The 50,040-nt window shown below is 44.8% G+C and carries 39 protein-coding genes and 1 riboswitch; of the genes, 14 read left to right on the top strand and 25 right to left on the bottom strand.

Features of this window, described 5'->3' with window-relative positions:
* Window positions 1-609 precede the first annotated feature (609 nt).
* The gene (gene purH / locus Xentx_RS14150) at window positions 610-2,199 is read left to right on the top strand and encodes a bifunctional phosphoribosylaminoimidazolecarboxamide formyltransferase/IMP cyclohydrolase (protein ID WP_074020890.1); all 1,590 of its coding nucleotides are present in this window, start codon (window positions 610-612) and stop codon (window positions 2,197-2,199) included.
* Between the two features lie 31 nt (window positions 2,200-2,230).
* Window positions 2,231-3,529: a phosphoribosylamine--glycine ligase gene (gene purD / locus Xentx_RS14145; protein WP_074020888.1), complete on the top strand. Its 1,299-nt coding sequence runs from the start codon at window positions 2,231-2,233 to the stop codon at window positions 3,527-3,529.
* Between the two features lie 31 nt (window positions 3,530-3,560).
* Here the strand turns inward: purD and Xentx_RS14140 are convergent, their stop codons facing one another.
* From Xentx_RS14140 to nudC, 6 genes are all read right to left on the bottom strand, one after another.
* Window positions 3,561-4,229, bottom strand: coding sequence for a DUF1481 domain-containing protein (locus tag Xentx_RS14140; RefSeq protein ID WP_244149868.1), 669 nt, complete (start codon window positions 4,227-4,229; stop codon window positions 3,561-3,563).
* A 47-nt stretch (window positions 4,230-4,276) separates the two neighbouring features.
* On the bottom strand, window positions 4,277-4,549 hold the full coding sequence (gene hupA, locus Xentx_RS14135) for a nucleoid-associated protein HU-alpha (RefSeq protein ID WP_010848914.1): 273 nt from the start codon (window positions 4,547-4,549) through the stop codon (window positions 4,277-4,279).
* Window positions 4,550-4,733: 184 nt separating this feature from the next.
* Window positions 4,734-5,324 carry a YjaG family protein gene (locus Xentx_RS14130; protein ID WP_074020887.1) on the bottom strand — a complete coding sequence of 197 codons (591 nt, stop codon included), beginning with the start codon at window positions 5,322-5,324 and terminating at the stop codon, window positions 4,734-4,736.
* A 76-nt stretch (window positions 5,325-5,400) separates the two neighbouring features.
* Window positions 5,401-6,078, bottom strand: coding sequence for a deoxyribonuclease V (gene nfi / locus Xentx_RS14125; protein WP_074020885.1), 678 nt, complete (start codon window positions 6,076-6,078; stop codon window positions 5,401-5,403).
* A gap of 4 nt (window positions 6,079-6,082) precedes the next feature.
* Window positions 6,083-7,147 carry a uroporphyrinogen decarboxylase gene (gene hemE, locus Xentx_RS14120; RefSeq protein WP_074020883.1) on the bottom strand — a complete coding sequence of 355 codons (1,065 nt, stop codon included), beginning with the start codon at window positions 7,145-7,147 and terminating at the stop codon, window positions 6,083-6,085.
* Between the two features lie 106 nt (window positions 7,148-7,253).
* On the bottom strand, window positions 7,254-8,021 hold the full coding sequence (gene nudC / locus Xentx_RS14115) for an NAD(+) diphosphatase (RefSeq protein WP_208607588.1): 768 nt from the start codon (window positions 8,019-8,021) through the stop codon (window positions 7,254-7,256).
* Window positions 8,022-8,176: 155 nt separating this feature from the next.
* On the opposite strand from nudC, the gene Xentx_RS14110 reads away from it, so the two are divergent.
* The 7 genes from Xentx_RS14110 to thiH all read left to right on the top strand — a co-directional run bounded on the left by Xentx_RS14110 (window position 8,177) and on the right by thiH (window position 14,747).
* A complete protein-coding gene (locus Xentx_RS14110; protein ID WP_074020880.1) occupies window positions 8,177-8,839 on the top strand; it encodes an HAD family hydrolase in 663 nt (220 codons plus the stop codon).
* 72 nt (window positions 8,840-8,911) lie between these two features.
* Window positions 8,912-9,036: riboswitch (TPP riboswitch) on the top strand.
* A 147-nt stretch (window positions 9,037-9,183) separates the two neighbouring features.
* Window positions 9,184-11,187 (top strand): phosphomethylpyrimidine synthase ThiC, encoded by a 2,004-nt coding sequence (gene thiC, locus Xentx_RS14105; protein ID WP_083600979.1) that lies wholly within the window; start codon window positions 9,184-9,186, stop codon window positions 11,185-11,187.
* Window positions 11,171-11,845 carry a thiamine phosphate synthase gene (gene thiE, locus Xentx_RS14100; RefSeq protein ID WP_074020878.1) on the top strand — a complete coding sequence of 225 codons (675 nt, stop codon included), beginning with the start codon at window positions 11,171-11,173 and terminating at the stop codon, window positions 11,843-11,845. The genes thiC and thiE overlap by 17 nt, the downstream gene beginning before the upstream one ends.
* Entirely contained in the window at window positions 11,839-12,624 is a 786-nt protein-coding gene (locus tag Xentx_RS14095; RefSeq protein ID WP_074020876.1) for a HesA/MoeB/ThiF family protein, read from the top strand. Before thiE ends, Xentx_RS14095 begins: the two co-directional genes overlap by 7 nt.
* The gene (thiS, locus tag Xentx_RS14090) at window positions 12,621-12,836 is read left to right on the top strand and encodes a sulfur carrier protein ThiS (protein ID WP_074020874.1); all 216 of its coding nucleotides are present in this window, start codon (window positions 12,621-12,623) and stop codon (window positions 12,834-12,836) included. The genes Xentx_RS14095 and thiS overlap by 4 nt, the downstream gene beginning before the upstream one ends.
* A 19-nt stretch (window positions 12,837-12,855) precedes the next feature.
* Window positions 12,856-13,626: a thiazole synthase gene (locus Xentx_RS14085; protein ID WP_074020873.1), complete on the top strand. Its 771-nt coding sequence runs from the start codon at window positions 12,856-12,858 to the stop codon at window positions 13,624-13,626.
* Window positions 13,623-14,747, top strand: coding sequence for a 2-iminoacetate synthase ThiH (gene thiH / locus Xentx_RS14080; RefSeq protein ID WP_074020871.1), 1,125 nt, complete (start codon window positions 13,623-13,625; stop codon window positions 14,745-14,747). The genes Xentx_RS14085 and thiH overlap by 4 nt, the downstream gene beginning before the upstream one ends.
* A 117-nt stretch (window positions 14,748-14,864) precedes the next feature.
* Here the strand turns inward: thiH and Xentx_RS14075 are convergent, their stop codons facing one another.
* From Xentx_RS14075 to malT, 6 genes are all read right to left on the bottom strand, one after another.
* Window positions 14,865-15,461: a DUF1349 domain-containing protein gene (locus Xentx_RS14075; RefSeq protein WP_074020870.1), complete on the bottom strand. Its 597-nt coding sequence runs from the start codon at window positions 15,459-15,461 to the stop codon at window positions 14,865-14,867.
* A 14-nt stretch (window positions 15,462-15,475) separates the two neighbouring features.
* Window positions 15,476-16,627 (bottom strand): MFS transporter, encoded by a 1,152-nt coding sequence (locus Xentx_RS14070; RefSeq protein ID WP_074020869.1) that lies wholly within the window; start codon window positions 16,625-16,627, stop codon window positions 15,476-15,478.
* A 115-nt stretch (window positions 16,628-16,742) separates the two neighbouring features.
* Window positions 16,743-17,399 carry an HAD family hydrolase gene (locus Xentx_RS14065; protein WP_074020867.1) on the bottom strand — a complete coding sequence of 219 codons (657 nt, stop codon included), beginning with the start codon at window positions 17,397-17,399 and terminating at the stop codon, window positions 16,743-16,745.
* A gap of 25 nt (window positions 17,400-17,424) precedes the next feature.
* Window positions 17,425-18,486 carry a zinc-dependent alcohol dehydrogenase gene (locus tag Xentx_RS14060; protein ID WP_074020866.1) on the bottom strand — a complete coding sequence of 354 codons (1,062 nt, stop codon included), beginning with the start codon at window positions 18,484-18,486 and terminating at the stop codon, window positions 17,425-17,427.
* Entirely contained in the window at window positions 18,480-19,733 is a 1,254-nt protein-coding gene (locus Xentx_RS14055; protein ID WP_074020864.1) for a class-III pyridoxal-phosphate-dependent aminotransferase, read from the bottom strand. Before Xentx_RS14055 ends, Xentx_RS14060 begins: the two co-directional genes overlap by 7 nt.
* 236 nt (window positions 19,734-19,969) lie before the next feature.
* Window positions 19,970-22,684 (bottom strand): HTH-type transcriptional regulator MalT, encoded by a 2,715-nt coding sequence (gene malT, locus Xentx_RS14050; RefSeq protein WP_074020863.1) that lies wholly within the window; start codon window positions 22,682-22,684, stop codon window positions 19,970-19,972.
* A gap of 367 nt (window positions 22,685-23,051) precedes the next feature.
* Here malT and malP point away from each other — a divergent pair, with 367 nt between their 5' ends.
* Window positions 23,052-25,496: a maltodextrin phosphorylase gene (gene malP / locus Xentx_RS14045; protein ID WP_074020862.1), complete on the top strand. Its 2,445-nt coding sequence runs from the start codon at window positions 23,052-23,054 to the stop codon at window positions 25,494-25,496.
* 9 nt (window positions 25,497-25,505) lie between these two features.
* Window positions 25,506-27,650, top strand: coding sequence for a 4-alpha-glucanotransferase (gene malQ, locus Xentx_RS14040; protein WP_074020860.1), 2,145 nt, complete (start codon window positions 25,506-25,508; stop codon window positions 27,648-27,650).
* Window positions 27,651-27,745: 95 nt separating this feature from the next.
* On the opposite strand, the gene malG is transcribed toward malQ, so the two are convergent.
* From malG to malE, 3 genes are all read right to left on the bottom strand, one after another.
* Window positions 27,746-28,636: a maltose ABC transporter permease MalG gene (malG, locus tag Xentx_RS14035; RefSeq protein ID WP_074020859.1), complete on the bottom strand. Its 891-nt coding sequence runs from the start codon at window positions 28,634-28,636 to the stop codon at window positions 27,746-27,748.
* A gap of 12 nt (window positions 28,637-28,648) precedes the next feature.
* Complete coding sequence (gene malF, locus Xentx_RS14030; RefSeq protein ID WP_074020857.1) at window positions 28,649-30,205, bottom strand: maltose ABC transporter permease MalF; 1,557 nt, start codon at window positions 30,203-30,205, stop codon at window positions 28,649-28,651.
* A 90-nt stretch (window positions 30,206-30,295) separates the two neighbouring features.
* Window positions 30,296-31,495 (bottom strand): maltose/maltodextrin ABC transporter substrate-binding protein MalE, encoded by a 1,200-nt coding sequence (gene malE / locus Xentx_RS14025; RefSeq protein WP_074020856.1) that lies wholly within the window; start codon window positions 31,493-31,495, stop codon window positions 30,296-30,298.
* Between the two features lie 444 nt (window positions 31,496-31,939).
* Between malE and malK the strand changes: the two genes are divergently transcribed.
* Genes malK through malM form a run of 3 tightly spaced genes read left to right on the top strand, consistent with a single transcriptional unit; the run spans window position 31,940 to window position 35,336 of the window.
* Complete coding sequence (malK, locus tag Xentx_RS14020) at window positions 31,940-33,049, top strand: maltose/maltodextrin ABC transporter ATP-binding protein MalK (RefSeq protein ID WP_074020854.1); 1,110 nt, start codon at window positions 31,940-31,942, stop codon at window positions 33,047-33,049.
* Between the two features lie 35 nt (window positions 33,050-33,084).
* Complete coding sequence (locus tag Xentx_RS14015) at window positions 33,085-34,347, top strand: maltoporin (protein WP_074020853.1); 1,263 nt, start codon at window positions 33,085-33,087, stop codon at window positions 34,345-34,347.
* Window positions 34,347-35,336 (top strand): maltose operon protein MalM, encoded by a 990-nt coding sequence (gene malM, locus Xentx_RS14010; protein ID WP_074020851.1) that lies wholly within the window; start codon window positions 34,347-34,349, stop codon window positions 35,334-35,336. Before Xentx_RS14015 ends, malM begins: the two co-directional genes overlap by 1 nt.
* Window positions 35,337-35,762: 426 nt before the next feature.
* Here malM and Xentx_RS14005 read toward each other — a convergent pair whose 3' ends face one another.
* The 10 genes from Xentx_RS14005 to Xentx_RS13960 all read right to left on the bottom strand — a co-directional run.
* Window positions 35,763-37,052, bottom strand: coding sequence for a polysaccharide deacetylase family protein (locus tag Xentx_RS14005; RefSeq protein WP_083600977.1), 1,290 nt, complete (start codon window positions 37,050-37,052; stop codon window positions 35,763-35,765).
* A gap of 90 nt (window positions 37,053-37,142) precedes the next feature.
* Complete coding sequence (rpoC, locus tag Xentx_RS14000; RefSeq protein ID WP_074020849.1) at window positions 37,143-41,369, bottom strand: DNA-directed RNA polymerase subunit beta'; 4,227 nt, start codon at window positions 41,367-41,369, stop codon at window positions 37,143-37,145.
* A 161-nt stretch (window positions 41,370-41,530) separates the two neighbouring features.
* Window positions 41,531-45,559, bottom strand: coding sequence for a DNA-directed RNA polymerase subunit beta (gene rpoB, locus Xentx_RS13995; protein WP_074020847.1), 4,029 nt, complete (start codon window positions 45,557-45,559; stop codon window positions 41,531-41,533).
* Between the two features lie 383 nt (window positions 45,560-45,942).
* A complete protein-coding gene (gene rplL / locus Xentx_RS13990) occupies window positions 45,943-46,308 on the bottom strand; it encodes a 50S ribosomal protein L7/L12 (protein ID WP_045972989.1) in 366 nt (121 codons plus the stop codon).
* A gap of 63 nt (window positions 46,309-46,371) precedes the next feature.
* Entirely contained in the window at window positions 46,372-46,869 is a 498-nt protein-coding gene (gene rplJ, locus Xentx_RS13985; protein ID WP_074020846.1) for a 50S ribosomal protein L10, read from the bottom strand.
* Between the two features lie 346 nt (window positions 46,870-47,215).
* On the bottom strand, window positions 47,216-47,917 hold the full coding sequence (rplA, locus tag Xentx_RS13980) for a 50S ribosomal protein L1 (RefSeq protein WP_074020844.1): 702 nt from the start codon (window positions 47,915-47,917) through the stop codon (window positions 47,216-47,218).
* A gap of 3 nt (window positions 47,918-47,920) precedes the next feature.
* Window positions 47,921-48,349, bottom strand: coding sequence for a 50S ribosomal protein L11 (rplK, locus tag Xentx_RS13975; RefSeq protein ID WP_074020842.1), 429 nt, complete (start codon window positions 48,347-48,349; stop codon window positions 47,921-47,923).
* A gap of 216 nt (window positions 48,350-48,565) precedes the next feature.
* Entirely contained in the window at window positions 48,566-49,111 is a 546-nt protein-coding gene (gene nusG, locus Xentx_RS13970) for a transcription termination/antitermination protein NusG (protein WP_045959649.1), read from the bottom strand.
* A 2-nt stretch (window positions 49,112-49,113) separates the two neighbouring features.
* Window positions 49,114-49,497 carry a preprotein translocase subunit SecE gene (gene secE, locus Xentx_RS13965; protein ID WP_074020841.1) on the bottom strand — a complete coding sequence of 128 codons (384 nt, stop codon included), beginning with the start codon at window positions 49,495-49,497 and terminating at the stop codon, window positions 49,114-49,116.
* Between the two features lie 336 nt (window positions 49,498-49,833).
* On the bottom strand, window positions 49,834-50,040 hold a 207-nt coding region (locus tag Xentx_RS13960; RefSeq protein WP_479688423.1), incomplete at its 5' end, for an EF-Tu C-terminal domain-related protein.

Raw genomic sequence — 50,040 nt, 5'->3', positions numbered from 1 at the left:
AGCCATGATCAAACTCTTCAATTAAAGTTTGATGCTCAAAGAATTCTACTGTTAGTTCGTAATGAATTAACTGTCAGTCACTCTTCAAGACTTTAAATCTGCTTGCCTTTCGGCTTGGATAAGTGTCTTGCGAGTGCCCACACAGATTGTCTGATTAATTTGTTAAAGAGCATTGGCAACCGGAAGTGGCTTCCGGGTTGCGAGGCTGCGTATCTTACGCTGTTTGCCTCCGGAGTCAAGCGATTATTTTCGTTTTTCTCCGCTGCCGTCGCGGCGTGTCTCAGCACATCGTCGGTCAGTGGTGGCGCATTATAGGGAGTTTTACGGATGTGACAATAGTTTTTTTTGAAAATAATTATCGTTTGATTAATTACACAGCAAAACACCATTTTATACCAACATATAAACAGATTTATCCACAAAGAGATATTTTGATAAAATTTATCGAGCATCGCGCAAACGTTTTCGTTACAATTTGCGCAGGAAAAATCACCAAGTGTTTTTTTCAAGTTGTTTTGAAATGTTATTGCAGAAACCATTTTTTCTATCAATCAGTGGATTTTTCCCAATAACACATTCTTGTTTTATGAAATTCAAGGGATCACACCAATGCAACAGCTTCGTCCAATCCGTCGTGCCCTGCTGAGTGTTTCTGCCAAAGCGGGGATTGTTGAATTTGCTAAGGCCTTGTCCAATCGCGGTGTCGAACTGCTTTCAACGGGAGGCACTGCTCGTCTGCTGGCCGAAGCAGGATTGAATGTCACCGAGGTTTCTGACTATACAGGCTTTCCCGAAATGATGGATGGGCGTGTCAAAACACTTCATCCTAAAATTCATGGCGGCATCTTGGGTCGACGTGGACAGGATGATGAAGTCATGGCACAACACCAGATTTCACAGATTGATATGGTAATCGTTAACCTTTATCCCTTTGCTCAAACCGTAGCTGAACCAGATTGCTCCCTAGAAGATGCTATAGAGAATATTGATATTGGCGGCCCAACAATGGTTCGCTCCGCTGCCAAAAACCACAAAGATGTGGCGATTGTTGTCAATAGCCAAGATTACGACAAAATTATCGAGGAGATGGATAACAACCAAAATTCACTGGCATACTCCACTCGTTTTAATTTAGCCATCAAAGCGTTTGAACATACCGCCGCTTATGACAGCATGATTGCCAATTACTTTGGCAAATTGGTTCCGCCATACTATGGCGAAACTGATCAGCCATCAGGACGTTTCTCCCGCACGCTGAATCTGAATTTCATTAAAAAGCAGGATATGCGTTATGGTGAAAACAGCCACCAAGATGCAGCTTTCTATATAGAAGAGCAAATCGCAGAAGCTTCAATTGCTACGGCAACTCAGTTACAAGGTAAGGCACTCTCTTATAATAATATCGCGGATACCGATGCCGCACTGGAATGTGTAAAAAGCTTTTCCGAACCAGCCTGTGTCATTGTCAAACACGCTAATCCTTGTGGTGTTGCGATTGGTTCTGACATCCATACCGCCTATGACCGCGCCTTTAAAACCGATCCGACTTCCGCATTCGGTGGCATTATTGCCTTTAACCGCGAACTCGATGCCAACACCGCTCAGGCCATTATTGAACGCCAATTTGTTGAAGTCATTATTGCGCCTTCTGTTAATGAAACGGCTCTGCCAATTCTGGCAACAAAACAAAATGTCCGCGTTTTGGCGTGCGGCGAATGGCATTCACCTGTTGCCAGCTTGGATTTCAAACGCGTCAACGGTGGTTTGCTGGTACAAGATCGCGATTTAGGTATGGTAACAGAAGATGATCTGGTCGTTGTATCCAAACGTCAGCCAACGGAGCAAGAGATGCAAGATGCCCTGTTCTGCTGGAAAGTCGCTAAGTTCGTCAAATCCAACGCGATTGTTTATGCCAGAGATAATATGACAATTGGTATTGGAGCCGGACAGATGAGCCGTGTTTACTCTGCCAAAATCGCCGGTATTAAGGCGGCAGATGAAGGATTGGAAGTTCAGGGCTGCGCTATGGCTTCCGATGCATTTTTCCCATTCCGTGATGGCATTGATGCCGCTGCTGCTGTGGGAGTGAGTTGTATCATCCAACCTGGTGGCTCCATTCGTGATGATGAAGTCATTGCCGCTGCCGATGAACATGGTATCGCTATGATTTTCACTGGCATGCGCCATTTTCGCCATTAATAACTTATGTCTTATTAAATAGGAGACTCAGATGAACATATTGGTTATTGGCAATGGCGGAAGGGAACACGCATTAGCCTGGAAAGCAGTACAATCACCTCTGGCAAGCAAGGTTTATGTCGCACCAGGTAATGCGGGCACTGCGTTGGAAGCTAATTTAGAAAATGTGAATATCGCCGCGACAGATATTGAAGGGTTACTGGCATTTGCCCAAGATCATGATATTTGCCTGACCATTGTTGGGCCTGAAGCACCATTGGTTATCGGTGTGGTTGATGCTTTCCAGCAGGCGGGATTGACCATTTTCGGCCCGACAAAAGCGGCTGCTCAATTGGAGGGTTCCAAAGCTTTCACCAAAGATTTCCTCGCACGTCATCACATACCTACAGCGGCCTACCAAAATTTCACAGAAATTGAACCTGCACTGGCTTACTTAGAAAAAGTAGGCGCCCCAATCGTTATCAAAGCCGATGGTTTGGCTGCCGGTAAGGGTGTGGTAGTTGCCACAACCATGAAAGAAGCACAAAACGCCATCAAAGACATGCTGGCGGGTAATGCTTTTGGCGATGCAGGCCACCGTATTGTCATTGAAGAATTTCTGGCCGGAGAAGAAGCCAGTTTTATTGTCATGGTGGATGGCAAAAACGTGGTTCCTATGGCAACCAGTCAAGATCATAAGCGCGTAGGCGACGGTGATACCGGGCCGAATACCGGAGGTATGGGGGCTTATTCACCCGCACCGGTAGTCACGGATGAAATCCATCAACGAGTGATGGAAAAAATCATTTACCCTACCGTGGCAGGAATGGCGGCTGAAGGCCATACCTATGTTGGTTTTCTTTATGCGGGATTGATGATTGATAAACAGGGTGAACCGAAAGTGATCGAATTTAACTGCCGATTTGGTGATCCCGAAACCCAACCTATCATGATGCGTCTACGTTCTGATTTGGTCGAACTGTGTCTTGCCGGAGCCAAAGGCCAGTTAGGTGAAAAAACCTCTGAATGGGACGATCGTCCTGCCTTAGGCGTCGTGCTGGCGGCTGGGGGTTATCCGGCGAATTATGCCAAGGGTGACGTTATTAACGGGTTAGAGAAGAAATCAGATGCCGATGAATCTGACATCGATGAAAAAGTCTTCCATGCTGGGACAGCCCTTAAGGATGGGAATATTATCACCGCAGGAGGACGTGTCTTATGTGTTACTGCTTTAGGTCACGATATTGCAGATGCCCAGAAAAAAGCTTATCTGGGAGCAGAGCAAATTAACTGGGAAGGGTGCTTTTATCGTAAAGATATTGGCTACCGCGCCATTGCCCGTTTGAAATAGACCAGAACCTAAATCGACGGAAGTGACAGAATTACAGCTTCTCTTTCGTCGGTTCCCAACGACAAAAATCATCATTAGCAACCAGCAATAACTTTTTCCCTTCAGACGATTCCAACCATGCAATAGTCAGTAAACCGGAGCTATTGCTTTGCCTTTCTTCAAGCCATCTCTGCGCGTTAGGCTCAAATTCAATGAATAATTGCTTTCCTGAACACGTGGTAACTCGTCCATTCTGCCAATGCCCTTGTAGCAACTTCACCTTATCTGCAATTAAAGTGTCACTGATTTTTTCTATCTGCTTAGCATCAAATTTCAGACGAGCTACATCGTCATCGGACAACGGTTCATTACGTTTTTGTAATTGCCGCAATTTAAAAATGACTGAGTTATCCTGGGAAATGCGTAATGTCTCTACGATGGGTGGATTATCAAACACATTGCGACGGATTTGCCACAAGCTGCCATGCCGATATTCGTAGAAAGTAATAATAGTATCTTTATTATGGGAGGCTTTATCGTGGTAGGGACTGTAAACACTCATGATAACCTGAGGTTTACTGTTTTGATCGTTCAAACGCCATAAACGAATAACGCCGCTGTCAGTGACAAAACCGCTGGCGCTGAAAAAAGGTGTTGTTGGCTGAATCGAACAGGCGCTGAGCAAAGAGATGAACCCTAATGCTAACAGCCCCTGTAGAATCAACAAAAGGGGTTTATTTCCCCCTCTTATTTTTTTTCGCAATTCGATTACTTAACTGCGTCTTTCAGTGCCTTACCAGCGGAGAAAGCAGGCACATTTGCTGCTGCGATTTTAATTTCTTTACCAGTCTGTGGGTTACGACCAGTACGTTCTGCACGGTGATTAACTTTAAAAGTACCAAAGCCTACCAACTGCACTGCATCGCCATTTTTCAGAGATTCAGTGATTGCATTCAAAGTTGACTCCAGAGCAGCTTTAGCCTGAGTCTTGGTCAGGTCTGCGCCTGCTGCAATTGCATCAACTAATTCAGTCTTATTCATAGATTATCCTTACAGTGTGTTTATCGTTTGCAAAGCATCGAGTGCGACGGATATGCCGATTTGACAGCACCCCTGCATACACGCACCGATAGCCACTTCTTTTCGCCCCCAATGTAGAACAGAGTGAGGGCAAATGTGAAGCCTTTAAATACGGTAAATCAAGCACTAAGTCACGTTTTATGCGTTATTGCGCCAGATTTATACCGATATTGCTAACCCCCATCTCGCGGAGATCAGCCTTTAATCCTTTAATTAATTCGATGTCCCGTTCTTCGCAATTTGCCAACAAACGGTAAATCTCCCATTGAATGTCCCATTCTTCCTCAATGGCAGGTAATATTTTTAATTCATCCTCGGTCATTTCCCTACCGGCCTGCGTCATTTCCAGCATAGCAACAGTACGGATAGATATTTCACTGACGGCTATTGCATGTTCTAACGTCGAGCCACTCAGACGAGAATGAATCACTTCACTCAATGCAATGCACGCATCAATCGCTGGATACACACCATAAATATCATAATCTTCTGATGATGGGATAATGGTTTCCAATTTTTCCAGCTGATTATCAAAATTCACTTTTGCATCTTTAACGACCAAGATTTCCCACACTAGATCCATAATGCGGCGATATTGTACAGGGTCTGCAAACCCGCTTTGGCAACAAAATGCCTGATAATTTGGATACATCCGCTCACATAGACTAGCCATAAAAGTCAAATGTTGCCAACTTTCGAGTTTCTCCAACCGCAGGTGGATCGGGTTTCTTAACATTGGTCGTTACTCATAATGCCTAATTTGCGTCGAAGTTTACCTGAAAATCAAGAATATCCACACTTTTCCGCCACAATTATAGATTTTTCTGCATTGTTTGCTTAAAAAACAATCTATTTGAGGCAATCCCATCCGCCCAACGGGTGGGTTCAGGCAGTTTATATCCCCCCATACACTGCTCAACCCAAAAGACCGCACTATCAATACTGATCTTATGGCCAAGGGAAATATAGAGCGGATTACATCTTTTTTTGCTTCTCAATACGACTCCAATCTGTTCACCGTGATCTATCAATGGCTGACGGTCTCCCTGAACCTCTTCTATCTGGGCATGTTCACCACACAAACGGCTTTTTGCCACCCCAATGGTGGGAACATCCGCTAATACCCCAAAATGACTGGCGATACCAAAACGTCGAGGATGGGCAATGCCCTGACCATCCACCATCACCAAATCAGGCCGTAAACTTAATTTTTGCCATGCAGCTATCAGTGCAGGATATTCACGAAATGAGAGTAAACCGGGGATATAGGGAAGTACCGTATCAATTCTGGCAATTTGGTATTCGACCAATTCTAGTGAGGGATATTGCAATACCGCAATGGCGGCACGCGTCACCGTACCGCTTTTTTCAAACCCAACATCAGCACCCGCAATAAACCTTGGCGTAAAAGATGCAGAAAAAACATCATGGCGGATAACCAGCCGTGATTTCTCTATCTGTTCCTGACGTAATGCCTTTGTATCAATCATAAAATCATTGATGGTATTTTACTGAAAGTCTGTGTACTGCTTCAACAAATGCGCCTGCGTGCTCTGGCGGAATATCCTGATGAATGCCATGCCCCAAATTGAAAACATGCCCACTACCCACACCAAAATCTTGTAAAATTGTCGAAACTTCTTCTTCAATTCGTGCTGGCTGGGCATATAGCATGGACGGGTCCATATTACCCTGCAAAGCGACCTTATCTCCAACGCGCCGACGCGCATCCGCAATATTCGTTGTCCAATCCAATCCAAGTGCATCACATCCTGTCGCCGCCATCGCCTCAAGCCACTGCCCTCCCCCTTTGGTGAACAGGGTAACAGGTATACGACGTCCTTCATGTTCGCGGATCAAACCATCAACAATTTTATGCATATATTGCAGGGAAAACGCCAGATAATCGTGATGAGACAAAACCCCACCCCAAGTATCGAAAATCATGACAGATTGAGCGCCTGCTTTTATTTGCGCATTCAAATATAGAATAACGCTGTTTGCCAATTTATCCAGTAACATATGCATTGTGGCAGGCGACGTATACATCATGGCCTTAATTTTGGTGAAAGCCTTGCTGCTTCCTCCCTCAACCATATAAGTTGCCAATGTCCACGGGCTACCAGAAAAACCGATCAAAGGAACTTGCCCTGCCAATGCCTTACGGATAGCACGCACTGCATCCATAACATAGCCTAACTCCAGTTCTGGATCAGGCACAGGTAATTTTTCTACATCGGCATGATTCTGAATCGGAGAATGAAAACGTGGCCCTTCCCCTGTTTCAAAATACAGTCCCAATCCCATCGCATCAGGAATAGTCAAAATATCGGAAAACAAGATAGCTGCATCCAGAGGAAAGCGGCGCAAGGGTTGGAGAGTGACTTCACAAGCCAATTCAGTATTTTTACATAACGAGATGAAATCTCCCGCCGCCTGACGCGTAGCTTTATATTCAGGTAAATATCGACCGGCCTGACGCATCATCCATACCGGTGTGATATCGACGGGCTGACGCAATAAGGCACGCAGATAGCGGTCGTTTTTCAACTCATTCATGATAAGCTCCCTTGATTAATTTATGCACGACAAACGCACGAGAAAACTGGCGCAGTTTAACATGCCTGAAATTGAACTTCTGGCAGAACCTCCAATAACGTGATGATTACTGATGACGACATAACGCAACCGTATCTTCAATTAAACGGCGAGCGATCGTATCTGGTGGAGGAATCAAGGGAAGGTTATCATAACGATACCAATCTGCACTGATAAGTTCGACGGGATCAACTTTGATTTCACCGCTTTCATAATCAGCCAGAAAGCCCACCATCAATGAATTCGGGAAAGGCCACGGCTGGGAAGCGACATAACGCAAGTTACGGATCTTAATCCCGCTCTCCTCCATCACTTCACGATGCACAGCCTCTTCCAGAGTTTCCCCGACTTCAACAAAACCGGCCAGCACGGTATGAACCCCATTGCGATGACGCTGATGTTGTGCCAGCAAAATATGGTCATCGCGGCGAATACCGACAATAATGCTGGGCGCTATTTGTGGATAGTAATGTTCATGGCAGTGGTTGCACAAACAAGCCCATTCACGCTGACTATGCTGCATCTCATGGCCACAATAACCACAATAGTGATGTGACCGATAAAACTCAGCCAATTGCACACCACGCCCGACCAACTGAAATAACTTATCATCCCGATCAGCAAGTAAACGGGGAGAGGACATATCTGAAACCATTTTCTGACGAACCAACCAGACCGTTTCCCCCAACCACTCACCGATGGGTTGCGCCATATGGCCTTGCAATGCCCACTGATTGGCCGTACCTAAAGGTAATTCCCCTTGTGGTAACCAAACCCGATTTTCAAGACTGACAATCCACCAGCCTTGTTCTCTACCTGTCAGTTTTTGTTGCATAATATCTGTTCCATCATTGGTTATGTAATTATTCCCATGATACTTTGCCCAAAATCAATACAAACAAAGCATACGCCTTTTTATCTTATTTCGTCTTCAATCTTGTTATATTAACTCTGTTTCTGAATACCCTTCTTCAATTAGGAATCACAGTAATGTCAAAGAAAATCGCTGTATTTGATCTGGATGAGACACTGATTTGTGGGGATTCCGGTCGCCTCTGGACGGAATATCTATGGGAAAAAAGAATTATTACCGATCCTCGCTTTATCGAAGCAGATCAAAAAATGATATCTGATTACTGTGCGGGTAAGCTGGATATGCAGAAATATCTGGCTTTCAGTTTACAGGCACTCCAACAAATTCCTGCTGAACAAATAGATATCTGGTTGGCCGATTTTGTGGAAACCAAAATCAAACCCATTTTTTATCCCGCCGCCAAAAAACAATTGGCTATTTACCAACAGCAGAACATCCCACTCATGATTATTTCCGCTACCGTTTCTTTCGTAGTTAAAAAAATCGCGGCTGCATTTGGCATCCAGACAGCAATGGGTATTGATATGGTAATGAAAGAGGGATGCTATACTGGCGATATTCAAGGAATTTTGACCTTCCGTGAAGGCAAAGTTACCCGCCTGCAACAATGGCTTGAACAACAGAACTTGTCACCACAACATATCTCATTTTATACCGATTCCATAAATGATTTGCCAATGTGCTTATTTGCTGACGAAGTCTTTACTATTAACGCAGATAATAAATTGCAATCAGAAGCTGAAATACGCGGTTGGAAACAATTGAAGTGGGCTTTATAAAATAACTTAGTGTGCTGTTCCCCAAAACGGGGGGTTGTAGTTTTCACAATCCCCTTTATACTTTGGGGTGTTTTTTTCTTGTCGGAGTGCCTAGCGTTCAACGTATATCACGATGGACACAGGCTGAGACCGTTAATTCGGGATCCGCAGAACCTGATCGGGCTAATACCCGCGAAGGGAACAAGAGTAATCACCCCGCTGCCAGTCATCGTACATCTATGCAAATACATGTATAGATACCAAACAGCACCAACCATTACTCCCTGCGAGCTCCAGACAAGCAATTTTCTCAACTTAAGCCTGATCAACAATGAGACAGGCGATAACACAGTCAGGAATTTGCTATGTCTAAGTCCAACAATACCGTTATTTCGGACACTACGATTCCGAATACTACGATTTCCAATTCCATCGTTCTAACGGCTGATATCTCGCCAACAGCCCCAACGAGGCCACGTAAGGTTCAGCGAGATGCGGCAAAAGCGTTTATCAATTCCGTTCAAGGAGTAGCTTTTCCCAATTCAAAGCGCATTTACCTTGAAGGCTCACGTCAAGATATTCAAGTACCTATGCGTGAGATTCAACTTTCTCCCACGCTCATTGGTGGCACAAAAGAAAATCCCCAATTTGAGGAAAACGAACCCGTTCCCGTTTATGATACTTCCGGTTCTTATGGCGATCCTACTGCCATATTGGATGTAAAGCAGGGTTTACCTAAGCGCCGCCAGCCGTGGATTAATGAACGCGATGATACCGAGCCTGTTTCAGTCCTCAGTTCCGATTTCACCCAGCAACGCCTTACTGACGCCGGATTGGATCACCTGCGCTTTCACCATCGTCCGCATCCACTAAAAGCCAAGCCGGACAAACGGGTTACCCAATTGCACTATGCCCGCCAAGGGATCATCACACCAGAAATGGAATTTATCGCACTACGCGAAAATATGGGGCGCGAACGCATTCGCAGTGAAATCTTGCGCCAGCAACATGCAGGGCAAAGTTTCGGTGCCAACTTACCGGAAAACATCACACCCGAATTCGTCCGCCAGGAAGTTGCTGCTGGCCGCGCGATTATTCCCGCCAATATTAATCATCCTGAATCTGAGCCGATGATTATTGGTCGTAATTTCTTAGTGAAAGTGAATGCCAATATCGGTAACTCCTCCGTCACATCATCCATTGAAGAAGAGGTGGAAAAACTGATTTGGTCTACCCGCTGGGGGGCTGATACCGTGATGGATCTCTCCACCGGACGCTACATCCACGAAACCCGCGAATGGATACTGCGCAATAGTCCGGTTCCCATTGGTACTGTCCCGATTTATCAGGCACTGGAAAAGGTTAACGGCATCGCAGAAAACCTGACATGGGAAATGTTCCGCGATACCTTACTGGAACAGGCCGAGCAAGGCGTGGATTATTTTACTATTCATGCTGGTGTACTGCTGCGTTATGTACCGATGACCGCTAAGCGCCTGACAGGTATTGTTTCCCGTGGCGGCTCAATTATGGCGAAATGGTGCCTTTCCCATCATAAAGAAAATTTCCTCTACACCCACTTCCGCGAAATCTGTGAAATTTGCGCGGCCTATGACGTCTCCCTCTCTTTGGGGGATGGATTGCGTCCTGGCTCAATTCAGGATGCCAATGATAAAGCCCAATTTGCAGAACTGCATACCCTCGGTGAGCTGACTAAAATCGCATGGGAGTACGATGTTCAAGTTATGATTGAAGGGCCAGGGCATATTCCAATGCAACTTATCCGCCGTAATATGACGGAAGAGCTGGAACATTGCCACGAAGCTCCATTTTATACCTTAGGGCCATTGACGACCGATATCGCCCCAGGTTATGACCATTTCACCTCTGGCATCGGAGCCGCCATGATTGGCTGGTTTGGCTGTGCCATGCTGTGTTATGTCACTCCCAAAGAGCACCTCGGTCTGCCCAATAAAGAAGATGTCAAACAAGGCCTGATTACTTACAAAATCGCGGCACATGCGGCTGATCTCGCCAAAGGACATCCGGGTGCACAAATCCGTGACAATGCCATGTCGAAAGCGCGCTTTGAATTCCGTTGGGAAGATCAATTCAATCTGGCGCTTGATCCTGACACCGCTCGCGCTTATCACGATGAAAGCTTACCGCAGGAATCCGGCAAAGTTGCCCACTTCTGTTCCATGTGTGGACCAAAGTTCTGCTCAATGAAAATCACACAAGACGTGCGAGATTATGCAGCGAAACTAGAACAGAAAGCGGGTATGGAACAGATGTCAGAAGAATTCCGTTCCCGTGGAAGCGAACTCTATCACAGTGCGGAGGAGGTGGTGCATGACAAATCAGCCTGATACTCCAACACTCCCACAAGCCCCTTTTGCCCCAACAGTGCATCGGTTGGGGCTCTATCCGGTTGTGGATTCCCTAATGTGGATTGAGCGATTACTGGAAGCCGGTGTCAGAACTCTGCAATTGCGCATCAAAGACCTGCCAGAAGAGCAGGCAGAGAAGGATATTCAATCCGCCATCGCGCTTGGTCGCCAATATAACGCCCGTTTGTTCATTAATGATTATTGGCGTCTGGCAATCAAGCATCAGGCCTATGGTGTTCATTTGGGGCAGGAAGACCTCGATATCGCCGATCTCAATGCCATCCAGCAAGCCGGATTGCGTCTGGGCATTTCTACTCACGATCAACAAGAACTGGCGCGGGCAAAATCCCTGTGCCCCTCTTATATCGCGTTAGGGCATATTTTCCCCACTACCACCAAAGAGATGCCCTCATCACCACAGGGTCTTGAAGCATTAAAACATCAGGTGGAGATCACACCGGAATATCCTACTATCGCCATTGGTGGCATTTCTCTGGAACGAATACCAGACGTGGTGGCAACAGGAGTCGGTGGCGTGGCACTGGTCAGTGCCATTACAAAAGCGAAAGATTGGCGACAGGCAACAGCCAGACTACTTCATCTGGTTGAAGGGCAAAATCGGGGGCTTTTATGTTAAACGATCAAGAATTTATGCGTTACAGCCGCCAATTACTGCTGGAAGACATTGGTCCCGAAGGGCAAGAGAAATTAAAAGCCAGCAAGGTACTGATTGTCGGTCTGGGTGGATTAGGATCGCCGGCTGCGCTCTATCTCGCGGCGGCAGGGGTAGGACACCTTTATCTGGCAGATGATGACACATTACATATCTCAAACCTGCAACGCCAGATTATCTATCGCACAGCAGATATTCCTGCCAACAAAGCCCAATTAGCAGCAAAGCAACTGGCTGAGCTAAACCCGCAAATCAATATCATGGCACTAACTGTACGGCAAAATCGTGAATCTTTGGTTAATGCTGTCAATCAAATCGACTTGGTTTTGGATTGCTGTGACAACATGGCAACTCGCCATGCCATCAATGCCGCCTGTATTGCAAAAAATAAACCACTCATTAGCGGCAGTGCCGTTGGCTTTAGTGGGCAATTAATGGTATTGACTCCCCCTTACCAGCACGGTTGCTATGCCTGCCTCTATCCTAATCAAGAAGAACCTCACCGAAATTGCCGAACAGCCGGTATCTTAGGCCCTATCGTTGGAGTCATCGGCACTTTGCAATCCTTGGAAGCGATAAAAATGCTGGCTGGCCTTTCTTCTTCCTTAGACGGAAAACTCCGGCTGTTTGATGGCAAACAGCAAAGCTGGAGCACATTACAGCTTACTCGCTCATCACAGTGCCCAATTTGTGGCGCTACCAGACAGACCGATAAAAAACGGTTAGGAAAAGAAGTCGCATGAACATTATTGTCAACGATCAACCAATGACCCTGAATGCATCCATGACAGTGCAACAGTTTCTGGAACATCAATTGCTGGAACATATAGAACACACGCAATCAGGGAGCGCTTTGGCTATCAATCAAACCATTATTCCGCGTTCAGAGTGGCAAACCCATCAGATTAATGACGGGGATACTATCTTACTGTTTCAGGCCATTGCTGGTGGCTGATCTTGCCGGAGGTTATTTTATGTTAAAAATTGCAGATACACCCTTCCAATCCCGCCTATTTACCGGAACAGGCAAGTTTGCCAATGCAGGACTAATGATCGACGCAATCCGCGCCTCTGGCAGCCAACTGGTAACAATGGCAATGAAACGCATCGATCTTCACGGCAATAATGACGATGGCATTCTTGCACCACTGCAACAATTGGGTGTCAAACTGCTACCCAATACCTCTGGAGCCAAAACCGCGGAAGAAGCCATCTTCGCCGCTCGCCTCGCACGGGAAGCATTGGGAACTCACTGGATTAAATTGGAGATCCACCCCGATGTAAAATACCTATTGCCCGATCCCGTTGAGACATTAAAGGGAGCAGAACAGCTAGTCAAAGAGGGATTTATCGTTTTGCCCTATTGTGGCGCTGATCCTGTCCTGTGCCGCCGATTGGAAGAAGTCGGCTGTGCTGCCGTTATGCCATTAGGTGCCCCTATCGGCTCAAATAAGGGGTTACTGACCCGCGATTTTCTACAGATTATCATCGAACAGGCCAACGTACCCGTTGTTGTGGATGCAGGGATCGGAGCACCGAGCCATGCACTGGCCGCCATCGAAATGGGTGCGGATGCTGTGCTGGTTAATACCGCCATCGCTGTTGCCCGAAATCCAGTTAAGATGGCTCAGGCATTCAAAACCGCCATTGAAGCCGGTGAACTTTCACATCAAGCAGGCGTAGCAAGCCAGAAATCCCATGCTGAGGCTTCTAGCCCGCTGACCGATTTTCTGGGGGTACTATGACAAACCGAACATTTAGCCAGCACTGGCAACAACTGGATTGGGATGACATCATCCTACGCATCAACAGTAAGACATCACAGGACATTGAACATGCACTAAACAGTGCTCGCTTGACGTTGGATGACTTTATGTCTTTGCTATCTCCTGCTGCACTACCTTATCTTGAGCCACTTGCCCAACGTGCACAACAACTCACTCGCCAGCGTTTTGGTAATACCGTGGGATTTTTTATCCCACTCTATCTTTCCAATCTGTGTGCCAACGACTGCACTTATTGTGGTTTCTCCATGAGCAATCACATTAAGCGCAAGACACTCAATGAACAGGAGATTGAAGCAGAATGCCTCGCACTAAAAAAATTGGGATTTGAGCATATTCTGCTGGTGACAGGGGAACACCAAAACAAAGTTGGCATGGATTATTTTCGTCGCTATCTTCCCTTGATCCGCCGTCACTTCAGCTCTGTCTCAATGGAGGTTCAGCCATTGGCGCAAGAGGAATATACTGAACTGAAAACATTAGGATTGGATGGCGTGATGGTCTATCAGGAAACTTACCACCAACCCAGTTATCAACGACATCATTTGAAAGGCAAAAAACAGGATTTCCACTGGCGATTAGAAACACCGGAACGCCTTGGGCGAGCGGGAATAGACAAGATTGGGCTGGGAGCCTTGATTGGGTTATCCCACAATTGGCGAACAGATTGCTATATGGTGGCTGAGCACCTCTTCTTCCTGCAAAAACAGTTTTGGCAAAGCCGTTATTCCATCTCTTTTCCACGCCTACGCCCCTGTGCAGGCGGCATAGAACCCGCTTCTTTAATGAATGAGGCCGAGCTGGTGCAATTGATTTGCGCTTTCCGCCTGCTGGCACCCGATGTAGAGCTTTCCCTTTCCACCCGTGAATCACCCTTTTTCCGTGATCACGTTGTCCCTCTCGCGATCAACAATATCAGTGCAGGTTCAAAAACCCAACCAGGCGGTTATGCTGATGAACACCACGAGCTGGAGCAATTCGCCCCCCACGACAATCGTTCTGTTTTTCAGGTCGCCGAAGCCTTGGTCAAATCAGGTTTACAACCCGTCTGGAAAGATTGGGATAATTACTTAGGACGATGATTTGCTAGAAAACCATTAATGTGCAGTAAAATGCACATTATGGTCATTAATGAAACGGATGCTCAGAAATACTTTCCCTTGTTACCACACTGCAACTCGCTCTCTCTTAATAGAGATCTAACTTAAATCATGCAGGTGCTTTTTCAACGATGACGTTAGGCTAAAGTCGGAAAACCTCACCTGCAATCCTTCCCGTTCCGGTGAGCAGCACATCGCCCCGACAAAGATACGCTGATTGCCAACGGTAAAAGGAGACAATCTCAATAACGGCCATGTCACACCATCGGTGGAATACTGCAACCTGATAGCTCCATCATGGTAAGTCAGCCGTAGCCAAAACTTCTCTGGATTACCAGGGAAAATGCCCATAGCCCAGTCAGAACAGCCATTGGTTAATACACTACCGATGGTTGCTTGCCCATCAGAATGTTCAACACCCGCTTTTAACCAATGTTGCTCATCCACCAATAACATCACACCCGCCTGATCGTATAATTGCTCAAACTGGCCTTCGATACAAAACTGGAAGGTAAAACCTTCTTCAAGTTTAAAATCATTAATATAGCCGCCAAATACATGACCACTATGACGCTGAAAACCATACCATGTATCACGCCAGAAATCGGTTTTATTGTCCGTCATGACATGAAGTTCATTATCCTGACACCGCCATGATGCAGGCTCGTTCAACCAATGACATTGCTGCAAATTCATCAATATTTACCCTGTTATTCTTTGGTAGGATTAATCAAACCATATCCCGCTAACAATGAAAGGGAAAGCAAAGCAATACAGGCAAAAGCACCATGTAATGTTACCTGATGAGCCAAACCGCCAATAATTGCCGGCCCAAGCAGAATCCCTGAATACCCCATCGTAGAAACGGCAGATACTGCCAACGCATCAGGCATAACTTTCTGTTGGCCAGAAGCAGTGAAAAACATCGGCGCCAAATTGGATAGCCCCGCTCCAATCATCAGGAAAGAAATTCCCAACTGAATTGTGCTGGTTGCCAGATAAATCAGGACAAAACCTGACGTTGCCAAAATCGCACTGCCTAAAAATACGCGCCGATATCCACATGTCGCAATAATTTTATCACCCAAAAATCGCCCCGCAGTCATGGTAATGGCAAATAGCGTATAGCCAAATCCCGCCTGATGACTACTCATGTTATGCACACTACTTAATAAGATACCGCTCCAATCCAGCATGGAGCCTTCCATCAAGTAAACCACAAAACAGAGAGAACCAATCAGGATAACAATGCCACGCGGCAAAGCAAAAAATGGCGTTTCTTCCGTTTCGGTGTTATCCAGCATTCCATTCCATGTTGGCAACAATAACAGGATAACAAATATCCCTACGGCAATGGTGACCTGAAATGGTGAGATCCCCAAAAACAACAATAGGCTGACAGTACCAGCTCCTGCGATTCCCCCTAAGCTGAATAATGCATGAAAGCCCGACATAATCGGTTGATGTACTCTTTTCTCAATATTGACCGCATGGATATTGATCACTACATCTGTTGCCCCAATTCCCATACCGAACACAAACAAAGCACAGATCAATGTTAGCGGGGTTGAGAACACACTTAGCCCCGGTAATATCAAGACAGCTAACAAAGCAAAAAAGGCAAAAACCTTCCGGCAGCCAAAGCGAGTTGCCAACATTCCCGCTATTGGCATCATAATGAAAGAACCAATACCAAACACCAGTATCAGTAACCCCATTGAACCATCATCCAGACCCAGTCTTTCCTTCACCAATGGGATCAGCGGCGCCCAACTCGCAATACTGAATCCCGCAATAAAAAACGAAATTCGCGTTGCTATGATAGGCTGCTTTATTGAAGAGATTGCATATTCTTCAGACAACTTGACTCCTCCAGACTATACTCTTTAAAACCATACCCTTCAAAACCATACCTTTTAAACAACGCTTTCCACCCGTTCTGGCGGAAAGCGTCAAATATGGTTCTTCAATAAAAAATCACTTTCTATTTATCTCTGAAAATTGGGGAATATCCGTTAGTTTCTCAATGACACGGGAAGCCTGTTCATACTGTTCTGCTACCGACAACGCATGGGGCCAGGCATATATCCACGGAATACCCGCCTGCTTTGCCGCCGCAATCCCCAAATCGGTATCTTCAATCACTAACGTTTGCTGAACATCCATCTTCTTCAATTTCAGCATAGCCAAATAAGGATCAGGGAAGGGTTTCGTTCTTTCCACATCATCGCCAGAAATCAAAGCAGGTGGTTCATGTAGATCCAACAAACTAAGATTGGCCAAACACACATTACGCGGCGCAGTCGAAACAAATCCAAAGTTAGTGCCATTTTGTTGCAAAGCGGCAATCAAATCAGTAACTCCCGGACGCAAATAATGTACAGCTAATTTCTCTTGATAATGCGAAATAATTTTTTCAGTAATACCTTGCTGCATTGATGGAGGAAAACCAACCCTATCTAATGTTTCCACCAAACTTAACCCAATTAATTGCTGAGGTTGAATATCACTTATTTGGGCAAATGCCTGTTTGCTTAATTCATTACTTAATACATCAAGCAATACATCAAAATGCAGTTGTTCACTATCGACAATAACTCCGTCGATATCAAAAATAACATTGCATCTATTCATCGAAATCGTCCTTAAAAATCATCCATTATTTTAGGTCAGAAATACGAATCAATACTTTACAGTTTGGTGTACTGAGAGGAACCTGAGTCTTCGATGCAATATCACAGCCGACAGTAAGAAAAGCCTGCTGGTAATCCTTGAAATCAAAAATCTGGCTGATAAAACGCTTAACGGGTATCACACCATCACGGATCATGGCATAAGCACGTTCAAAACTGTTATTCAGGGAATCAATGGAACCTATTACTGAAAGACTTTTATCTGCAATTTTCATAATGTCCAAATTGGCATGTTTGTCTTTCAGGGCAACATTTAATAATTTTCCTCCCGGTGCCAGATGATCAAAAATATATTCAGTCAACTGCCCCGTCGTATCCACACATAAATCAATCAGAGCTGACGTATCACCATATTCCTGCATTAAGGCTTCATTAAAGTCAGAATACAACTGGCATTCTGGCGGCAAATTATTTCTTGCAAACTGAATTCGGTTCTCATTTTTTTCGACCATAAAGGCCGTTACACCCCGCTCATGCAACGCCCAAATGTACAGTATTCCCATAGGGCCAGCACCTGCCACTGCCGCACGAATATTAGTGTGAGTGATCCCCAGCTTATCCACGCCGGTTATTGTGCAGCTTAGTGGTTCAGTCAGTGAGGCTTCCTCCATGCTGACATGATCATCCAGCTTGATAAGCAAATTTTCTTTTGCCAAATATTGCTCTGCGAACGCGCCATCATAGGAAACCCCGGCTTCTGTTCCTAGTTTTCTCTCACAATGGTTGGGACTGCCTGTCTGACACATCCGGCAATGACCACAAAAGTAGGTCGGGTTGACGACAACACGATCACCCACCTGAAATTGAGTAACACCGCTACCAATTTGGGATACTACTCCCGTGGTTTCATGCCCCAAAGTGGTTCCCGAAATTGCGACAGGATAAGCACCAGTAATAATTCCCACATCTGTGCCACAAATACCACACACTGCAATGTCAACAACAACATCATCGGGTTCAATACAAGACAAAGGTTCAACTTGCTGGACTTCAACATCCCAAGTTTGATGATATTTCAGTGCTAACATGATACAGCCTCCTTATGTACCTGTGTGATAGTCGTTAATTCTGAGAAAGTCAGTTCCATTTTATGGAGAATTTCTGCCAAATGTTCCTGTGTACAAATCAATGGTGGACGAACTTTGATTGCCTTTCCTTTGCCATAACGGGAGCCACGCAAGATCAAATGATGGCGGTTAGCAGTAGCAATCACCTGCGCTGCAAAATCTGGGGTTGGTGTGTCAAAGCCATACATATACCCCACCCCCCTCACTCCCGTGATCTCTGGATATCGCTCCTGTAATTTCAACAAACCATCACGTAGATAATCTTCATTTTGTTGCACATTTTCCAAAATATGATCATCTTCAATAATATCGATGATTTCGTTGAGGGCGACCAAAGAGAGCGGGTTAGCGCCAGAAGTACTGGAATGTTCGAATGATTCCAAGATATCCAGTGAATGACGCATCAATACACCCCCCGTTGGAATACCAATACCCCCTGCTCCTTTGGCGAAAACGATGATATCTGGCTCCAGTTCTTTGGCATAACCCGTCGATGCGAAAAACGTACCTGTGCGGCCAAAACCTGTTTGTACTTCATCCGCGATAATGATGATGCCATGCTGGCGACAGATTTCTCTGAGCTTACGGTAGAAAGCCACAGGGAAAACCATGTTGCCACCATTCCCCTGAATCGGTTCAATAATCAGACATGCAATATTGTCATTAGAGCCTAATTGAATAAACTGTTCTAAATCGACAAATTGTTCTTCACTCGGCTGTGATTGCCCTGCCAGGACACTGGCTGGCGTAGGAATTTTTATTGAACCATCAATACTTATATGGAAATCTTTAATTCTGAATGCATTGCCAGAAATTTGAGCTGTCGCAAGAGATTGCCCATGATGAGCAAGGAAGAGTGAAATAACGCCTGAGCGTCCCGTTGATTTTTGCGCTATGCGAATAGCACATTCAACTGCCCCTGATCCAGAAACATCTCTCAGCCAGATACGATCGACTCCTTCAGGTGTATATTTAATTAATTTACTCAAAATATATTGTGACATTTCACGTGTATAAGCTGAGCTCAAATGTGTACATCTATCAATCTGTTGTTTGAGTTTTTCTGCAATCCGATTATTTGTATAGCCGAGCGGCAAATTAAAAGTTCCCGATGCCGCGTCAATATACTTTTCACCATCAATGCTCAAATAAGGGCCATGACCAATAAAACGAGAAAGCATGCTTTCAAGATGGTTTTTATTTTCCATAATGACTCACCACTATTAGTTACATTAAACGACTAGTTATATAAAACAACGAAAAGCCATACCTACTGTGATGAGACTAGATTAAGCACATTCAAATTTTATTTCGATTACGAAAATACCATAAAAAATATTAAGTAAATTTAAAATTTAATTTAAATTCGAAAAATCATATAATTACTCACTAATATCTATTAGTCATATTAAATGCAGAATAAATCACATTTAGAAATTAATAACTAAACTCCCAATCCCATCATTTGCATTAATTTCTGGGCTTGTTGAATAGCCTCTTGTCGATGAGTAATTCCCATTTTTTGGTATAAATTACGTATATGGGTTTTTATCGTGGTCGCTGCCACATCCAGCTCTGTAGCAATTTGCTCATTGCTGTAACCAGAATAAATTAACCCCAGCACCTGCCATTCACGCTGAGTTAGTGGACTATTGCGGATAAGCTCAGGCACGTCAGGATGAGTGAGCAATTGTTCTACAAACGTTTCGTCAAAATGGGCAAATTTATGCCGATGCTGTAGATTGATTTCTCGTAAAATACGTTGAGCTCTATGCTGTGCCATTTCAGGCAAGATATTCAGTTGAATAAGCTGGCGCAGTTGCAAAGCCATCAACTCACCTTCAATAACAAAATGGCTGATGAATCCTGTGCAGTTAGCCAAATCCAAGGCTTCTATTAAGACATCCTGAGCCTCAGCCTTACGTCCAAGCTGCCAATAAAGCAAATTACACAACAGAAGATTACGATTCAAATCGCTGACCAATGCCAATTTTCTGGCATATTCATTCAATTTCACCAAGATAGATTCAGCTTCCTCATTCTGATCTAATAAGATTTTTGCCCGTGCAATATTGCGCCATTGGTTTTGATTGAAATGGTTACAAAAACTCTCTGGTCGTTCTGCTTGTACTAACCACTGAGTCAAGGAATTGCTATCTTCCAAAGTCTGCCAAATAATGACACGCAATTCGTCAGTATTCGTTCGCCAATCTCGGTGATACTGCCCATTACTCAGTAAGTTTTCGCAGCGGGTCAAGTAACGACGAGCATTATCAATATCACCTCGCACCAAAGAGCATTTCGCCAGTTGGGTAACACATTGTAATTGCTGCTGTGGTTGGTAATTAGCTAACACTTCCAATCCTTGGCGCGCTGCCTCTTCTGAATCATCAATACGAGCCCAACACCACAAAAGTTGTGAACGGATCCTCAATAAAAACTCATGCATCGGCAACTGTTCCAGATGCTGTTCACGGATTAAATCAAAAGCATGGGACTGGGTATCATAAGCCGCCTGCAAATAACCTTGTGCCAGTAAAATTTCACTTTGTTGCAATAACGCCCATAAAGCATAGTGATAAACATGACAAAGGCGGGCAAGTTGCTCCGTTTGCTTCATTAATGCCAATGCACCGACCAACTGACCATTGCAATGTAATACTTCTCCTTTTACTGACATCGCTACAATACGGCCATATTGATTATTTGGAAGTAAGTTCGCCAACGCCTTTTCAGCCAAAGCATCAGCATCAGCGGGTCTTCCATCATTCATTGCCACTTGCGCTCTCAGAGCATCAAACTCTGCCAACAATTCCGGCTCGATAGTGATTTGCTTCTGCTTTAGTGATTGTTCTGCCTGATTCAATAATGCATTTACCTCATAGTAGCGATGCTGGCTTTGTGCCAACCACGCTTGCAACAGAACAAGACGAGGACTTTCCAGCAACTGTTCATATGGCAGTGCATTCATACACTCTTCCAATAGGGAGAGCTTGCTATGGTTAAACAACTCCCAAGCATGTTGCAACAAAATATCCCGTAATAAGATGGTATCTCCCGCTGCTAAGGCGTGATGAATAGCTTCCCCTGGATACCCCTGCATCAACCATCCTTTTACGGCGGCTCTATGTAATTCGGACAATTTTGCTGCCATTTCCCATTGGCAACGTTGGCGCAGAAATGAAGCAAACAAAGGATGAAAACAGAACCACTCACCAGAATCATCCATTCGCTGAATAAACAACCCCTGGCGTTCAATATCCTCCAGACGTTGCTGACCATTTTCTTCTCCCGTCAGGCAAGTAATCAGTCCATCGTTCATGGAGCGCAGAATTGAACTATGCAACAAGAAATTCCGCGTCTTCTGATCCACTCGGTTTAAAACTTCATCCACAAGGTAATCAGCAAGATGGTTGGCACTAATCCCCGAAAGGCGCTTTGCTGAAATTTCAGTCGCATTACCAGATTGGCGGGCAGAAAGGGCTATCAATTGTAAGGCTGTTGCCCACCCAGCAACGTCATTACATAACTGCTCGCAGTGTTCAGGCTCCAATGGATTGGCTAACCGCTTGGCAAAAAATTGTTGTGTTTCTTGATAATCAAAAGCCAATTGCTGGCTATCAACCTCCAATAACTGTTCACGCACGCGTAAGTTGGCAATTCCCAACGATGGCAAATGGCGTGATAGAACCACCAATGTTAAATTTTCTGGTTGGTGGCGGAGAAAAAAGCGCATTGCTTCATGAATAATCCCATTCACTATCAGATGGTAATCATCGATCACCAGAAAAATCGGTTGCTGCCACTCGCTAAGTTCAATAAATAATTGCGCAAACAATGCAGGCAAACTGGCATATTGATGTTTCTGAGCCAGTACCTCACTTTTCGCACAGTGTCCCTGCGTTGCCTGCTGAATAGCTGCAATCAGATAGCTAGCGAAACGTTCTGGCTGATTGTCACTATCATCAAGAGAATACCACCCTAGATGTTCTTGTTCGGCAGCCCATTGTGACATCAAAGTAGTTTTGCCATACCCTGCCGGACTGGTTATCAATACCAGTCGATAATCCTGAATTTCATTGAACTTTTCTAACAGACGCTCCCGCATAACCATGTTATTGAGTCGAAGGGGGCGACTGAGTTTCGATGGGATAAGCATTAAATTTCTCCCCTCACATGCAATGAATAAAAACAACGAATAAAACTGATACCTGAATTTTTTTTGACACTATTAAATCACTTACACATTAGCATTCTTTTACGACCAACAAATGTAGAGAAACGCCCATCTTTTGCAAACAAGTTGATTAATTTCATCGTGTTAAATTGCACCTTGTCACATTCTTTGGTTGCAACCTTGCTATTTCTCTATGAAATTGCGAAAAAGCTCGAAAGAAATAGCTACGCCCTTACGCTCCTCCCCGCGAATATTTTCACGGGATGATGTTTCCCAAACCACTAACCTTCAGCATATCCCTGTAAATAATTCTCCAAACTTTCCTCTGTTAGTGACAGGATGCAACGCCATGCAACTATCCACATTAAAATCATCCACATTAGATAAAAACCCAGAACTCGATAAAGCCTTATTTCAAGCCGCACTCACACGCCAATGGCAATCTTTCGGTCTCAGTTCAGCCCAGGAAATGACACCACATCAGTGGTGGCAAGCCATTAGTGCAGCGGTATCTGAATTACTCCCCCTAGCCACTCAGCAAAACCGAGCCAATCCATCCTCTGACAATCAACGCCACGTGAACTATATCTCGATGGAATTTCTGATAGGCCGACTGACAGCCAACAATTTGTTGAATCTTGGTTGGTATGACGATATTCAGTCTTATCTGGCAGAAGATGGCATCATGTTGAGTGACGTGCTGGAAGAAGAAACCGATCCCGCATTGGGCAATGGTGGGTTAGGGAGGTTAGCAGCCTGTTTTCTTGACTCAATGGCGACGATCAATCAACCTGCTACGGGGTATGGTCTCAATTATCAATATGGTCTTTTCCGTCAATCCTTTAAAGAGGGGCAACAAATTGAATCACCTGATAATTGGGAACGCGAGTCCTATCCGTGGTTTCACCATAACACACAATTAAAAGTTAACGTCAGTTTTGGTGGCGAAATCGTGACAACTGCCGATGGCCATGAAAATTGGGTTCCCGCGTTTACTCTGATTGGTGAGGCATGGGATTTACCCGTGCTTGGGTATAACAATGGTGTAACCCAACCACTTCGCCTATGGCAAGCAACATACGATAACCCCTTTGATCTGTCACTTTTCAATGATGGGGAATTCCTGCACGCCGAACAACAAGGCATTGAAGCCGCCAGCCTGACTAAGGTTCTCTACCCGAATGATAATCATCAAGCAGGTAAACGACTGCGCCTGATGCAGCAATATTTTCAATGTGCTTGTGCCGTGGCAGATATTCTGCGCCGCCACCAACAAGCAGAGCGCAAAATAGAAGAGCTAGCACAATACGAAGTTATCCAGCTTAACGATACTCACCCAACTATCGCAATCCCTGAAATGATGCGTCTTCTGCTTGATGAATACCAGTTAAGTTGGGAGAGCGCGTGGGAAATCACAGGAAAAACTTTCGCCTATACCAACCATACCTTGCTGCCAGAAGGCCTAGAACGTTGGGATGAACAATTGATGAGTGAGCTTCTGCCACGCCATCACCGCATCATCCAGGAAATCAACCGACGTTTTAAAAAAACTGTGGAACAAATTTGGCCTGATAACCAACAAATCTGGGAAAAATTGGCAGTTATCCATGACAATCAGGTCAGAATGGCCAACCTTTGTGTTGTCGCGTGCTTTGCCGTAAACGGAGTCGCAGCCTTACATTCATCCTTGATCGTGACAGATCTGTTCCCTGAATATCACCAACTGTGGCCAACTAAATTCCACAACGTGACTAATGGTGTAACTCCGCGTCGTTGGTTAAAACAGTGTAACCCTGCACTCTCTTCATTAATTGACCAAACATTAGGTCATGAGTGGGTGAATGATCTCGCTGCTTTGAGACAACTCGAACCTTATGCCGACGATTCTACCTTCCGTGACACCTATCGAGCCGTTAAGCAAGACAATAAGATTCGCCTGTCCAACTACGTAAATAAGGTAATGGGGCTGAAAATTGATCCCCAGGCTATTTTCGATATACAGATAAAACGTTTACATGAATACAAACGTCAACATCTGAACCTGCTCCATATCTTGTCACTTTATCGGCAGATTCAGGAAAATCCGGCCTTAGATATCCATCCCCGTGTTTTCCTGTTCGGTGCCAAAGCAGCTCCCGGCTACTATCTGGCGAAAAATATCATCTCTGCCATCAATCATGCCGCTGAAAAGATCAATCATGATCCGATCGTCCGCGATCGCATTAAAATTGCCTTTATCCCCGATTATAATGTTTCCGCTGCGGAACTGATGATCCCGGCAGCCGATGTGTCAGAACAAATATCTACAGCGGGCAAAGAAGCCTCCGGCACAGGCAATATGAAATTGGCCTTAAACGGTGCATTAACCATCGGAACACTGGACGGTGCAAATGTCGAAATTGCTGAACAAGTCGGAAACGACCATATCTTTATCTTCGGCAAGACCGTAGAAGAAGCTAAGGCTTTACTAAACAGCGGCTATAACCCACAAGCTATACTTCAACAGGATCATCATCTAAAAGATATTCTTGGCTCCCTCGCCAAGGGTGAATTCAGCCACGGCGATACGCACTCATTTGATCTTATGCTACATAGCCTGACTGACGGTGGCGATCCTTATTTAGTGCTGGCTGATTTTGCCTCTTATTGCCATGCCCACAAACAAATTGACACTCGATATCGCGATGCCCAAGGCTGGACACGCAGCACTGTACTAAATACTGCTCGAATGGGTAACTTTAGTTCTGACCGCGCTATTCAGGATTATCAACAACGAATCTGGCAAACCAAATAAGGGTTGAGTATGGAAAACAACTGCCTCAATGACTTGGCAACTGAGGCCGGCATTACCAGCGAATATATTAATGCCTATGGAAAACCACAGGCAATCCCTGCTGAAATCAGGCATCGCATATTGGAAGCCATGAGTACAGATATACCGGTCGGAAGGCCGGTTTCTCATCTACACGCTTCCCCATTACCTAATGTTAAAGTGGTTATCCCGGGACAAATGGTAACCCTTCCTCTGGAAGATACAAATAATTACCAGTGGCAAATACACACTGAACAAGGGGAGATACTTCATGGCCACTGCCAGCATCAATTCACTTTACCAACCGACCTCTCCTTGGGATATCACACACTGAGCCTGATAACGGAGGAGAAACCAGAAACTGTCTCTCGGCAATACTCCATACAACTTATTGTTGCCCCTGAACGTTGTTACGAACCGGATGCTATAACACGCGGAGAAAAACTTTGGGGTGCTTGCGTTCAGCTTTATACCCTGCGATCAGAAAGTAACTGGGGAATTGGTGATTTTGGCGATCTGAAATATATGCTGCAAGAACTGGCACAGTGTGGCGGCGCCTTTATTGGCCTGAATCCTCTTCATGCTATATATCCTGCAATGCCTGAAAATGCCAGCCCTTACAGTCCATCTTCCCGCCACTGGCTCAATATCATCTATATTGCCGTACACCAAATAGAAGATTTTAATTATAGTATCGAAGCACAAGAGTGGTGGCATTCAGCGGAAACACAATCCAAACTCCAGCAAGCCCGCCAAACAGAATGGGTTGATTACACCACAGTCATGACACTAAAAATGGCTGCATTGCGTCTGGTTTATCCGCAATTTAAACGTCGTTCTGGCGATGATCCCCAACAAATCATTTTCCAAAATTTTGTAACCAAAGGAGGAAAAAACCTTTATTATCAAGCTGCTTATGATGCCCTACACCATAAGCTATATGGGGAAAATAATGTTTATTGGGGCTGGCCTGTGTGGCCGGAAGAATACCGTGAACCGGAAAATGACGCGGTTAAAACATTCTGCCATTCACATCCACAGGAAATAGAATTTTTCCTTTGGCTACAATGGATAGCTGACACCCAGCTTGCCGAATGCTTCACTATCAGCCAAGCCAATCAGATGCCGATTGGTATTTACCGCGATCTTGCTGTTGGAGTAGCGCAAGGCGGTTCAGAAACCTGGTGTAATCGAAACATCTATTGTACTAAGGCATCTGTAGGAGCGCCCCCCGATATTCTGGGACCACGGGGGCAAAATTGGGGGCTTCCGCCAATGAATCCCCATGTATTAAAAGCCCAAGCCTATCAACCTTTCATTGAATTACTGCGTAGCAATATGCGCCATTGCGGTGCATTGCGTATCGATCATGTGATGTCATTGCTCAGACTCTGGTGGATACCACAAGGAGAAACTGCCGATAAAGGCGTTTATGTCCATTATCCGGTTGATGATCTGCTGGCAATATTAGCATTGGAAAGCCAGCGCAACCATTGCTTGGTGATAGGCGAAGATTTGGGAATTGTACCGGAAGAAATTGTCGATAAGTTACGGGACAGTGGTGTTTATTCCTATAAGGTATTCTATTTTGAACGCAATGAGCAGGGTGAATACCGTGCTCCCGATGAATATCCCGTGCAAGCAATGGCGACCATTAATACCCATGACCTACCTACCTTGCGTGGATTCTGGCAAAATGAAGATCTAATCTTAGGAGAATCCATCGGCTTATACCCTGACAAAGCCCTTCTTGCCGATTTATATTCAGAACGTAAACGCTGCAAGCAAGCGCTATTAACAAGTTTAAATCGTCATGGCTATTTACCAGAAGAATTGTCCAAGACAGATACCCCCTCCTCATTTCAGAGATCAGTATCACTGACACAAACTGAGCATCCGATGTCACATGCTATAAATCAAGGTATACACCGCTATATAGCCCGTAGCACCTGTGCTTTATTAGGATTACAACCTGAAGATTGGCTGGATATGGAACGCCCTGTTAATATTCCTGGCACAACAGAGGAATATCCCAACTGGCGACGGAAACTTACTTCTACGTTGGAAGCTATATTTTCAGATTCCCATATCAACCATCTGTTACAAACAATCGAAGAGTGCCGAAAACAGGGCTAATAACTGACTGAACTAACAACTATTGCCCCAAATTGAAGCCCAGTGGCAAGAAAACAAATCCCCAATCATATAGCTAAATATGATTGGGGAGAGGATCAACCTTTCACGCCTCCAGATGTTAATCCACCTACTAACCAACGTTGGGCAAGTAAGAAAATTGCCGTGATAGGAATAGCGGAAAGCACAGCCGCAGCGGCAAAATCGCCCCAGAGATAGTTCTGTGGGTGAAGATATTGCTGCATTCCCACTGCCAGTGTGTAATTATCCACATCACGTAATAGCAGAGATGCAACTGGTACTTCGGTAATCACGCCAATAAATGACAAAATAAATACTACAGCCAATATAGGCACAGAAAGTGGCAACAGTATCAAACGGAAAACTTGCCACGATGTCGCGCCATCCAACATAGCTGCTTCTTCCAGAGAACGATCTATTGTTTCGAAATAACCTTTTATCGTCCATACATGCAAAGCAATTCCGCCCATATAGGCAAAAATCACACCACCGTGGGTATTAAGACCAAGGAAAGGAATATATTCTCCTAATCGATCAAACAAAGCATATAGTGCCACTAAAGAAAGTACCGCCGGAAACATTTGAAAAATTAACATTGCCTTGAGTAAGGTGCTTTTTCCACGAAAGCGCATTCGAGCAAATGCATACGCGCACGTCGTTGATAATGCCACAATGCCAGTAGCAGTAATGAAGGCAACCTTTACAGAGTTCCAAAGCCATTGCATGACCGGAAATGGGGGAAGCGTGACGTGTCCATCAGCAGATTCCACGCTATAGCCAAAAGCCAATTTCCAGTGTTCCCATGAAATAGTATCTGGAATCAGGTTACCCGTAGCAAAATTACCCGGACGCAAAGAAATAGCAATTACCATCAGCAGAGGGAACAAAATCATGGCAATAAAAGCCAGCATTAATATATGTGTTCCCCATACCCGCCATCGCTGCGATTTGGGTTGTACCATCGCCATCTTCTTTCCTCCTTAATCAAATTTCATGCGGGCAGTTTTCAAATTGATGATGGCTAATGCGCCTACCAATAAGAAGATCAATGTTGCAATTGCTGCTGCCAGACCAAAATCCTGTCCACCACCACCTTCAAATGCGATACGGTAGGTGTAATTCACCAAAAGATCGGTATGACCCGCAGGTGTCGATGTACCAATATGATCAGGTTTACCATTGGTTAGCAGTTGAATCAGGACAAAGTTATTAAAATTAAAAGCAAAGCTGGCAATCATCAACGGAGTCAGTGACTTAATCAATAATGGAAAGGTAATTTTGGTGAAATTCTGCCATGGCCCTGCACCATCAAGCGCTGATGCCTCATAAAGATCATCAGGGATAGATTTCAGTAACCCCATGCAAAGAATCATCATATAGGGATAGCCCAACCATGTATTTACAATAATCAACATGGTTCGAGCTAGTGTCGGATCTGTAAACCAATCTGGCTTAAGACCAAACAACCCGTTTAGCACCAGATTGATTTCACCAAAACTCTGGTTAAACAATCCCTTAAAAATCAGAATGGAAATAAACGAAGGCACAGCATAAGGCAAAATAAGCAGTACACGGTAAATGGCTCGTCCTTTAAGAGCTTCCCACTGTACAATACAAGCGAGAACCATACCCAGAGCAACTGTCAGTACTACTGTTAGTAAAGAGAAAACGACTGTCCAGATAAAGATAGACAGAAAAGGTTTTTGGATACCTTCATCCTGTATCACCCGTAGGAAATTTTTCCAACCAATAGAAACGGTAAATCCAGGACTTAACGTTTCATTAGTCCATTCTCCTTCAGTATTAATGGATTGGTAGAACCCTGTATCCATATTTGGCCGGTATCGTATGCCAGTTTGTTTATCAGTCAGTGTAATTCCACCTTCATCAAGGGAATAAAGAGGGTTTATAGCAGAAAACTGGCGCAAAGAACTCATTCTCAGTTTACTGCCATCAGGAAGAACAACTACCAATTGGTTCAACGCCTGCCGATACTGAGTAATAGTACGCAATGTCGCAGCATTGTCTTCAAACTTTTTTTCCTGTTCATGGAGAGGCAGGAGAATCTCTTCCGTTCCCATAAGAGAAAAAGGCTCAGATATCAATAAATTATTACTATCAGGAACGGTCAAAGCCAAGATCCACTGTTCAGATACCGGATAGAGTTTGAAATTAAATGGTTCCCCTGTCTGATAATGGCGACTCATTAATACAGTTTGAGCACGTTCAAATGTCAATTGGTTAGTACTGCTATAATTTGTAAAAGCAATAGCAATCGTGCAGATAAGCGGAAACAGTATAAATATCCCTATTCCAGCAATTCCAGGGTAGGTATAGCGCCAAACATAAACCTTTCGGTTGGAAAAAACATAAATACCACTTCCCAGTAATACCAGTGTTACCATAGCAAACAGGTATTCTCCCTGTGCATACATCAGCACAATCAGATAACCTGTAAAAAGTAGGCAAAAACCTACAGTAAACCATTTCAGGGCTGGATGCTGCCACCATACTGTTTTTTCTAATGTCGCTGACATCTTGCACTTCCTGTTACCAAAAATTGTGATGATCCAACACCTATCACAATAAGGGCTAAGGCTCCTTAAATTCAGGAGCCTGTCATTCGTTTATTTTGTCATTCTTGTTTCAGCATCATTAAGCGCAGCATCTATCGTCTGACGCCCACTGATAGTGTTAAGAACAGCGCTACGCATTGCGTACCAGAAGCTACTCATTTGGGAGATATTCGGCATAATTTCGCCGTTTTGGGCATTTGCCATCGTGGCAGCAATACGTGGATCTTTCGCCAGAATCTCCTGATAGGATTTCAAAGCCACCGCTCCTAACGGTTTATCTTTGTCTATCATTGCCAACCCTTCATTGGTAAGCAGGTAATTTTCCAAAAACTCTTTCGCTAATTCTTTATTAGGACTGGCCGCATTAATTCCCGCAGTTAAAATGCCAACAAAGGGTTTAGAGGGTTTTCCTTTAAAAGTGGGTAATAGGGTAACACCATAATTAATCTTACTTTTATCTACGTTCGCCCACGCCCAAGGACCATTAATCGTCATTGCTGTTTTGCCTTTATTAAAGGCAGCTTCGGCAATGGAGTAATCGATATCTGCATTGAGATGTTTGTTTTTGACTAAATCAACCAGAAATGTCATCCCCGCTTTAGAGCCTGCATTATTCACTCCGCTATCTTTAACATTATAAGTACCATTCTCTGCCTTAAAGGCATATCCGCCATCGGCAGCAATTAGTGGCCAAGTGAAATACGGTTCCTGCAAATTGAACATGATTGCGCTTTTATTTTGCTTTTTCAGCTCATTATCCAAGGCAGGGATTTCTTCCCATGTTTTAGGAGGAGATTTAATCAAGTCTTTATTGTAGATAAGAGAAAGGGCTTCAACTGCGACAGGATATCCTACCAATTTTCCGTCATAACGAACGGCATCCCACGTAAAGGGAAATAACTTATCAATAAACGACTTATCAGGAGTAATTTCAGCAACTAATCCTGATTGTGCATAACCACCAAAGCGATCATGTGCCCAGAAAATAATATCTGGCCCATCTCCACTGGCTGCAATTTGGGTATATTTTTCTTCCAGTTTGTCAGGATGCTCAACAGTGACAGGAATCCCCGTTTCTTTTGTAAATTTTTCACCAACCTGTGCTAGTCCGTTATAACCTTTATCACCATTGATCCAAATGACCAACTTTCCTTCTTCCGGCTTTGCAAAAGCCGAAGCAGACAATACACATGTTGTTAGAACGGAAAGCATCAGGGTACGAGTCCCTACTTTTGAAATTTTCTTGGTCATCATTCCGCCTTTTTCATTTGTTAGTTATTTATTAGTTCAAGATAATGCTCTTTGTTACATCGCGATAAAATGACACCAGTGTGCAATCAATGTAAGAAAGACTCATCCTCCCCAGTTCTACGCCTTATGCTGTATGAGTGTGAACTGGCTTACAAAAACAATTAGAATCAGAACGTTAATGCCAATATAGCGTCCTTTTTTGCGATTTAAATCACATCTTACCTGACAATTTTCTTCTTTCTTTCTCAATCACATTAAGCTCGTCCTCCTGACTCCTCCACCATCAAAAATTCTGGGATGGAGGATTTTCGCGCCTGTTATTTTATACACAATCCAGCCATCAGTTTTTCACTAAGTTTCCCGCTACGACAAATTAAAAAACGAAGACGAGTAGGAAACGAAAATGAACAAAAACTGAGGTGGCAAATCCGAGGGAGGGAACAAATGTCTAGCATCACATTCCGCAATGTATCTAAATCATATGGTGAAACTGTCATCTCCAAAGATCTTAATCTTGATATTCAGGAAGGGGAATTCGTCGTATTCGTCGGCCCATCAGGGTGTGGGAAATCGACACTGCTAAGGATGATCGCGGGATTGGAAGATATCACGTCCGGTGATTTACTGATAAACGGAAAGCGCGTGAATGATGTTCCACCAGCCAAACGCAGTGTCGGCATGGTTTTTCAATCTTACGCACTATATCCCCATCTCTCTGTTGCAGACAATATGTCATTCGGCATGAAGCTGGCAGGTGTCAAAAAAAGCGATATTCAAACGCGAGTGCAACAAGTTGCAGAAACCCTCCAGCTTGCACATCTTCTCGATCGACGTCCCAAGGCACTGTCCGGTGGTCAACGCCAGCGAGTCGCCATTGGCCGAACTCTCGTTGCTGAACCCAATATCTTTCTGCTGGATGAACCTCTTTCCAATCTGGATGCTGCCTTACGTGTTCAGATGAGAATTGAAATTTCACGTTTACACAAGCGACTACAACGTACAATGGTCTATGTCACTCATGACCAAACCGAAGCCATGACTCTGGCAGATAAGATTGTCGTTCTGGATGGGGGCAATATTGCTCAGGTTGGTAAGCCACTTGAAATTTATCACTATCCTGCCAATCGCTTTGTCGCAGGTTTCATTGGTTCACCAAAAATGAATTTCCTGCCAGTAAAAGTTTCAGCGATTGCTGTTGATCAAGTACAGATCATCCTGCCTAACGGCCAGCCTGTTTGGTTACCTGTTGAAAGCAAAGGACTAACTGTCGGTAGTAATGTATCTTTGGGAATTCGCCCCGAACATCTTTTGCCTAATGATGTAGCCGATGTTACGTTAGAGGGGACAGTACAGATCGTGGAACAACTGGGGAACGAAACCCAGATTCACATCCGCATACCTGCCATTCATCAAAATTTGGTTTACCGCCAACCTGATATTGTTCTCGTTAAAGAAGGTGCAGATTTCTCTATCGGACTAGCTCCTCACCGATGTCATCTTTTCCGTGAAGATGGAACTGCATGTCAGCGTTTACATAAAGAACCCGGAATCTAGATCCGCGGCCATAAAAAAATAACAGGAGAATTATTATGCGTATATTGTCTCTCTCATTGGCTATGCTAACTACTGGTTTATTATCCACGCAAGCTATCGCTGTTGATTTCCACGGCTATGCCCGTTCAGGCATTGGCTGGACAAGTAATGGTGGTGAGCAGAAATGTGCCAAAGTCACCGGAGCACCAAGTAAATACCGTCTTGGCAACGAATGTGAAACCTATGCTGAACTTAAGTTAGGGCAGGAGTTATGGAAAGAAGGTAATAAACGTTTCTATTTTGATACCAATTTAGCCTACTCCGTAAGTCAGCAAAAAGATTGGGAAGATACCAAACCTGGTTTTCGTGAAGTCAATGTGCAAGCAACTAATATCATTGATTGGTTGCCTGGTTCAACACTATGGGCCGGTAAACGTTTCTACCAGCGCCACGATGTACATATGATCGACTTCTATTATTGGGATATTTCCGGTCCAGGTGCAGGATTGGAAAATATTGACCTTGGTTTTGGTAAGCTCTCCTTCGCTGTAACCCGTAATACAGAAGAAGGTGGTTCATATGGATGGATTGATGATAAACGCAAGGACGCCCCAAATACTTCAAATGACATTTTTGATATACGGTTAGCCAACTTACCAGTTAATGCTGGCGGTACGCTGGAGTTTGGTATTGATTATGGGCGTGCCAATACACGTAAAGGATATCAGCTTAATAAACAAGCATCTAAAGACGGTGTGATGCTGACTGCCGAACATACCCAAAGCCTGTTAGGTGGTTTCAACAAATTTGTCTTACAGTACGCAACCGACGCTATGACTTCCAGCGGTAATGGGCGTGCCGAAGGTGCTAATGTGAATAATGACGGACATATGCTGCGCGTTCTGAATCATGGTGCCATTAGTATCACCAAGAAATGGGATCTCATGTATGCCGCCATGTATCAAGACATTGATCTCGACAATAACAATGGCAACACATGGTACACCGTGGGTATCCGCCCAATGTATAAGTGGACACCAATCATGAGTACCTTAATGGAAGTAGGTTATGATCATGTGAAGTCACAACGCACCAAAGCAAACAATGATCAGTTCAAAATCACTCTGGCTCAACAGTGGCAAGCAGGTGACAGCATATGGTCACGCCCTGCTATCCGTTTATTCACCACTTACTCCAAATGGAATGAAAAATGGGGCTATGGCGATGGCATTGCCTACCACGACACACCAGTACATCAATTCAGTCGTGGGAACAGCGATGAGTTTACATTTGGTGCCCAATTTGAGGCTTGGTGGTAATGAAAAAGCAATTACTCTCACTTTGCCTCAGTGCCCTACTCTGCAACATGATTCCGGCAGTGAGTTATGCCGCGTCAGATATCGCGCTGTCTGATACAGCAGCGTCCAGTATCGCAATAACTAATAGGGCAAAATCTGGCATAGAAACAACCAATGCTGCGCCAACTTTGCCTTTGTCAACCTTGCAGAAATTACAGTGGCAACCCATCAATACTCATGACACACAGACTATTATTCTTGAGAGCACATCACAGCAGCTTAATGATGGTCATATCCAAGGTGCGGTAGCCACATTTGCTTTACCAGCCAATCAAGGTTCATTGGAAATCACCCTGAACAGTCTGATAAAAGATAAGCAGGTATACTCACCGAATGTTTTAGTCTTTGATGAACAACTCCATCCTGCGGCCTTTTATCCAAGCCACTATTTCCGCTATCAACAACCAAGTATTATGTCCACCGATCGGCTTGAAGGAGTGTTAAAGCTAACACCAGCATTGGGGCAACAGCGAATCTATTTACTGATTTATACCACTCGTTCTGATTTACAAGCTTCGACACAAATGGTCGATCCTGCTAAGGCTTATGCTAAAGGTGTCGGTAATTCCGTGCCGGATATTCCAGATCCGATCGCTCGCCATACAGAAACAGGTACATTAACGTTAAAAGTGCAATCAGAAAACAATGCAGGCAATATCCTGATAGGCCAAGTATTTTCTTCACCTGCACCTAAACCAGTCACAGTTGGTTCTACACAAACAGTATCTACATCGCCGATAAGAACAACCCCGACTGATGCACCGCAATCTGCTGTCCTAGTAGTTAAACCTGTACTGAACGATACCGAACGGTATTTCAATGACGCTATCAAAAAAGCTATTAACAATGGTGATGTTGATAAGGCATTGAAACTGTTGGATGAAGCAGAACGACTAGGTTCCCCAACTGCACGAGAAACTTTTATCAAGGTGATAAAAAACAAAAAATAAATTGATTCATCAAATAATTATAGAGATATATTTAACTTAAGAGCCTAAGGGAATAGGCTCTTAACATGATAAAAATTCATCATTCTTCTCAGATAAGTTTTCATTACATATCCATACCATTGCTACCATTATATTTACCTAAAATAATCCATAATCCCTTTCTTATTCAGATAGCTTCTTATTTTCCTTCGACATTTAATAAACCCAGAAAATAAACATTAGTAACAATAAAACACTTATGGAAAGTAATGTAATAATAGCTTCCTTTATTATCCACGCAAAAAACTTGATAGTAAATTTTATGAGAATATAAAAAAACTCAAATATTACTCCCAAGAAATCCATCACTTTTATCCTCAGTAAAAAATCATCACATTAGGAATATTCTATTATTATTTATCAACTAAATGATGTTATATCCTATATTCAATTATTAAGCGATCCTAAAGACGTTAAATAGGATTTATTAGCAATCATTTTTGCCATTTTTTCAATCGGATCTGTACGCAATATATATAATCGTTTCAAAGAAAAGGGATTATCCCCCAACTTAACTTTTCCCTTTACCGTAGTGACAGCCAAATGAAACCCAGCTTGTTTAGCTGCTTTCATTGCTTTTAAATTATATCTACCAAAAGGATAAGAGAGATAAAGTACATGGGGATTTAATTGTGATAATGCCCGTCTGGAACGTCTGAAATCATACAGGATATTGTGATATGACCGACTTAATAGTATAGGCTGTTGATTCTTGCTAAAACGATGCAAGAAATGGGTATGAGACTGAAAATCAAATACATCTTGCATGGCATATAATTCTGGGAGGCTCAAGAATTGCAGGGTATCAGGATCCCATTTTTGCGGGTGGCGTTTAACTCTGGATGAAATAATAAAAAGTGTAGCTTTCTGATCATTCTCTTTCAAAATGGGATAGGCATAACGATAAACGGATTTCAACCCATCATCAAAGGTTAAGCCAACCACTTTTGCTGGCAAGTTAATGGAACCATTTAAATAGCCTTCTAATTCATAGAATGAAATTGTGGTATAACCTGCTCGCTTTAAATAAGCCATCTGCTCACGAAATGCAGCCAGGGATGTTGTTGTTGAGGTATGTAGAAAACGTTTAGTATCTTTAAGAACATGGTGATAAGTTAACAAAGGAATGCCATTGTCCAATTCAGCATCCCGATCACTAATGTAACCTAATCGATCACCCAAATTAATTTCGTACCAAGTATGGTGGAAAGGATCTTGTAATTTGTCTAAAACCGGATAGCGGAGATTTTCCATCAAAATTGCAATTGGTTGGCTATCCGTATCAGGTGCGCTATGGACTTGTACCATCTTAATTATTATCAAATTTTGGGAGGCTTTTTTATGCAGAGGATTGGTACTAAAGGGATTATTGGGGAACGCAGATTTCTTAATTTCCTTTAAATTTCCTTTAGCTATATAACCTATTCCATTTCCGAAATGAAACGCATAGTAACTACTCTTTTCACCTTCTTCTTCAGCAACTTTAAGTAATTGCCCTTTCCTGAATAACCCAACATTAATGATATGCTCACCTACCCAAGAATAGATTTTACTCTCTCTAGTCACCTCCATGTAATGATAACGCGGAAAATCGTGGGATTGCGATAAAACCGGATTAGAAAAACATATCAAAAATAATAAGAAACTCATTGTAATAACATAAATAATTCGTCTCATTTTAATTTTCCATCCAATAAAAAATGCCCTCTACCAGGAGAGGGCATTTCACGATTAGCTATACGATATAGGGTATGCTACACATCACGATTACTCGTTATCGCTGCTGCTACCAAAACCTGCATTCAACAATTCAGCAAGGTTTGCAGTGGCTTCGTCAACGCTAAATTGTGGTGCTTCAACCACTTCGTTTTCTTGACGACGACGGATGCGATCCTGATGGTAAGCATAACCTGTACCCGCCGGGATCAGGCGACCAACGATGACGTTCTCTTTCAAGCCACGCAGTTCATCACGTTTACCTGCAACAGCTGCCTCAGTCAGAACGCGAGTTGTTTCCTGGAACGATGCCGCAGAGATGAAGGATTCTGTTGCCAATGATGCCTTGGTGATACCCAACAGGTCACGCTGGAAGATAGCTGGTACTTTGCCATCCTGCTCCAGTTTACGGTTCGAAACCTTAACGCGTGCGTATTCAACCTGCTCACCTTCAAGGAATTCGGAACTACCCGCATTCGCAATAGTTGCTTTACGCAGCATCTGACGAACGATAACTTCAATGTGTTTATCGTTAATCTTAACGCCTTGCAGACGGTAAACTTCCTGTACTTCGTTAGTGATGTAACGAGCAACCGCGTGAACACCACGCAGGCGCAGAATGTCATGTGGAGATTCTGGACCATCGGAGATCACGTCACCACGTTCAACAACTTCACCTTCGAACACGTTGAGCTGACGCCATTTAGGGATCATCTCTTCGTAAGGTTCACCACCATCCAGTGGAGTAATTACCAGACGGCGCTTGCCCTTGGTTTCTTTACCGAAGGAAACGATACCGCTGATTTCTGCCAGAATAGCAGGCTCTTTCGGACGACGAGCTTCGAACAGATCCGCAACGCGTGGCAGACCACCGGTGATATCTTTAGTACCACCAGATTCCTGAGGAATACGCGCCAATGTATCACCCGCAGAGATGGACATACCATCTTCCAACTGAACAATCGCTTTACCCGGCAGGAAGTACTGAGCAGGCATATCTGTACCTGGGATCAGAACGTCGTTACCCTGAGCGTCTACGATTCTCAATGCTGGGCGCAAGTCTTTACCGCTACCGGTACGCTCTGCACTATCCAGAACCACCAGTGAAGACAGGCCAGTCAGTTCATCCGTCTGACGGGTAATGGTTTGACCATCAACCATGTCGTAGAACTGGATAATACCGGATACTTCACTCACGATTGGCATGGTGTGTGGATCCCAGTTCGCAACGGTTTCACCACCAGTCACTGTCTCACCATCACCTTTCGTCAATACCGAGCCGTAAGGTACTTTATAGCTCTCTTTGGTACGACCAAAATCGTCGATCAGACGCAATTCGGTATTACGAGAGGTAATAACCAGTTTGCTTGCTGAGTTCGTAACGAATTTCGCGTTGATTAGTTTCAGATGACCTTTGTTACGTACCTGAATGCTGGATTCTGCTGCCGCACGAGATGCCGCACCACCGATGTGGAACGTACGCATCGTCAACTGTGTACCTGGTTCACCGATTGATTGTGCTGCGATAACACCGATCGCTTCACCTTTGTTGATCAGGTGACCACGAGCAAGGTCACGGCCGTAACAGTTCGCACAAACACCGAAGTCAGTTTCACAACTTACTACGGAACGTACTTTCACGCTGTCAACGGAGTTCTCTTCTAACAGATCACACCATTTTTCGTTCAGCAATGTGTTACGTGGAACCAGAATGTCCGCTGTACCTGGTTTCAGGATGTCTTCTGCCGCTACACGTCCTAATACACGTTCACGCAGTGGCTCTTTAACATCACCACCTTCGATAACCGGAGTCATCAGGATGCCATCGAGAGTACCACAGTCATCTTCAGTTACTACCAAGTCTTGAGCAACATCAACCAGACGACGAGTCAGGTAACCGGAGTTCGCCGTTTTCAATGCGGTATCCGCAAGACCTTTACGAGCACCGTGGGTTGAGATGAAGTACTGGAGTACGTTCAAACCTTCACGGAAGTTCGCAGTAATTGGGGTTTCGATGATAGAGCCATCTGGCGTTGCCATCAGACCACGCATACCCGCCAACTGACGGATCTGAGCCGCAGAACCACGCGCACCAGAGTCAGCCATCATAAAGATATTGTTGAAAGAAACCTGCTGTTCTTCTTCACCGTCACGGTTAATAACCGTTTCAGTAGACAGGTTTTCCATCATCGCTTTGGCAACACGTTCATTTGCCGCAGCCCAGATATCGATAACCTTGTTATAGCGTTCGCCGGCAGTTACCAGACCTGACTGGAACTGTTCCTGAATTTCGGCCACTTCTGCTTCTGCTTCCGCGATGATGCCTTCTTTCTTCTCAGGAATGACCATGTCATCGATACCTACGGATACCCCGGAACGAGCAGCGTAAGCAAAACCGGTATACATAGTCTGGTCAGCTAAGATAACAGTTGGTTTCAAGCCCAATATGCGGTAACAAGTGTTCAGCATTCTGGAGATGGCTTTTTTACCCAACGGCTGGTTAATCAGTGAATATGGCAGGCCACGTGGCACAATCATCCACAGGATGGCACGACCGATAGTGGTATCAACCAAACCTGTGTTGATAGTCACGTTGCCTTCGCCATCTTTCACTTCTTCTGTGATACGAACTTTGACACGGGCATGCAGAGAAGCCAGACCTGCGCGGTATACGCGCTCTGCTTCTTTAGGACCGGTCAGAACCATGCCTTCGCCTTTCGCATTAACACAGTCACGGGTCATGTAGTACAGACCCAATACAACGTCCTGAGATGGAACGATGATTGGTTCACCGCTCGCTGGAGACAGGATGTTGTTGGTAGACATCATCAACGCACGCGCTTCCAACTGGGCTTCCAGAGTCAACGGTACGTGAACAGCCATCTGGTCACCGTCGAAGTCGGCGTTATATGCCGCACACACGAGTGGGTGCAACTGAATAGCTTTACCTTCGATCAGAACGGGTTCAAATGCCTGAATACCCAAACGGTGAAGGGTTGGTGCACGGTTCAGCAGAACTGGATGCTCACGGATGACTTCATCCAGGATATCCCATACAACAGCTTCTTCACGCTCAACCATTTTCTTGGCGGCTTTGATAGTCGTCGCCAGGCCACGCAGTTCCAGTTTGCCGTAAATAAATGGCTTGAACAGTTCCAGTGCCATCTTCTTAGGAAGACCACACTGATGCAGACGCAGGTATGGACCTACGGTAATTACAGAACGGCCTGAGTAATCAACACGTTTACCCAGCAAGTTCTGACGGAAACGACCCTGTTTACCCTTGATCATATCTGCCAGGGATTTCAGAGGACGCTTGTTAGAACCGGTAATCGCACGACCGCGACGACCGTTATCCAGCAGAGCATCAACCGCTTCCTGCAACATACGTTTTTCGTTACGTACGATGATATCTGGCGCAGCCAGATCCAACAGGCGCTTCAAACGGTTATTACGGTTAATAACGCGACGATACAGATCGTTCAGATCTGAAGTTGCGAAACGGCCGCCATCCAGTGGAACCAGTGGACGCAAATCCGGTGGCAGAACTGGCAGAACGGTCAGAACCATCCACTCTGGTTTGTTGCCAGACTGAATGAAGGCTTCCAGCAGTTTAATACGCTTGGTCAACTTTTTACGCTTGGTTTCAGAGTTGGTTTCATTCAGCTCTTCACGCAAGACTTCACATTCGTTTTCCAAGTCGATGTTTTTCAGCAAAGCCTGGATTGCTTCTGCACCCATTTTTGCATCAAATTCATCACCGAACTCCTCCAGGGCATCCAGATACTGCTCTTCAGTCAGGATTTGACTACGCTCAAGGCTGGTCATGCCGCCTTCAACAACCACATAGGATTCGAAGTACAGGACGCGTTCAATGTCACGCAGAGGCATATCCAGCAATAAACCGATGCGGGATGGCAGAGATTTCAGGAACCAGATGTGAGCAGTTGGAGATGCCAGCTCAATGTGACCCATACGATCACGACGAACTTTAGTCTGGGTGACTTCAACGCCACATTTCTCACAAATCACACCACGGTGTTTCAATCGCTTGTATTTACCACACAAGCATTCGTAATCTTTTACTGGCCCGAAAATACGCGCACAGAAAAGACCGTCACGCTCAGGCTTGAACGTACGGTAGTTAATAGTTTCCGGCTTTTTTACTTCTCCGAATGACCACGAACGGATCATATCTGGAGAGGCCAGAGCAATTTTGATCGCATCAAACTCTTCGGTCTTAGTTTGCGCTTTCAGAAACTTCAATAAGTCTTTCACGAAATGGCTCCTGTCGGAGTTAGACCTGTTAGGTGAGTGGCCCATGCCACTCCCCTCTATAACCAGTATAACCACTGGGACCAGTACAACCACTGGCTGGTAAACCGCCCGACATTCTTATGTTTCAACATACAGCCGGGCAGTACCAGTGGGAAAACGATTTATTCGTCTTCCAGCTCGATGTTGATACCCAACGAACGGATTTCTTTCAACAATACGTTGAAAGATTCCGGCATGCCTGGTTCCATCTGGTGGTTACCATCCACGATGTTTTTATACATCTTGGTTCGACCGTTAACATCGTCAGATTTAACGGTGAGCATTTCTTGCAGGGTGTACGCCGCACCGTATGCTTCCAATGCCCACACTTCCATCTCACCGAAGCGCTGTCCACCGAACTGTGCCTTACCACCCAACGGCTGCTGAGTAACCAGACTATAAGAACCGGTAGAACGGGCGTGCATCTTGTCATCAACCAAGTGGTTCAATTTCAGCATGTACATGTAACCAACGGTTACCTGACGCTCGAATTGTTCACCTGTACGGCCGTCGAACAGAGTGATTTGACCGGAAGTCGGCAAGCCGCCCAGTTTCAACAACTCTTTGATTTCGGTCTCTTTTGCACCATCAAAGACAGGTGTTGCGATAGGCATACCTTTTCTCAGGTTTTCTGCCAGACGCATCACTTCTTCATCGGTGAAGGTGCTCAAGTCAACTTTCTGACGGGTATCATCACCCAGATCATAAGCTTTCTGGATGAATTCACGCAGTTTGGCAACTTCTTGCTGCTGTTTCAGCATCGCATTGATCTTGTCACCAATACCTTTCGCCGCCATGCCCAAGTGAGTTTCCAGAATCTGACCGATGTTCATACGTGATGGTACGCCCAGCGGGTTCAGTACGATGTCCACTGGTGTGCCGTTTTCATCGTAAGGCATGTCTTCGATTGGGTTGATCTTGGAGATAACACCTTTGTTACCGTGACGACCTGCCATCTTGTCACCAGGCTGGATCTGGCGTTTCACAGCCAGATACACTTTGACAATTTTCAGCACGCCTGGTGCCAGATCGTCGCCCTGAGTGATCTTACGGCGTTTAGCATCCAGTTTTTTCTCGAACTCTACTTTCAGTTCGTCATACTGTTCTGCCAACTGCTCCAACTGATTTTGTTTTTCTTCATCAGCCAGGCCCAGCTCCAACCAACGCTCACGAGGAAGTTTGCTGAGTTTTTCCGCTTCAACGCCACCGGCAACCAGTACAGAGTGAATACGAGCAAACAGGCCAGCTTCGAAAATTTGCAGTTCTTCTGTCAGGTCTTTTTTAGCCTCACGCAACTGCATCTCTTCGATTTCCAACGCACGCTTGTCTTTTTCTACGCCATCACGGGTAAAGACTTGTACGTCGATAACAGTACCAGAAACACCGTTTGGTACGCGCAGTGAGGAGTCTTTCACATCAGACGCTTTCTCACCGAAAATCGCACGCAACAGTTTTTCTTCTGGAGTCAACTGAGTTTCACCTTTCGGTGTCACCTTACCAACCAGAATGTCGCCACCTTTCACTTCCGCACCGATATAAACGATACCGGATTCGTCCAGTTTAGACAGGGCAGCTTCACCCACGTTAGGGATGTCAGCAGTAATCTCTTCAGGCCCCAGTTTAGTGTCGCGAGACACACAAGCCAGTTCTTGAATGTGAATGGTGGTGAAACGGTCTTCCTGAACAACACGCTCAGATACGAGGATGGAGTCCTCGAAGTTATAACCATTCCAAGGCATGAACGCCACGCGCATGTTCTGACCCAGTGCCAGTTCACCCAAGTCAGTGGATGGACCATCAGCCAGCACGTCACCGCGTTCTACCAGTTCGCCCAAAAAAACACATGGTGTCTGGTTGATGCAGGTGTTTTGGTTTGAGCGGGTATATTTGGTCAGGTTATAGATATCAATGCCCGCTTCACCCGCGTACATTTCATCTTCGTTAACCTTGATAACGATACGAGATGCGTCAACGTACTGAACTACACCGCCACGTTTAGCAACAGAGGTTACACCGGAGTCAACCGCTACCGCACGCTCCATACCTGTTCCGACCAGCGGTTTATCAGCGCGCAAAGTTGGAACCGCCTGACGTTGCATGTTAGCACCCATCAATGCACGGTTGGCGTCATCGTGTTCAAGGAATGGGATCAGAGAAGCACCGACGGACACGATCTGTTGTGTCGAAACGTCCATGTACTGAACCTGATCACGGTTGAACAAGCTGGATTCATCGTAATGACGGCAAGTTACCAATTCTTCAACGAAATGGCCTTCTTCATCCAATACGGTGTTCGCCTGAGCAATGACGTAGTTACCTTCTTCGATTGCTGACAGGTAGTGGATCTCATCAGTCACTACACCATCACGAACCAAGCGGTAAGGTGTTTCAAGGAAGCCATACTCATTGGTACGCGCATAGACGGACAATGAGTTAATCAAACCGATGTTTGGACCTTCAGGTGTTTCGATTGGACATACACGGCCATAGTGAGTTGGGTGTACGTCTCGAACTTCAAAGCCTGCACGCTCACGGGTCAGACCGCCTGGACCCAACGCAGAAATACGGCGTTTATGGGTGATTTCAGACAGTGGGTTGTTCTGGTCCATGAACTGGGACAACTGGCTCGAACCAAAGAACTCTTTTACCGCCGCAGAAATTGGTTTGGCGTTGATCATGTCCTGTGGCATCAGGGTATCTAGATCGCCCAGAGACAAACGCTCTTTCACTGCACGTTCTACACGAACCAGACCGACGCGGAACTGGTTTTCAGCCATTTCACCAACGGAACGGATACGACGGTTGCCCAAATGGTCGATATCGTCGACTTCACCTTTACCGTTACGGATATCGATGAGCTTTTTCATCACATCAATGATGTCTTCTTTGCTCAGGATACCGGAACCTTCAACCTCGTCACGATCCAGTGAACGGTTGAACTTCATACGACCAACCGCAGACAGATCATAACGATCTTCAGAGAAGAACAGGTTCTCAAACAGGTTTTCTGCGGCTTCGCGTGTTGGTGGTTCACCCGGACGCATCATGCGATAGATTTCAACCAGTGCGCTCAGGCGATCATTGGTTGGGTCAACACGCAGGGTTTCGGAAATATAAGCGCCGTGGTCCAGATCATTGGTAAACAGGGTCTCGATAGATTTGTAACCAGCCTGACTTAAACGGGCCAACAGATCCAAAGAGAGTTCCATGTTAGCAGCACAGATGATTTCACCTGTGTTCTGGTCGATGTAATCTTTTGCTACAACTTTACCCGCGATATATTCAACAGGCACCTCAATACGGTCTACCTGTTCTTTTTCTAACTGGCGGATATGACGAGCTGTGATACGACGGCCTTTTTCAACATAAACTTTGCCGTTTGCTTCGATATCAAATGAAGCAGTCTCGCCACGCAGACGTTCTGGAACCAGCATCATCTGCAATTTATTGTCGCGAATTTCGAAAACGGTTTTTTTGAAGAACAGATTCAGAATGTCTTCAGAGGAATAATCCATCGCGCGCAGAATAATCGAAGCCGGCAACTTACGGCGGCGGTCGATACGCACAAACAGGTTATCTTTTGGATCAAATTCGAAATCTAACCACGAACCACGGTAAGGGATGATACGTGCATTATACAGTACCTTACCGGATGAATGGGTTTTACCCTTATCGCTATCAAAGAAAACGCCTGGGCTACGATGCAACTGAGATACGATAACGCGCTCAGTACCGTTGATAACGAAAGTCCCGTTATCAGTCATGAGTGGAATTTCACCCATGTAGACTTCTTGTTCTTTGATGTCCTTAACTGTGCCTTCTGGCGCTTCGCGCTCATAGATCACCAGACGCAACTTAACGCGCAGAGGTGCGGAGAACGTCACGCCACGGATCTGACACTCTTTAACATCAAAGACTGGTTCGCCAAGACGGTAGCTTACATATTGCAGCTCTGAATTGCCGCTGTAGCTCTGAATTGGAAACACTGAACGGAAGGCCGCTTCCAGACCATTTTGGCCTTCAGGATCTTGCTCGATAAACTTCTGGAACGAGTCAAGTTGGATAGAAAGAAGGTATGGAACATCCAAAACTTGTGGACGTTTACCAAAATCCTTACGAATACGTTTTTTCTCGGTATAGGAGTAAACCATAGGGTTCCTCAGCTCGCTGATAAGTGACCCACTCTGTCCGCCCTTAAGGACAGCACTCTGCAACACTATTTTTTTCGAACAGAAAACAGAATATTTTCCGTAATACTCATTACTATTACTCTTAAATCATTTCATTGCGTTACCTTACTACCGAGCTACCCGAGTGGATCGTAGCTGAGAACGCAGTATATTAAGTCGTCAATAGGAAGAAGTATTTTGGGTTTATTAGCAGCCAAACAGTGTGAAATGCTACTAACTCCCTATTAATGCCTTTCAGGCAAATCTGATTTTCAGACAATGCCCTTACAGCGCAAAAAGGCTGGCGATTAAAAAATCGCCAGCCGCCAGCCTTGAAAAATCAGGCTGCGAACTTCAAACAGATCTTACTTGATCTCAACAGAAGCACCTGCTTCTTCCAGAGATTTTTTCAGAGCTTCAGCGTCGTCTTTGCTGATGCCTTCTTTCAGAGCTGCTGGTGCGCTTTCAACCAGGTCTTTCGCTTCTTTCAGACCCAAGCCAGTTGCGCCACGTACTGCTTTGATTACAGCAACTTTGTTAGCACCAGCGCCAGTCAGGATTACGTCGAATTCAGTTTTTTCTTCAACGGCTTCAGCAGCACCACCAACTACAGCTACAGCTGCAGCAGCAGAAACGCCGAATTTTTCTTCCATCATGCTGATCAGTTCAACAACGTCCATTACAGACATTTCTGCAACTGCGTCCAGAATTTGTTCTTTAGTGATAGACATAACAAGTGTTCCTAAAATTCAGAAAAAATTTATACGTTAAAAAGCAACGAAGGAAATAAGCAATTAAGCAGCTTCTTTCTGATCGCGTAGCGCAGCCAGAGTGCGAACCAGTTTGCCTGCAGCGGCTTCTTTCATGGTTGACATCAGGCGTGCGATTGCTTCTTCGTAAGTTGGGAGTGTTGCCAGACGATCGATGTTGCTCGCTGGAATAAACTCACCTTCAAAGGCTGCTGCTTTAATCTCGAATGCTGGGTTCGCTTTCGCGAAATCTTTGAACAGACGAGCAGCTGCGCCCGGATGTTCATTAGAAAAAGCAATCAAGGTTGGACCAACAAACGCTTCTTTCAGGCACTCAAATTCAGTACCTTCAACAGCACGGCGCATCAGAGTGTTACGAACAACACGCATATAAACGCCAGCTTCGCGACCTGCTTTACGCAGTTCAGTCATTTTATCTACGGTAACGCCGCGAGAATCCGCAACAACCGCAGACAGCGCGCCTTTGGCTACTTCGCTGACTTCAGCAACAATCGCTTGTTTGTCTTGAAGATTTAGTGCCATTAGCTTCTTGCTCCTGGATTAACCGGGCAAACCCGGGACTCACTTCACTCAGAACACCAAATGTGCCTGAGCGCTGAAACACGGTGAGCAGAATCCAGAAAATAAATTTCATTTGGCTCTGTCACCGTCTACGCAGGATATTAAGTAAGTAATCACTTATCTTACGCCTGCGGTCTTGGACGGGGCTTGGATTAGGCCAAGCTCCAACCGAAAACTTGTTATTTGCCGATACTACCTTATTTTTCGAAGGCTGTGTGTTATAAAACACACTGATCAGGCAAATTTGAAGCGTCAGATTTTAGACAAATCTGACGCTAAGGTAAAGCGTTATTCTCAGCTTAAATCATTAAACTGATGCGTTCAGACTAGACTGGTCGATCGCAACACCTGCACCCATGGTAGTAGACAAGCTAACTTTCTTAACGAAAACGCCTTTAGCAGAAGATGGTTTAGCTTTTTTCAGCGCAACCAGCAGAGCTTCCAGGTTTTCTTTCAGTTTATCAGCTTCGAAGTCAACTTTACCGATAGTGGTGTGGATGATACCGTTCTTGTCGTTACGGTAACGAACCTGACCCGCTTTAGCGTTCTGTACAGCTTCAGCAACGTTAGGAGTTACAGTACCTACTTTCGGGTTTGGCATCAGACCACGTGGGCCCAGGATTTGACCCAGTTGGCCAACAACGCGCATTGCATCTGGAGATGCGATAACAACGTCGAAGTCCATCTCGCCTTTCTTAACCAATTCAGCCAGATCTTCCATACCTACCAGTTCAGCGCCAGCAGCTTTAGCCGCTTCAGCGTTTGCACCCTGAGTAAATACAGCAACACGTACTGAACGGCCAGTACCGTGTGGCAGTACAGTTGCACCACGAACGTTCTGGTCAGATTTACGAGCATCAATGCCAAGATTAACAGCTACGTCAACGCTTTCTACGAATTTAGCAGTAGCCAGTTCTTTCAGCAGAGTAACAGCTTCGTTGATGTCATATTGTTTAGTTGCATCAACTTTTTCACGGATAGTGCGCATGCGCTTGGTCAGTTTAGCCATTGATTAATCCTCCACTACCAGGCCCATGGAACGAGCAGTACCTTCGATTGAACGCATCATCGCGTCAACGTCAGCACCAGTCATATCCGCAGCTTTAGTTTCAGCAATTTCACGAATCTGAGCGCTGGTTACTTTACCAACTTTATCTTTGTTCGGTTTGCCAGAACCAGATTTGATGCCTGCTGCTTTTTTCAGCAGAACAGCCGCTGGTGGGGTTTTGGTAACGAAAGTGAAAGAACGGTCTGCGTAAACAGTAATAACAACTGGAATTGGCAAGCCTTTCTCAATGCTTTCAGTTTTAGCATTGAACGCTTTACAGAATTCCATGATGTTAACACCCTGCTGACCCAGAGCTGGACCAACTGGTGGGCTTGGGTTAGCCATACCAGCTGCAACTTGCAGCTTAACGTAGGCTTGTACTTTCTTAGCCATTTATCTTTTCCTCTATGTGGGTTTTATCGCCTCAAAATGAGGCTCCCCTGACGATTTGAACCCCGTCTAAAAGACCAGGTTACTTAAAACTATTACCTAACCTAATATTTATCTAAGTATCATCTAAAAATGATGCCTGGATAAAAAATAAAAGGCGCGAAATTGTATGCTAATTTCACACCCTTTGCAAGCAGAGACGCTTACTTCATCACCAGGTTAAACTTTCTCTACCTGGCTGAAATCCAGCTCAACAGGGGTAGCACGACCAAAGATAGAAACCGATACTTTCAAGCGGCTCTTCTCATAATCGACTTCTTCCACCACACCATTGAAGTCTGCAAACGGACCATCGCTGACTCGAACCATTTCGCCTGGTTCGAACAGAGTTTTTGGCCGTGGTTTATCACCAACCTGTTGAAGACGATTCATGATCGCATCAACTTCTTTATCGCTGATTGGTGCTGGGCGGTCAGAAGTACCACCGATAAAACCCATTACGCGAGGTACACTGCGAACCAAATGCCAAGTCGCATCGTTCATTACCATCTGTACCAAGACATAGCCAGGGAAGAATTTACGCTCGCTTTTACGGCGCTGGCCACTACGGATCTCAACAACCTCTTCTGTCGGCACCATCACTTCGCCAAAAGAATCTTCCATCTCTTGTAATTTGATATGTTCACGCAGAGATTGAGCGACGCGACCTTCAAACCCAGAAAATGCCTGGATGACATACCAACGCTTTTTTGGGGATTCAGACATTTTTAAAACCTCAGGCCTGTAATAAATGAAACTAAACGCACCAAAATACCATCAAGCCCCCATAAGATAAGAGACATGACAGCCGTCACAGCTGCAACAATTAAAGTCGTATGCAGTGCTTCCTGGCGAGTTGGCCAAATGACTTTACGCATTTCAATGCGGGCTTCACGGGCAAAGGCTAATGCAGCCTTACCTTTTACAGTCCACAATGCAACTGCTCCTGCAAGGGCAACAATAGCAACCACGGCTATCGCGCGCAGAGGCAGGTTATACTCTCGGTAATAGTAATTACCCACAATAGCAACCACCAGTAGCACTGCCACCAATAGCCATTTTGCTATATCAAGACCACGCCCGCTTTCTTGAGCATCGCTATTCGCACTCATAAACCAACCTGTAACTATATGTAAGTAACTATGATGTAAATAGATAGCCAGCTTGCCTCGCAAGAGCAAAACAAATCAGACCGAACCCAAAGATAATTGTAATTGTATCTGACTCGGCACCATAATTCAGCAGGACTTTTGTATATCAATGATATCTAAGCCCATCCGTTGTATCAGAGCCTATCTCACCAATAATTAAGAATAGCAATCAAATAGCAATTTATCTGCCATTAATTGACCAATAATGAACAACTATTGATGAGATAGGTTCTTCTTAAGACAACGTGTAAAAAGGGCATCTATCGATGCCCTTCCAAAATGAACACATTAAAAAAATTATGCGATCACTTTAGCAACAACACCGGCGCCTACAGTACGGCCACCTTCACGGATTGCGAAACGCAGACCTTCGTCCATAGCGATTGGTGCAATCAGATTAACTACCATGTTGATGTTGTCACCTGGCATTACCATCTCTACGCCTTCTGGCAGTTCGATAGTACCGGTTACGTCAGTGGTACGGAAGTAGAACTGTGGACGGTA

Origin of the sequence: Xenorhabdus thuongxuanensis (assembly GCF_001908095.1) — a bacterium.
In the GTDB taxonomy this organism is placed as follows: Bacteria; Pseudomonadota; Gammaproteobacteria; order Enterobacterales; family Enterobacteriaceae; genus Xenorhabdus; species Xenorhabdus thuongxuanensis.
This window is presented reverse-complemented; position numbering and strand designations above follow the sequence as displayed.

Coding starts and splice junctions, on each gene's coding strand:
- purH (WP_074020890.1), top strand. CDS start 610: ATGCAACAGCTTCGTCCAATCCGTCGTGCCCTGCTGAGTGTTTCTGCC.
- purD (WP_074020888.1), top strand. CDS start 2,231: ATGAACATATTGGTTATTGGCAATGGCGGAAGGGAACACGCATTAGCC.
- hupA (WP_010848914.1), bottom strand. CDS start 4,549: ATGAATAAGACTGAATTAGTTGATGCAATTGCAGCAGGCGCAGACCTG.
- Xentx_RS14130 (WP_074020887.1), bottom strand. CDS start 5,324: ATGTTAAGAAACCCGATCCACCTGCGGTTGGAGAAACTCGAAAGTTGG.
- nfi (WP_074020885.1), bottom strand. CDS start 6,078: ATGATTGATACAAAGGCATTACGTCAGGAACAGATAGAGAAATCACGG.
- hemE (WP_074020883.1), bottom strand. CDS start 7,147: ATGAATGAGTTGAAAAACGACCGCTATCTGCGTGCCTTATTGCGTCAG.
- nudC (WP_208607588.1), bottom strand. CDS start 8,021: ATGCAACAAAAACTGACAGGTAGAGAACAAGGCTGGTGGATTGTCAGT.
- Xentx_RS14110 (WP_074020880.1), top strand. CDS start 8,177: ATGTCAAAGAAAATCGCTGTATTTGATCTGGATGAGACACTGATTTGT.
- thiC (WP_083600979.1), top strand. CDS start 9,184: ATGTCTAAGTCCAACAATACCGTTATTTCGGACACTACGATTCCGAAT.
- thiE (WP_074020878.1), top strand. CDS start 11,171: ATGACAAATCAGCCTGATACTCCAACACTCCCACAAGCCCCTTTTGCC.
- Xentx_RS14095 (WP_074020876.1), top strand. CDS start 11,839: ATGTTAAACGATCAAGAATTTATGCGTTACAGCCGCCAATTACTGCTG.
- thiS (WP_074020874.1), top strand. CDS start 12,621: ATGAACATTATTGTCAACGATCAACCAATGACCCTGAATGCATCCATG.
- Xentx_RS14085 (WP_074020873.1), top strand. CDS start 12,856: ATGTTAAAAATTGCAGATACACCCTTCCAATCCCGCCTATTTACCGGA.
- thiH (WP_074020871.1), top strand. CDS start 13,623: ATGACAAACCGAACATTTAGCCAGCACTGGCAACAACTGGATTGGGAT.
- Xentx_RS14075 (WP_074020870.1), bottom strand. CDS start 15,461: ATGAATTTGCAGCAATGTCATTGGTTGAACGAGCCTGCATCATGGCGG.
- Xentx_RS14065 (WP_074020867.1), bottom strand. CDS start 17,399: ATGAATAGATGCAATGTTATTTTTGATATCGACGGAGTTATTGTCGAT.
- Xentx_RS14060 (WP_074020866.1), bottom strand. CDS start 18,486: ATGTTAGCACTGAAATATCATCAAACTTGGGATGTTGAAGTCCAGCAA.
- Xentx_RS14055 (WP_074020864.1), bottom strand. CDS start 19,733: ATGGAAAATAAAAACCATCTTGAAAGCATGCTTTCTCGTTTTATTGGT.
- malT (WP_074020863.1), bottom strand. CDS start 22,684: ATGCTTATCCCATCGAAACTCAGTCGCCCCCTTCGACTCAATAACATG.
- malP (WP_074020862.1), top strand. CDS start 23,052: ATGCAACTATCCACATTAAAATCATCCACATTAGATAAAAACCCAGAA.
- malQ (WP_074020860.1), top strand. CDS start 25,506: ATGGAAAACAACTGCCTCAATGACTTGGCAACTGAGGCCGGCATTACC.
- malG (WP_074020859.1), bottom strand. CDS start 28,636: ATGGCGATGGTACAACCCAAATCGCAGCGATGGCGGGTATGGGGAACA.
- malF (WP_074020857.1), bottom strand. CDS start 30,205: ATGTCAGCGACATTAGAAAAAACAGTATGGTGGCAGCATCCAGCCCTG.
- malE (WP_074020856.1), bottom strand. CDS start 31,495: ATGACCAAGAAAATTTCAAAAGTAGGGACTCGTACCCTGATGCTTTCC.
- malK (WP_074020854.1), top strand. CDS start 31,940: ATGTCTAGCATCACATTCCGCAATGTATCTAAATCATATGGTGAAACT.
- Xentx_RS14015 (WP_074020853.1), top strand. CDS start 33,085: ATGCGTATATTGTCTCTCTCATTGGCTATGCTAACTACTGGTTTATTA.
- malM (WP_074020851.1), top strand. CDS start 34,347: ATGAAAAAGCAATTACTCTCACTTTGCCTCAGTGCCCTACTCTGCAAC.
- Xentx_RS14005 (WP_083600977.1), bottom strand. CDS start 37,052: ATGAGACGAATTATTTATGTTATTACAATGAGTTTCTTATTATTTTTG.
- rpoB (WP_074020847.1), bottom strand. CDS start 45,559: ATGGTTTACTCCTATACCGAGAAAAAACGTATTCGTAAGGATTTTGGT.
- rplL (WP_045972989.1), bottom strand. CDS start 46,308: ATGTCTATCACTAAAGAACAAATTCTGGACGCAGTTGCAGAAATGTCT.
- rplJ (WP_074020846.1), bottom strand. CDS start 46,869: ATGGCACTAAATCTTCAAGACAAACAAGCGATTGTTGCTGAAGTCAGC.
- rplA (WP_074020844.1), bottom strand. CDS start 47,917: ATGGCTAAACTGACCAAGCGCATGCGCACTATCCGTGAAAAAGTTGAT.
- rplK (WP_074020842.1), bottom strand. CDS start 48,349: ATGGCTAAGAAAGTACAAGCCTACGTTAAGCTGCAAGTTGCAGCTGGT.
- nusG (WP_045959649.1), bottom strand. CDS start 49,111: ATGTCTGAATCCCCAAAAAAGCGTTGGTATGTCATCCAGGCATTTTCT.
- secE (WP_074020841.1), bottom strand. CDS start 49,497: ATGAGTGCGAATAGCGATGCTCAAGAAAGCGGGCGTGGTCTTGATATA.